54 protein-coding genes, 2 tRNA genes and 1 pseudogene (1 of these 57 only partly in view) are annotated in these 55,956 nt (G+C 69.3%); 19 read left to right on the top strand and 38 right to left on the bottom strand.

Features of this window, described 5'->3' with window-relative positions; translation table 11 throughout:
- Together KY572_RS36440 and KY572_RS36435 are read right to left on the bottom strand one after the other, a co-directional pair.
- Positions 1-248: pseudogene (locus KY572_RS36440) on the bottom strand (serine/threonine protein kinase); the annotation flags it as partial.
- 25 nt (positions 249-273) lie between these two features.
- Positions 274-522, bottom strand: coding sequence for a hypothetical protein (locus tag KY572_RS36435; RefSeq protein ID WP_224248305.1), 249 nt, complete (start codon positions 520-522; stop codon positions 274-276).
- Positions 523-730: 208 nt separating this feature from the next.
- Here KY572_RS36435 and KY572_RS36430 point away from each other — a divergent pair, with 208 nt between their 5' ends.
- A complete protein-coding gene (locus KY572_RS36430; RefSeq protein WP_224248304.1) occupies positions 731-1,282 on the top strand; it encodes a hypothetical protein in 552 nt (183 codons plus the stop codon).
- A 2-nt stretch (positions 1,283-1,284) separates the two neighbouring features.
- Here the strand turns inward: KY572_RS36430 and KY572_RS36425 are convergent, their stop codons facing one another.
- The 13 genes from KY572_RS36425 to KY572_RS36365 form a co-directional block, all read right to left on the bottom strand.
- A complete protein-coding gene (locus tag KY572_RS36425; RefSeq protein ID WP_224248303.1) occupies positions 1,285-2,178 on the bottom strand; it encodes a ribonuclease H-like domain-containing protein in 894 nt (297 codons plus the stop codon).
- Positions 2,178-2,606 (bottom strand): (deoxy)nucleoside triphosphate pyrophosphohydrolase, encoded by a 429-nt coding sequence (locus KY572_RS36420; protein WP_224248302.1) that lies wholly within the window; start codon positions 2,604-2,606, stop codon positions 2,178-2,180. Before KY572_RS36420 ends, KY572_RS36425 begins: the two co-directional genes overlap by 1 nt.
- A complete protein-coding gene (locus tag KY572_RS36415; protein WP_224248301.1) occupies positions 2,603-3,757 on the bottom strand; it encodes an outer membrane protein assembly factor BamB family protein in 1,155 nt (384 codons plus the stop codon). The genes KY572_RS36420 and KY572_RS36415 overlap by 4 nt, the downstream gene beginning before the upstream one ends.
- Entirely contained in the window at positions 3,754-4,563 is an 810-nt protein-coding gene (locus KY572_RS36410; RefSeq protein ID WP_224248300.1) for a tetratricopeptide repeat protein, read from the bottom strand. Before KY572_RS36410 ends, KY572_RS36415 begins: the two co-directional genes overlap by 4 nt.
- 80 nt (positions 4,564-4,643) lie before the next feature.
- A complete protein-coding gene (gene der / locus KY572_RS36405; RefSeq protein WP_224248299.1) occupies positions 4,644-6,035 on the bottom strand; it encodes a ribosome biogenesis GTPase Der in 1,392 nt (463 codons plus the stop codon).
- Entirely contained in the window at positions 6,035-6,982 is a 948-nt protein-coding gene (gene era / locus KY572_RS36400; RefSeq protein WP_224248298.1) for a GTPase Era, read from the bottom strand. Before era ends, der begins: the two co-directional genes overlap by 1 nt.
- Before the next feature lie 99 nt (positions 6,983-7,081).
- A complete protein-coding gene (locus KY572_RS36395) occupies positions 7,082-7,636 on the bottom strand; it encodes a peptidylprolyl isomerase (RefSeq protein WP_224248297.1) in 555 nt (184 codons plus the stop codon).
- Between the two features lie 66 nt (positions 7,637-7,702).
- Positions 7,703-8,368 (bottom strand): peptidylprolyl isomerase, encoded by a 666-nt coding sequence (locus KY572_RS36390; RefSeq protein WP_407660065.1) that lies wholly within the window; start codon positions 8,366-8,368, stop codon positions 7,703-7,705.
- A 51-nt stretch (positions 8,369-8,419) separates the two neighbouring features.
- Positions 8,420-9,142, bottom strand: coding sequence for a ribonuclease III (gene rnc / locus KY572_RS36385; protein WP_224248295.1), 723 nt, complete (start codon positions 9,140-9,142; stop codon positions 8,420-8,422).
- A gap of 4 nt (positions 9,143-9,146) precedes the next feature.
- On the bottom strand, positions 9,147-10,187 hold the full coding sequence (gene meaB, locus KY572_RS36380; protein WP_224248294.1) for a methylmalonyl Co-A mutase-associated GTPase MeaB: 1,041 nt from the start codon (positions 10,185-10,187) through the stop codon (positions 9,147-9,149).
- 3 nt (positions 10,188-10,190) lie between these two features.
- Positions 10,191-11,060 carry a hypothetical protein gene (locus KY572_RS36375; protein ID WP_224248293.1) on the bottom strand — a complete coding sequence of 290 codons (870 nt, stop codon included), beginning with the start codon at positions 11,058-11,060 and terminating at the stop codon, positions 10,191-10,193.
- A 3-nt stretch (positions 11,061-11,063) separates the two neighbouring features.
- Positions 11,064-12,206, bottom strand: coding sequence for an acyl-CoA dehydrogenase family protein (locus tag KY572_RS36370; RefSeq protein ID WP_224248292.1), 1,143 nt, complete (start codon positions 12,204-12,206; stop codon positions 11,064-11,066).
- 139 nt (positions 12,207-12,345) lie between these two features.
- The gene (locus tag KY572_RS36365; RefSeq protein ID WP_224248291.1) at positions 12,346-13,875 is read right to left on the bottom strand and encodes an acyl-CoA carboxylase subunit beta; all 1,530 of its coding nucleotides are present in this window, start codon (positions 13,873-13,875) and stop codon (positions 12,346-12,348) included.
- 223 nt (positions 13,876-14,098) lie between these two features.
- Here KY572_RS36365 and KY572_RS36360 point away from each other — a divergent pair, with 223 nt between their 5' ends.
- Complete coding sequence (locus KY572_RS36360) at positions 14,099-14,443, top strand: YtxH domain-containing protein (RefSeq protein ID WP_224248290.1); 345 nt, start codon at positions 14,099-14,101, stop codon at positions 14,441-14,443.
- 70 nt (positions 14,444-14,513) lie between these two features.
- Here the strand turns inward: KY572_RS36360 and KY572_RS36355 are convergent, their stop codons facing one another.
- Positions 14,514-15,290, bottom strand: a complete 777-nt coding sequence (locus tag KY572_RS36355; RefSeq protein ID WP_224248289.1) for an enoyl-CoA hydratase-related protein — start codon at positions 15,288-15,290, stop codon at positions 14,514-14,516.
- Between the two features lie 103 nt (positions 15,291-15,393).
- Between KY572_RS36355 and KY572_RS36350 the strand changes: the two genes are divergently transcribed.
- Positions 15,394-17,337, top strand: coding sequence for a TIM44-like domain-containing protein (locus KY572_RS36350; RefSeq protein WP_224248288.1), 1,944 nt, complete (start codon positions 15,394-15,396; stop codon positions 17,335-17,337).
- Positions 17,338-17,421: 84 nt separating this feature from the next.
- Here KY572_RS36350 and KY572_RS36345 read toward each other — a convergent pair whose 3' ends face one another.
- The 10 genes from KY572_RS36345 to KY572_RS36300 all read right to left on the bottom strand — a co-directional run bounded on the left by KY572_RS36345 (position 17,422) and on the right by KY572_RS36300 (position 29,719).
- The gene (locus KY572_RS36345; RefSeq protein WP_224248287.1) at positions 17,422-19,836 is read right to left on the bottom strand and encodes a carboxypeptidase-like regulatory domain-containing protein; all 2,415 of its coding nucleotides are present in this window, start codon (positions 19,834-19,836) and stop codon (positions 17,422-17,424) included.
- Positions 19,837-20,026: 190 nt separating this feature from the next.
- Positions 20,027-21,007, bottom strand: coding sequence for a hydroxymethylglutaryl-CoA lyase (locus KY572_RS36340; protein WP_224248286.1), 981 nt, complete (start codon positions 21,005-21,007; stop codon positions 20,027-20,029).
- Entirely contained in the window at positions 20,974-21,378 is a 405-nt protein-coding gene (locus tag KY572_RS36335) for a cobalamin B12-binding domain-containing protein (protein WP_224248285.1), read from the bottom strand. The genes KY572_RS36340 and KY572_RS36335 overlap by 34 nt, the downstream gene beginning before the upstream one ends.
- Positions 21,371-22,099, bottom strand: a complete 729-nt coding sequence (locus KY572_RS36330) for a class I SAM-dependent methyltransferase (RefSeq protein ID WP_224248284.1) — start codon at positions 22,097-22,099, stop codon at positions 21,371-21,373. Before KY572_RS36330 ends, KY572_RS36335 begins: the two co-directional genes overlap by 8 nt.
- 21 nt (positions 22,100-22,120) lie before the next feature.
- On the bottom strand, positions 22,121-22,708 hold the full coding sequence (locus KY572_RS36325) for a Uma2 family endonuclease (protein ID WP_224248283.1): 588 nt from the start codon (positions 22,706-22,708) through the stop codon (positions 22,121-22,123).
- A gap of 33 nt (positions 22,709-22,741) precedes the next feature.
- Positions 22,742-22,996 carry a hypothetical protein gene (locus KY572_RS36320; protein ID WP_224248282.1) on the bottom strand — a complete coding sequence of 85 codons (255 nt, stop codon included), beginning with the start codon at positions 22,994-22,996 and terminating at the stop codon, positions 22,742-22,744.
- A gap of 90 nt (positions 22,997-23,086) precedes the next feature.
- Positions 23,087-24,970, bottom strand: coding sequence for an acyl-CoA mutase large subunit family protein (locus KY572_RS36315; protein ID WP_224248281.1), 1,884 nt, complete (start codon positions 24,968-24,970; stop codon positions 23,087-23,089).
- Positions 24,971-25,026: 56 nt separating this feature from the next.
- On the bottom strand, positions 25,027-26,220 hold the full coding sequence (locus KY572_RS36310) for an aminotransferase class I/II-fold pyridoxal phosphate-dependent enzyme (protein WP_224248280.1): 1,194 nt from the start codon (positions 26,218-26,220) through the stop codon (positions 25,027-25,029).
- Positions 26,221-26,264: 44 nt separating this feature from the next.
- Positions 26,265-27,221, bottom strand: coding sequence for a phosphatase PAP2 family protein (locus KY572_RS36305; protein ID WP_224248279.1), 957 nt, complete (start codon positions 27,219-27,221; stop codon positions 26,265-26,267).
- The gene (locus KY572_RS36300) at positions 27,218-29,719 is read right to left on the bottom strand and encodes an efflux RND transporter permease subunit (protein ID WP_224248278.1); all 2,502 of its coding nucleotides are present in this window, start codon (positions 29,717-29,719) and stop codon (positions 27,218-27,220) included. Before KY572_RS36300 ends, KY572_RS36305 begins: the two co-directional genes overlap by 4 nt.
- A 403-nt stretch (positions 29,720-30,122) precedes the next feature.
- Between KY572_RS36300 and KY572_RS36295 the strand changes: the two genes are divergently transcribed.
- From KY572_RS36295 to KY572_RS36285, 3 genes are read left to right on the top strand one after another with little or no spacing between them, the layout of a single operon-like run.
- Positions 30,123-31,679 carry an aminotransferase class I/II-fold pyridoxal phosphate-dependent enzyme gene (locus KY572_RS36295; RefSeq protein WP_224248277.1) on the top strand — a complete coding sequence of 519 codons (1,557 nt, stop codon included), beginning with the start codon at positions 30,123-30,125 and terminating at the stop codon, positions 31,677-31,679.
- A 6-nt stretch (positions 31,680-31,685) separates the two neighbouring features.
- Positions 31,686-32,864 carry an N-acetyltransferase gene (locus KY572_RS36290; RefSeq protein ID WP_224248276.1) on the top strand — a complete coding sequence of 393 codons (1,179 nt, stop codon included), beginning with the start codon at positions 31,686-31,688 and terminating at the stop codon, positions 32,862-32,864.
- 50 nt (positions 32,865-32,914) lie between these two features.
- A complete protein-coding gene (locus tag KY572_RS36285) occupies positions 32,915-33,916 on the top strand; it encodes an NAD-dependent epimerase/dehydratase family protein (RefSeq protein ID WP_224248275.1) in 1,002 nt (333 codons plus the stop codon).
- Between the two features lie 9 nt (positions 33,917-33,925).
- Here the strand turns inward: KY572_RS36285 and KY572_RS36280 are convergent, their stop codons facing one another.
- Together KY572_RS36280 and KY572_RS36275 are read right to left on the bottom strand one after the other, a co-directional pair.
- The gene (locus KY572_RS36280) at positions 33,926-34,540 is read right to left on the bottom strand and encodes an MlaC/ttg2D family ABC transporter substrate-binding protein (RefSeq protein WP_224248274.1); all 615 of its coding nucleotides are present in this window, start codon (positions 34,538-34,540) and stop codon (positions 33,926-33,928) included.
- Between the two features lie 60 nt (positions 34,541-34,600).
- A complete protein-coding gene (locus KY572_RS36275; protein WP_224248273.1) occupies positions 34,601-36,187 on the bottom strand; it encodes a TolC family protein in 1,587 nt (528 codons plus the stop codon).
- Positions 36,188-36,444: 257 nt separating this feature from the next.
- Between KY572_RS36275 and KY572_RS36270 the strand changes: the two genes are divergently transcribed.
- The 3 genes from KY572_RS36270 to KY572_RS36260 all read left to right on the top strand — a co-directional run bounded on the left by KY572_RS36270 (position 36,445) and on the right by KY572_RS36260 (position 39,827).
- Positions 36,445-37,368 carry a class I fructose-bisphosphate aldolase gene (locus KY572_RS36270; RefSeq protein WP_224248272.1) on the top strand — a complete coding sequence of 308 codons (924 nt, stop codon included), beginning with the start codon at positions 36,445-36,447 and terminating at the stop codon, positions 37,366-37,368.
- Between the two features lie 403 nt (positions 37,369-37,771).
- On the top strand, positions 37,772-38,215 hold the full coding sequence (locus KY572_RS36265; RefSeq protein WP_224248271.1) for a PadR family transcriptional regulator: 444 nt from the start codon (positions 37,772-37,774) through the stop codon (positions 38,213-38,215).
- 37 nt (positions 38,216-38,252) lie between these two features.
- Complete coding sequence (locus tag KY572_RS36260) at positions 38,253-39,827, top strand: coiled-coil domain-containing protein (RefSeq protein WP_224248270.1); 1,575 nt, start codon at positions 38,253-38,255, stop codon at positions 39,825-39,827.
- A 6-nt stretch (positions 39,828-39,833) separates the two neighbouring features.
- Here KY572_RS36260 and KY572_RS36255 read toward each other — a convergent pair whose 3' ends face one another.
- The 6 genes from KY572_RS36255 to KY572_RS36230 form a co-directional block, all read right to left on the bottom strand.
- Positions 39,834-40,703 (bottom strand): phosphatase domain-containing protein, encoded by an 870-nt coding sequence (locus KY572_RS36255; RefSeq protein ID WP_224248269.1) that lies wholly within the window; start codon positions 40,701-40,703, stop codon positions 39,834-39,836.
- Positions 40,704-40,772: 69 nt separating this feature from the next.
- Positions 40,773-40,845, bottom strand: a tRNA-Ala gene (locus tag KY572_RS36250).
- Positions 40,846-40,900: 55 nt separating this feature from the next.
- A complete protein-coding gene (locus KY572_RS36245; RefSeq protein WP_224248311.1) occupies positions 40,901-41,287 on the bottom strand; it encodes a hypothetical protein in 387 nt (128 codons plus the stop codon).
- 68 nt (positions 41,288-41,355) lie between these two features.
- On the bottom strand, positions 41,356-42,702 hold the full coding sequence (locus tag KY572_RS36240; RefSeq protein WP_224248268.1) for an RsmB/NOP family class I SAM-dependent RNA methyltransferase: 1,347 nt from the start codon (positions 42,700-42,702) through the stop codon (positions 41,356-41,358).
- 45 nt (positions 42,703-42,747) lie between these two features.
- The gene (locus tag KY572_RS36235) at positions 42,748-43,404 is read right to left on the bottom strand and encodes a response regulator (RefSeq protein ID WP_224248267.1); all 657 of its coding nucleotides are present in this window, start codon (positions 43,402-43,404) and stop codon (positions 42,748-42,750) included.
- A gap of 85 nt (positions 43,405-43,489) precedes the next feature.
- Positions 43,490-43,575 (bottom strand) — tRNA-Leu (locus tag KY572_RS36230).
- A gap of 101 nt (positions 43,576-43,676) precedes the next feature.
- On the opposite strand from KY572_RS36230, the gene KY572_RS36225 reads away from it, so the two are divergent.
- From KY572_RS36225 to KY572_RS36215, 3 genes are all read left to right on the top strand, one after another.
- Positions 43,677-44,426, top strand: coding sequence for a tetratricopeptide repeat protein (locus KY572_RS36225; protein WP_224248266.1), 750 nt, complete (start codon positions 43,677-43,679; stop codon positions 44,424-44,426).
- 397 nt (positions 44,427-44,823) lie between these two features.
- Complete coding sequence (locus KY572_RS36220) at positions 44,824-45,789, top strand: diguanylate cyclase (RefSeq protein WP_224248265.1); 966 nt, start codon at positions 44,824-44,826, stop codon at positions 45,787-45,789.
- A 48-nt stretch (positions 45,790-45,837) separates the two neighbouring features.
- A complete protein-coding gene (locus KY572_RS36215) occupies positions 45,838-47,571 on the top strand; it encodes a response regulator (RefSeq protein ID WP_224248264.1) in 1,734 nt (577 codons plus the stop codon).
- Here the strand turns inward: KY572_RS36215 and miaA are convergent.
- Positions 47,559-48,461, bottom strand: a complete 903-nt coding sequence (gene miaA, locus KY572_RS36210) for a tRNA (adenosine(37)-N6)-dimethylallyltransferase MiaA (protein WP_407660062.1) — start codon at positions 48,459-48,461, stop codon at positions 47,559-47,561. The genes KY572_RS36215 and miaA overlap by 13 nt on opposite strands.
- A gap of 90 nt (positions 48,462-48,551) precedes the next feature.
- Complete coding sequence (locus KY572_RS36205; protein WP_224248262.1) at positions 48,552-49,142, bottom strand: hypothetical protein; 591 nt, start codon at positions 49,140-49,142, stop codon at positions 48,552-48,554.
- A gap of 152 nt (positions 49,143-49,294) precedes the next feature.
- Between KY572_RS36205 and KY572_RS36200 the strand changes: the two genes are divergently transcribed.
- The 7 genes from KY572_RS36200 (at position 49,295) to KY572_RS36170 (ending at position 54,131) form a co-directional block, all read left to right on the top strand.
- Positions 49,295-50,176: a hypothetical protein gene (locus KY572_RS36200; protein WP_224248261.1), complete on the top strand. Its 882-nt coding sequence runs from the start codon at positions 49,295-49,297 to the stop codon at positions 50,174-50,176.
- A gap of 192 nt (positions 50,177-50,368) precedes the next feature.
- Positions 50,369-50,968, top strand: coding sequence for a LemA family protein (locus KY572_RS36195; protein ID WP_224248260.1), 600 nt, complete (start codon positions 50,369-50,371; stop codon positions 50,966-50,968).
- Between the two features lie 2 nt (positions 50,969-50,970).
- The gene (locus KY572_RS36190) at positions 50,971-51,720 is read left to right on the top strand and encodes a TPM domain-containing protein (RefSeq protein ID WP_224248259.1); all 750 of its coding nucleotides are present in this window, start codon (positions 50,971-50,973) and stop codon (positions 51,718-51,720) included.
- A gap of 15 nt (positions 51,721-51,735) precedes the next feature.
- Positions 51,736-52,188, top strand: coding sequence for a TPM domain-containing protein (locus KY572_RS36185; protein ID WP_224248258.1), 453 nt, complete (start codon positions 51,736-51,738; stop codon positions 52,186-52,188).
- A gap of 46 nt (positions 52,189-52,234) precedes the next feature.
- Positions 52,235-52,717 carry a MarR family winged helix-turn-helix transcriptional regulator gene (locus tag KY572_RS36180; RefSeq protein WP_224248257.1) on the top strand — a complete coding sequence of 161 codons (483 nt, stop codon included), beginning with the start codon at positions 52,235-52,237 and terminating at the stop codon, positions 52,715-52,717.
- A complete protein-coding gene (locus KY572_RS36175) occupies positions 52,714-53,418 on the top strand; it encodes a VOC family protein (RefSeq protein WP_224248256.1) in 705 nt (234 codons plus the stop codon). The genes KY572_RS36180 and KY572_RS36175 overlap by 4 nt, the downstream gene beginning before the upstream one ends.
- A 302-nt stretch (positions 53,419-53,720) precedes the next feature.
- Positions 53,721-54,131, top strand: coding sequence for a hypothetical protein (locus tag KY572_RS36170; protein ID WP_224248255.1), 411 nt, complete (start codon positions 53,721-53,723; stop codon positions 54,129-54,131).
- Between the two features lie 116 nt (positions 54,132-54,247).
- Here KY572_RS36170 and hisS read toward each other — a convergent pair whose 3' ends face one another.
- Together hisS and asd are read right to left on the bottom strand one after the other, a co-directional pair.
- Positions 54,248-55,555 (bottom strand): histidine--tRNA ligase, encoded by a 1,308-nt coding sequence (gene hisS / locus KY572_RS36165; RefSeq protein ID WP_224248254.1) that lies wholly within the window; start codon positions 55,553-55,555, stop codon positions 54,248-54,250.
- On the bottom strand, positions 55,552-55,956 hold the end of the coding sequence (asd, locus tag KY572_RS36160; RefSeq protein WP_224248253.1) for an archaetidylserine decarboxylase. The gene runs 438 nt beyond the window's last position; 405 of the gene's 843 nt are visible here — the last part of the coding sequence; the start codon falls outside the window, past its right edge — the gene reads right to left on this strand; the stop codon is at positions 55,552-55,554. The genes hisS and asd overlap by 4 nt, the downstream gene beginning before the upstream one ends.

The raw sequence follows: 55,956 nt of genomic DNA, 5'->3' as shown, positions 1-55,956 counted from the left end.
CCCCGGTCCTCGAAGCGCGGCACCGAGGCGTGCTGGAGGCTCTGCAGCAGCGCCACCTCCCGCTTGTAGCGCGGGTCCTCCGCCGTCACCGCCACCTTCAACGCGAAGGGCCCGGCCTCGGGGTGCCCGGCTCTCTGGGCTCGGAACACCACCCCGAAGCTGCCCCGGTCGTGCCGAGCGCGGATGAGCCAGGGCCCCACCATCACTCCGGGCACCAACTCCGCGTGCGTCCCTTCGCTCTCCTTCACCGCTCCCTCCTCGGGCGGAATCCGCCTACTTCCTGGCCTGCTGGGCCTTCAGCCCGAGCTTGATCAGCCTCGTCGCGGAGTCCGCGAGTGCGCTTGGCTCCGTGCCTGCTCCTCCGACGCCCATGGCCTCCAGGATCGCTCGCCGCAGCCGAAGCGCCTCGGCGACGATCGAATTGGCGGACCGGTCCGTCGCGGTCATCTCTTCCTGAAGCTCGAGTTCCACTTCGCGTGGAAGTCGAATCGACCGGAGTGGCTCAGTGGGTTGCTTGGACATGACACTACCTCCTGAGTGGCTTCATCGACCGGCGTACTGCCCGATCTCGGGCGCCTTGGCTACCGTGCTGCCCTCCCAGGTCAGCATGATTCAACCCTACCTCGCAAGGTGGGTCCGGCACCAGCCGGGTTTTCTCGCCAACGGCCAAGCTCTCCAGCCCGTCTTCGGGCTTCTCCGTTCCCCCCGTGGGACATACCGTGTCCGCCCTATGCGTCGTCACCTCCGCCGTGGCCTTCTCGCAATCAGCGCGTCGATCCTCCTGGCCGGATGCCCCGACAAGCAGCCCGTCGCCCCCACCGACGGCGGCGTGGCCGAGGCTCCCGAGGATGCCGGTCCTCCCGCGCCTCCTCCCGCGTCCTTCGTCGTCCGGTACCAGCTCGGCGATGGCGGCATGGAGCCCATGGCCCTGGCCGTCGAGGAACGGCCCACCATCGAATCCACCTCCTTGATCGAGCTGCGCAGCTCGATCGGCCTGCGCAACTACCGGATCCGGCTCTTCGATGAAGTCGAGCGCGCCATGGTCTCCGATGACTCCGCCGAAGAGAGCCCCACCGGCGTCATCTACCGGATCGCCGTGCCCACTCCGCTCAAGTCAGGCCACAAGTACACCGTGGTCATCGATGCGCAGACCGGCGCCACCTTCACCGACGCCCTGGGCCGAGAGATCGAGGACCTCCGGTTCGAGTTCCAGGTCGCCGGCGAGAAGGAGAAGGACGCCCCGGCTCCTCCCAAGAAGAACGAGAAGAAGAAGCGCCGGTAGCCTCAGAGCTCGCGCAGGTCCCGGTCCTGGCTGCGCACCCGCGCCAGCGTCTGCATGTCCCGCTCCGTGGGCCCCAGCTCCAGGATGAGCTTGCTCACGTCGTACAGAACCTCGCCGCGGTCGAACACCGGCACCCGCGGCACGTCCTGGTTCAGCTCGTCCGCGCCCCGGTTGTACGTCACGTCCATCAGCGTCCGGAGCTGGAACGCGTCATAGAGGTTGTACTCCACCAGGAACCGCAGGGCCTCCACGTCCGCCCGGGCCTTGTACGCCCGCCACAGCAGCACCGCGTCCCAGCCGTTCACGCCCTTGAGGTGCGGCGGTCGCCCGATGCCCAGGCTGTCCTCGATCTCCTTCAGCCCGCCGCTCATCCGCAGCCGCTTCGTCACGAACCGCAGATCGATGTGCGCGTCCGGCTTCGGAAACCGGCTCTCGCCGAAGTAGTCCCTCAGCACCGGCGCGTCGAAGCACGTGCCGTTGAAGGACACCCACAGCCGCCGCGTCGCCATCGCCTCCGGCAGCGCGTCCATGTTCCGGCCCAGCACGAACACGTGCAGCCCCGCGCTGTCGAACAGGCTCACCACCGTGGGCGCCTGGTTCTCCTTGCCGTCCGTCTCGATGTCGAAGAAGAGCGCGTCCCGCGCGAACTCCGGGTACAGCCGCCAGTGCTCCCGCGACGGAATCAGCTGCGCCAGCGTCCGAAGATCCCCGCGCCCCAGCGCCTCGCGCGCCTTGGCGATGTACTCGCGCGCCACCTCGTCCATCTTCCGCGTCATCGCGGGCGCACCCGTGCCCGCCGCCGGGAAGTCATCCCAGGTCTTGATGCCCTGAGCCCACAAGTCCTTCTCCCGGAACGGCCCCACGCCCGGGATGTGCTGGAACGTCCGCTGCAACATCACCGCGGCAGCTCCAGCCTTCCGGCCACCAGCTCCTCCAGCAGCGGGATGTCCGCCTCGCAGAAGGGCAGCGCCTTCATCTCCGCCGGCGTCAGGAACCGCAGCGCGTGCGCTCCCAGCGGCTTGGGCTCACCCGACACCAGCCGGGCCCAGTACAGCACCAGCTCCACCGTGAGATCCGGGTACGTGTGCCGGCCCTCCCACAGCCGCCGGCCCACCTCGAGCTCCACGTCCAGCTCCTCGCGGCACTCGCGGGCCAGCGCGGCCTTGTCCGTCTCGCCGGCCTCCACCTTGCCGCCGGGGAACTCCCAGAGCAGCGCTCGGCTGCCCCCCGGGAGTCGCTGCTGCACCAGGAACCGCGAGCCCTCGTCAGGCCCTGGAATCAACGCCGCCACCACCCGGACCGTCCTCGGCGCGCTCCCCGTCAACCGCCGCCCCCCTGCAGGCGCAGCTCGTACAGGTAGCCGTTGTTGGACAGCACGTACGCGGTGGAGCCTGCCACCGTGGGCGCGGCGCTGATGCCGTCACCCGGGTTCCACGCGAGCCGGGACTGGCCCGTCTTGGGATCCACGAACAGCAGCGCCCGCTGGTTCGGCACCAGGAGCATGCCCCGCGCCAGCACCGGCCTGCGCCCTGCCCGCTCGCCCAGGTTGTGCGACCAGAGCAGCCGCCCCGTCTCGCCCAGGTAGGCATCCACCCGGCCGTTCCCGGTGGCGAAGACGATCTCCCCCCGAGCCAGCAGCGAGGTGATGCCCGCCACCGAGGAGCTCCACTCCACATCCCCGGTCTCGGCCTCCAGGGCGTACAGCCCACCCTGGTACGAGGCCACGTAGAGCCGGCCTGCGTCATCCACCACCGGCTGGGTGTCCACGTCCAGGTACTCGGAGGCGCCGCCCGCCAGGGACTTCTCCCACTTCGTGGTGCCACCCTTGGCGTCGAGCGCCACCAGGTACCCGTCCGAGAAGCCCAGGTAGACCGTGTCGCCCTTCACCAGCGGCGACGAGGTGCCGTGGATGGTGAACCCGCTGGGCTGATCGCGCCGGTACTGCCACGCCCACTTGCCCGTCTCGACGTCCACCGCGAACAGCGTGTCCGCCTCCGAGGCCACCAGCACGAGCGAGCCCGCCAGCACCGGCGTCGTCGCCAGGGACTCGCCGGCCTCGTACTTCCACTTCAGCTCGCCGGTGCGCGCGTCCAGCGCGTACAGGTTGCCGTCGCCACCCGGGACGTAGGCAATGCCCTCGTGCACCAGGGCGCCGGCCGAGAAGCGGTTGGCCGTCTTGAAGGACCAGTCCACCTGGCCGCCAGGAGCCACCCCTCGGATGATGCCGTCCCGGGTGAGCGTGATGATGCGCCCGGAGTCCGGATCCACCGCCGGGGTGGCGAACTCACGGGGCGCGTACTCCCAGGAGGGCGGCTCGACGAGCGGCGTCCACCAGTTCACCTCGAAGAAGCTGGCCGGGGCCTGCCGCACCTCGGAGCTGACGGGGTTGCCGAAGAGCGAGACGGAGCTACACCCGCCCAGCAACCCCACGGCCCCCACCACCCCTACCCACCGCTTCCACGAACGCCGCTTCATGCCCCTCCGTCCCCAGGCCCGCCCGTGGGCTTCGGCGGCTCGGGGATCTTCACCCCCGCCGCCGCCAGCAGCGCCGTCCGCTCGCTGGCCAGCCGCGCCGCCGCGCTGCCCGCATGGTCCACTGGAATCTTCACGAGGACGGCGGCCGCGTCATCCTTCTTCCCCTGGAGGATCAGGATGCGGGCGCGGTGGTACTGGCCCATCCCCTCCAGGTAACCGCCGGACTCCACCTTGGACATCTCGTCGAAGGAAGCGAGCGCCTCGTCGTACTTCTGCTGCGCCTCGTAGGCGTAGCCCCGGCCCTCGAGCGCCGCGGCGCGCATCGGGTCGTTCTGGGCGGCGTCCTTGAGGTACTCGGAGAAGGCGGCCACCGCCTTGTCGTGGTTGCCCAGCCGGTACTCGGCCTTGCCCAGCGCCAGCGCCGCCGTCGTCGCCGACTTCGTGCCCTTGTGGGCCGCGCGGAAGTCCGTGAGGGCCTTCACCAGCGCCTGGTCCTGCTCCTGGGCCGACTTGAAGGGAGGCTCGGTGCCGTCCTGCGGCGTGAGCTGCGCACCCTCGGGGGTGGCGATCACCGGCCGATCGAGGATCTCCAGCGCCGCGCCCAGCTCCTTGGCGGCCGAGGCCTCGCCCCGGCTGGAGAAGTAGCTGATGAGCGCCACGACCAGGCCTCCCACCAGCACCACACCCACGGCCAGGATGACGAGCGTCTGCCGCTCGATGAGCCAGTCTCGAGCCTCCGCACCTGCGCGCTGGAAGGCATCGGGCTGCTTGAGCTCCTGCTGGGTCATCTTCTCGGAATTGGCCACGTCCCTGGACCTCTTCTTCTCGGGTGCGAAAGGCGGCGCAATCTACGGAGCGCCTACCGGGGGTGTCAACGCGAACACGCTCAGCGCTTGTGCTGTTTGCCCGGTTTCGCGTTGGGTCGCTTGCGGGCCTCCCGCTTGGCCTTGCCTGGCCGCTCCTTGAAGAGCAGCCGCAGGGGCACCCGCAGATCGAACGTCTTGCGGAGCTGGTTGGTGATGTACCGCTTGTACATCTCCGGTACGCCCTCCGGGTGATTGCACGTCAGGGCGAAGGTGGGAGGCGCCGTGCCCACCTGGGCGATGTAGTACAGGCGCAGGGGCTTGCCCGCGAAGATGGGGGCCGGGTGCTCGCTCACCGTGTGCTCCAGCAGCCGGTTGAGCTGGGGGGTGGGCGCCCGGTAGCGGAACTGCTCGGCCAGCTCGATGGCGATCTCCACCACCTTCTCCACCTTGGAGCCCGTCAGCGCCGAGGTGAAGACGATGGGCGCATACCCCACGAACTTCAGGGAGTGCTTGAGCGCCTCGCGGTAGGCCTCCTGCCGGCGCTGGTCCGAGCCGATCAAATCCCACTTGTTCACCACGATGACGAGCGCGCGGCCCTTGTCCTCGGCCAGCGCCGCCAGCTTGGCGTCCTGGTCCACCGCCGGCTCGGTGGCGTCCATCAGGAGCACCGCCACGTCGCTGCGATCCAGCACCTTCAGGGCCGCCACCACGGAGTACTTCTCCACGCGGTGCGCGATGGAGCGCTTGCGCCGGATGCCCGCCGTGTCCGTGAGGATGACCTTCTTGTCCTTATAGGTGAGCGTCGAGTCGATGGGGTCCCGCGTGGTGCCCGGCACGTCGCTGGCCACCACCCGCTTCTGCTTGAGCAGGGAGTTCACCAGGGTGCTCTTGCCCACGTTGGGCCGGCCGATGATGGCGATGCGGATGGTGCCATCGTCCGGCAGCTCCTCGGCGCTCTCCCCCTCCTGCTTGGGCGGGAGCTTGTCCAGCAGCGCCTCGGCGAGCTGGGGCAGGCCCAGCCCGTGCTCGGCCGACACGGAGAACACGTCTCCCAACCCCAGCCGGAAGAATTCGGCTGAGAGCGCCTGGATGGAGCCGGTGGGGCTGTCCAGCTTGTTGGCGGCCACCAGCACCGGCTTGCCGCTCTTGCGCAGCAGCCGGGCCACGGCCTCGTCCGCGGCGGTGAGCCCGGCGCGGCCGTCCGTGACGAGGATGATGACGTCACTCTCCTCCACGGCCAGCTGCGCCTGCTCGCGCACCTCCTGGAGGAGCAGATCCTTGTCCCCGGGGACGAAGCCGCCCGTGTCGATGACGGTGAAGGCCCGATCCCCCCACTCGGTGTCCGCGTAGTGGCGATCCCGGGTGACGCCGGGCACGTCCTCCACGAGGGCGGCGCGGCGGTGGATGAGGCGATTGAAGAGCGTGGACTTGCCCACGTTGGGGCGTCCGACAATGGCGACCAGCGGTTTCATTACTCGTATCCCAGCTTCTTGAGCCCTTCGGGGCGCTCGCTCCAGCGCGGCTCCACGCGGACCCGGAGCGAGAGGTACACGTGCGCCCCCAGCAACCGCTGGATGGCCTTGCGCGCGTCCGTCCCGATGGTCTTCAACATCTGTCCCTGCTTGCCGATGATGATGGCCTTCTGGCTGTCGCGCTCCACGTAGATGGAGGCGGCGATGCGGATGAGGCCCGCCAGCTGCCCCTCGGGCGCGCCCGGCCGGGGCTCGCGCTCGGACTCGTCGAACACGTCCACCAGCACCGCCGTGGAGTACGGAATCTCCTGCCGGCAGTGGCGCAGCACCTGCTCGCGGATGTACTCGGCGACCAGCGTGCGCTCCTGCTGATCGGTGAGCATGTCCTCGTCGAAGATGGGCTCTCCCTCCGGCAGGTGCTGGAGCACCACGTGGAAGAGCTTCTCCACCCCGTCCCCCTCGCGCGCCGACAGGGGCACCACCTCCGCGAACGGGAACTCGTTGCGGAACAGATCGATCAGCGGCAGCAGCTTCGGCTTGGGGATGGTGTCGATCTTGTTGATGACCAGGAACGTCGGCTTGCCGATGCGCTGCAGCCGCTCGAGGATCATCCGGTTGCCCGGGCCCACCCAGGACTCGGGCTTCTCGCCACCCGGCGGCTCGATGAGGAAGAGGACCAGGTCCACCTCCTCGGCGGCCGAGAGGGCCGTCTCCACCATGTAGCGGTTGAGCTCTCCCTTGGCCTGGTGGATGCCAGGGGTGTCGATGAACGCCACCTGCCCCTCCGGCCGGGTCACCACGCCCAGGATTCGGTTGCGGGTGGTCTGCGGCTTGGGCGAGACGATGGCGATCTTCTCGCCGGTGAGCTGGTTGAGCAGCGTGCTCTTGCCCACGTTGGGGCGCCCAATGAGCGCGGCGAAGCCGCTGCGGTAGTTCTTCGAGGCCATCGTTGAGAAGGTGATCTGGGGCCTTCCTCCGAGGAGGAAGGCCCGTGGGACTGCACGACCCGCCTACAACTCCCCTGCCCGCCCTCCAGGCGGTCGGGGCTACGGCGCGGTCGTCGAGATGGTCAGGCTGTTGATGCGCACTTCGGTGGTGGGCCGGTCGCCCGGGCCCTTGGGAATCTCGTTGGCGATGCGGTCGACTACCTCATAGCCCTGTACCACCTCGCCGAAGATGGTGTGGCGGTTGTTGAGGTGGGGGGTGGGCACCACGGTGATGAAGAACTGGCTGCCGTTGGTGTTGGGCCCCGCGTTGGCCATGGCCAGCAGGCCCTTCCTGTCGAAACGCCGGCCGCTCTGGAACTCATCCTCGAAGCGGTAACCCGGGCCGCCCGTCCCCCGGCCGAGCGGATCGCCGCCCTGAATCATGAACTCCGGGATGCAGCGGTGGAAGATGGTCCCGTTGTAGAGCGGCTCGCCTACCTTGCGGTCACCGGTGGCCGGGTGCTTCCACTCCTTCTCGCCGGTGGCCAGCCCCACGAAGTTCTCCACCGTCTTCGGCGCGTCCTTGGCGAACAGCTTCACGACGACCTTCCCTTCGGTCGTGTCGAAGGTGGCGTAAAGGTCCTTCCCAGCGCGCGCCTCGTCCATCATGCCCATCTGCGTCTCCCGCTACGGTTGGGGGCCCTCGGGTTTGGATTCGGGCCCTCGTGAGTGGTGCTGTGCCTACTTCTTCTCGGCGGCCTTCTTCGGCAGGCCCTTGGCCGGCTTGTCCGCGGGGACTCCCTTCGGAGCCTTCTCGCTCAGCTCGATCTTGGTGATCGTCACCGGCGTCAGCGGCTTGTCGCCCGGATCGCGCGCAACCTTGGAGATCTTCACCGCCACGTCATAGCCCTTCACCACCTCGCCGAAGATGGTGTGCCGGTTGTTCAGGTAGGCCGGCGTGGAGGTGGTGATGAAGAACTGGCTGCCGTTGGTGTTGGGGCCCGCGTTGGCCATGGCCAGCAGGCCCGGCTTGGAGAAGGTGCGGCCGCTCTGGAACTCGTCCGCGAAGCTGTAGCCCGGATCTCCCATGCCCGTGCCGGTGGGATCGCCGCCCTGGATCATGAACTCGGGGATGACGCGGTGGAAGACGGTCCCGTCATACAGGGGCTTCTTGGACTTCTCCCCCGTGCCCGGGTGCTTCCACTCCTTCTCGCCGGCGGCCAGCGCCACGAAGTTCTCCACCGTCTTGGGCGCGTCCTTGGAGAAGAGCCGGACGACCATGTCGCCCTGGTTCGTCTTGAGGGTGGCGTAGAGGTCCTTGCCCGCCTGGACCTTCTGGGTCCACGGGCCGGCGGAGGGCTGCGCACCGGCAACGGTGGCGGCCAGGAGCAGGGCGGTCGCAATCATCCGGAACATGGCGGGGACCTTATTCCCCGCCCTCCCCCCCTCCAAGGGGTTTCACTTCGAGGTGTCGTCCTTCCGAAGCATGTCCAGGGTGGCGCGGGCGGCGGCCTGCTCCGCCTCCTTCTTGTTGCGCCCCGTGGCCCGGGCGTACAGCTCCGAGCCGATGGACACCTCCACCTCGAATGTCTTCTCGTGGTCAGGCCCCGCCTCGGCCACCACCCGGTAGCGCGGCGACAGCTTGAGCCGGTTCTGCACGTCCTCCTGGAGCTTCGTCTTGTAGTCCAGGCCGCTGCGGCCCTGGGCCACCCCGTCCAGGGCGTCCGCGAAGTGCCGGTCCACCAGCGCCATCACCGCGTCCATGCCCGAGCCCAGGTACAGCGCGCCGATGACGGCCTCCATGGCGTCGGCCAGCACGGAGCTCTTCTCCCGCCCGCCCGTCATCTCCTCGCCCCGGCCCAGCAGCAGCAGATCGCCCAGCGCCAGCGCCCGGGCGATGCGCGCCAGGCCCTCCTCGTTGACGATCAGCGCGCGCAGCTTGGACAGCTCGCCCTCGGAGGCGTTGGGGAAGCGCTCCATCAGGCGGTGGCTGATGGCCAGGTCCACCACCGCGTCCCCCAGGAACTCCAGCCGCTCGTTGTCCTGGAGCCCCGCCTCGCGGTGCTCGTTGAAGTAGCTCTTGTGCGTCAGCGCGGCCAGGCCCAGCTCCTTGCGGAGCATGGGCACCCCCAGCCGGTTCTCCAGCTCCTGGACGCGCTCTTGAAGGCTCAGCTTCTCCACGCGGCTACTCCGAGAGCTGGCTCGCCAGCTCCTCGGCGAGCGCGTACGGATCGGCCTGTCGCTCGGCGATCCGGCTGGCCACCTCGTCCAGCCGGCCCCGCTCCCGCTCGAGCCTCGCCAGGGCCCCGCGCAGCAGCCGCTCGCGCAGCAGGGCCACGAACTGCATGGCGGCGCGGGTCCGCTCCTTCTGCTTGCGCAGCCCCGTCTCGTCCAGGAAGGCGCGGTGCTGCTCCACCGCCTCCACCAGCGCGTCCACCCCCTGGTCCTTGGCGGCCACCACCTTGAGGATGGGCGGCTCCCACTCGCGCGGGCCCGGGGCCTCCTCCACGTGCCGGCCCTCCGCCTTGGCGCGGACCATGCGGTGGTGCGCGTCATGGTCCATGGCGGGCGCCTTCACCGCGTGGCGCAGCTCCAGCATCATCCGCAGCTCGCGCACCATGCGGTCGGCCCCGTCCAGGTCGGACTTGTTCACCGCGAACACGTCCGCCACCTCGAGGATGCCGGCCTTGATGGCCTGCACGTCATCCCCCATGCCGGGCACCGTCACCACCACGGTGGTGTGCGCCATCTGGGCGATGTCGATCTCGTCCTGCCCCACGCCCACCGTCTCCACCAGGATGATGTCCTGCCCCATCGCGTCCATCACGCGGATGCAGTCGCCGGTGGCGCGCGACAGGCCGCCCAGGTTGCCCCGGGTGGCCAGCGAGCGGATGAAGACGCCCGGGTCCGTGGCGTGATCCTGCATGCGGATGCGATCGCCCAGGATGGCGCCGCCCGTGAAGGGGCTGGTGGGGTCCACCGCCAGCACCCCCACCTTCTTGCCCTGCTTGCGGAACCTGGCGATGAGCCGATCCGTCAGCGTGGACTTGCCCGCGCCGGGCGAGCCGGTGAGGCCGATGATGTAGGCCCGGCCCGTCCGGGGGAACAGGGCGCGCAGGTCTGCCGTGGCGCTCGCCTCGCCGTCATCGATGTGGCGCATCAGGCGCGATGCGGCCCGCACATCTCCGTCGAGCACCCGCTGAGCCAGTTGAGTCGCCGTTGCCAATGCTCACTCCTGTGGCGCGTCCGGCCCGAGGAGCTGCACGGCCTCGGGGGAGACCTGGAAGAGGTCCGCCACCAGTTGAACGATGCCAGGGAAGGCATCGAGTTCGAAGCGCTCCGACCATACCTTGCCCCGCGCGCCGGCCAGCAGGCCACGGAAGGTACGGCCCTGAACCCGGGCCGCGGCGAAGCGGTACACCTCCCCCTTCACGCGCACCTGCACCAGCAGCTCCAGCGCGCTGCGCGGGGGCACCACCGCCTGCGGCCCGAAGGCCCGCGCGAGCTCCTCGTAGCGCACCAGGCCGGGGCTCCCGCTCGGGGGAGCATGGGGACGGGCGAGCCGCTCCTCGATCAGCGCGGACAGGTAGCTGGCGAGCGAATCCCTGTCGCGGAAGTCGAACAGCTCGAAGCGGAACGAGGGCAGGCCCGAGATCTCCTGGCCGTCCCGAACCACCCGGCTCACCCGGAACTGGCCCAGCCGATCCGTGACGAGCGAGAGCGAGAGCGGCCCGATCTCCAGCTCCGTGGACAGCTCCAGCGTCTCCGGGTGCAGGTTGGGATGGAGCCCCATCGCGTGGAGCTGCGCGGAGCGGCGCTCGATGTGGAAGAGGTACTCGTCGTAGGCGCTGGTGAGCACCAGGGCAACGTCCCCCCGTGTCCCCACCGAGCCCAGCGGGATGGGCGGCAGCCCCACCACCGCGGGCGGCGCCATGGGCACCAGGCGCTCCCCGGCGACCTGGAAGGTGACGGGCCCGAGCGGCTGGCGCGTCACGGGGTTCTCCAGGACGAAGGCCTCCCCCAGCTCCAGCGTGGCTTGCTGGCCCGTGGGGCTTTCCTCGACCCGCAGGCCGAGTTGCTCGAGCCGGGCGGTCTCCATCCGTCAGCCCTTGAAGATCTCGCGGGCGATGATGGAGCGCTGGACCTCGCTGGTGCCCTCGCCGATCTCGCACAGCTTGGCATCGCGCAGGTAGCGCTCGACGGGGAACTCCCGGGTGTAGCCGTAGCCGCCGTGGATCTGCACGGCCTTGTTGCAGGCCCGCATGGCGGCCTCGGAGGCGTAGAGCTTGGCCTGGGAGGCAGCCTGCGTGTACGGCATGCCGGCGTCCGCCATCCACGCCGCGCGGTGGACGAGCAGGCGCGCCGCGTCGATCTCCGTGCGGATGTCCGCGAACATCCAGCGCAGGCCCTGGAACTCGGAGATGGGCTGGCCGAAGGCGGTGCGCTCGCGGGCGTAGCGGACCGACTCCTCCAGCGCGCCTCGGCCGAGCCCCACCGCCAGCGCGCCGATGGTGATGCGGCCCTTGTCGAGGATCTTCAGCGTGTCGATGAAGCCGTGGTCCACCTCGCCCAGCCGCTGCGAGTCCGGCACCTCCACGCCCTCCAGGATGAGCTCCGCGGTGTCCGAGGAGCGCATGCCCAGCTTGCCGTGGATGGAGCGCTGGCTGAAGCCGGGCAGCCCCTTCTCGAGGATGAAGGCGGTGATGCCCTTCTGCCGCTTCTCCGGCGAGGTGAGGGCCAGCACCACGAAGACGTCGCCCACGGTGCCCTGGGTGATGAACATCTTGGTGCCGTTGAGCACCCACTTGTCGCCCTTGCGGACGGCGGTGGTCTTCATGCCCGAGGCGTCCGAGCCGGAGCCGGGCTCGGTCAGCCCCCAGGCGCCCAGCCACTCGCCGCTGGCGAGCTTGGGCAGGTACTTCTTCTTCTGGGCGGCGTTGCCGAAGACGCGGATGTGGCTGGTGCCCAGGCCGTTGTGCGAGGCCACCGTGAGGGCGAGCGAGCCGTCGTAGCGGGCGATCTCCTCCACCGCCACGGCGACGGCCAGGCTGTCCATGGCCGCTCCGCCGTACTCCTCGGAGACGAGCATGCCGAGCACGCCGAGCTGGCCCAGCTCACGGACCACCTCCATGGGGAACTTCTCGTCCTTGTCCCACTCACGGGACTGGGTCTTCACCTTGCGCTCGCAGAAGTCCTTCAGCGAGGCCTTGAGGGCTCGGTGGCTTTCAGGGAGTTCGAAGTCCATGGTGGGTCGACTATCTAATCGCAGTGAGGAGCCGAAGCTGTAGCCCGGCCAGGGGGAATCCAACCTACTCTTCTCGAAACGTCCGGCCCTCACTCATGGAGGGCCGTGGAAGCGTCCAGCGGTGGACGCTCGCCCGGCCTCAGACCGGGAGCACCCCGTGCTTCTTCTCCGCCCGGGGCTGGTAGCGCCGCGAGTAGGCCTCGAAGCGCTGGGTGAGCTCATGACGCAGCTTGTCGCCGGGGACGATCTCGTCCACCACCAGCTCGCTGGCCAGCTTGTAGATGTCCACGTCCGCCCGGTACTCGTCCCGGAGCTGCTGGACGTAGGCGGCGCGCTCGGCCTCGGGCTTCTCCTGGATCTTGTTGAAGTAGACGGCGTTGACGGCCGCCTCCGGGCCCATGACGGCGATCATCGCCTGGGGCAGCGCCAGGGTGGCGTCCGGGGCGAAGCCGGGGCCGGACATGGCGTACAGGCCCGCGCCGTAGGCCTTGCGGACCACCACGCAGATGCGGGGCACGCTGGCCTCGGAGACGGCGGAGATCATCTTCGCGCCCGCGCGGATGATGCCGGCGCGCTCCACCTTGGTGCCGATCATGAAGCCCGGCACGTCCGCCAGGTAGAGCAGCGGGATGTTGAAGGCGTCACACAGCCAGATGAACCGGGCGGCCTTGTCCGCCGAGTCCACGAAGAGCACGCCGCCCTTGTACTTGGGCTGGTTGGCCACGATGCCCACCGGCCGGCCGTTGATGCGCCCCAGGCCGGTGATGAGCTCCTGGGCGAAGAGCTTCTTCACGTCGAACCAGCTGCCCTCGTCGACCAGCTCGTTGATGAGCGCGTACATGTCGAAGGGCTTGTTCTGGTCCGCGGGGATGATCTCCTCCACGCGCTTGCCGCTGGCCTTGGGGGCCTTGGGCGCCACCGCGGGCGGCGGCTGGCTGAAGTTCTCCGGGAAGAAGCTGATGTAGTGCCTGGCCGCCTCGATGGCCTCCGGCTCCGTCTTCACCAGCACGTCGCCGCAGCCGGACACCGAGCAGTGCATCTTGGCGCCGCCCATCTCCTCGAGCGTCACCTTCTCGCCAATCACCATCTCCGCCATGCGCGGGCTGCCCAGGTACATGGAGGCGTTGCCGTCCACCATGATGACCAGATCACAGAAGGCCGGGATGTACGCGCCGCCGGCCGCCGAGGGCCCGAAGAGCAGGCAGATCTGCGGCACGAAGCCGGACAGGTGCACCTCGTTGAAGAAGATGCGGCCCGCGCCACGTCGGCCGGGGAACATCTCCACCTGGTCCGTGATGCGCGCGCCGGCCGAGTCCACCAGATAGAACAGCGGGCAGCGCAGGGTGCGCGCCGTCTCCTGGATGCGGAGGATCTTCTCCACCGTCCGAGCGCCCCAGCTCCCGGCCTTCACCGTGGAGTCGTTGGCCATGATGGCCACGGTGCGGCCACCCACCTTGCCCAGGCCGATGATGACGCCGTCCGAGGGCAGCTCCGCGTCCGCGTTGTTGGCCAGCTTCGCGTCCTCGATGAAGGACTCCGGATCCACGAGCAGGCGGATGCGCTCACGAGCGAAGAGCTTGCCCGCCTCCTTGTTCTTCACGTGGTACTTCTCGGCGCCCCCCTTCTCTACCTCGGCGATCTTCTCGAGCAGCTTCTGGTCGTAGGACATGGCGAGGGGCCACATACCAGAAAGGCGCTCGGCTGGCTGCCCTCTGGCGCTCGGAAAGCGAGCTGTCGATCGGGCGACTGACCTACCGACCGGTGGGTGGGTGGGAAAGATTTTTCCCAGGGATGCCGCGCTGAGCACCCCTGCCTACCTTGAGACTCCGACGGGGAGCGAAGCCGTAGGGGCGCGGTGCTCTCTGAACGCTCGGCCCAGGAGGGAACGAATCATGTTCGCGAAGAAGGCAACGTTTGCTGCCAAGAGCAGCCTGTATCGGAAGTGGCTGGCCCGGAAGGTCCTCAACGACATCCCCAAGATCGCCAGGAACAAGTGGGATGACTTCGATCCGGATGACGTTCTGCACTACGTGGGGCTCACCACCAACAAGCCGGCCAAGGCCACCTTCGGGAGCCTCGGCGTGTTCATCCTCGGCGCGGCCGTGGGGAGCGTCGTGGCCCTCATGCTGGCGCCCACGCCCGGCACCGAGCTGCGCACCCAGGTCAAGGACAAGGCCATGGGCTACCTGAACAAGCAGAACATCGGCATCGGCCAGGAGAAGACGGCCAACGCCTAGCCTGTATGGCGCGTAGCAACGGTGGGAGCCGTCGGGGGATGACCCTGGCGGCTCTCGCTGTTTGCGGGGCTCAGCGCCCCTTGTAGACCGGAGGGCGCTTCTCGGCGAAGGCGCGCAGGCCCTCGAGCCGGTCCTCCGTCTTCAGTACTTCCTCGTACTTGCGCAGCTCCAGCGCCAGCGCGGCGTCCAGCTCCAGGCCCATGCCCTCGTTGATGGCGTGCTTGGCGGTGGACACGGCGATGGGCGCGTTCTCCACGATGGCCTCCGCCAGCGAGAAGGCCGTCTCCACCAGGTGGCCCTCCGGCGCCAGCCGGTTCACCAGCCCCACGCTGAAGGCCTCGGCCGCGTTCATCCGCCGGCCGGTGAGGATCATGTCCTTGGCCCGGCCCGGGCCGATCAGCCGCGACAGCCGCTGCGTGCCGCCGCCCCCGGGGATGATGCCCAGCTTCACCTCCGTGAGCCCCAGCTCCGCCGCCGGCGCGGCGACCCGCAAGTCACACGCCAGCGCCAGCTCGGTGCCGCCGCCGAACGCCGCCCCGTTGATGGCCGCGATGAAGGTGCAGTCGCTCTTCTCGATGGCGCGGAACGTCTGCCGCAGCCCGTCCAGGAAGGCGCGCACCTCCGGCTCGCTCATGGTGGCGCGCTCCTTGAGATCCGCTCCCGCGCAGAAGGCCTTGTCCCCCGCCCCGGTGAGGATGACGGCGCGGATCTGCCGCCCGCTGGAGACACGCCCCACCATCTCTCCCAGCTCCCGGAGCATGGCCCGGCTGATCGCGTTGCGACGGTCCGCCCCGTCGATGGTCCAGATCTCGATGGCTCCGCGGGCGTCGACCTTGAATTCCGGCATGTTGCGCTCCCCTTCCAGGCCCTGTCTCGGGCCGCCGCTGACCGGGGGAGCCTGCGGCGTCAGGGCCCACGTGGCAAGGCCGAAGCGGTTAGACTGGGTGGGTATGCGCACCGCGTCGAGACACCTGCTCCGTCTGGCTCCCTGGCTGCTCCCCCTCGTGGCCCTGATCCCGCTCGCGGCCCTGGCTCGTGGCGGCGGTGGCGAGCACTACTCGCGGGGCAGCGACGACTCCGGAGGGGATGGAGGCGGCGGGGAGATCCTCTGGATCGTCTTCCGCCTGATCGAGCTGGCCTTCCGCTACCCGAAGGTCGGCGTCCCGCTGCTCATCATCGTCTGCGCCGCCTACTTCTACTACACGCGCTTCCTCAACCCCACGGCCACCACCCAGCGCGCCCTCGATCGCCGCGAGGCCGAGCACCGCACCCAGGTCTCCGAGCAGGACGTCCAGCGGTGGGTGCAGGCCCTGAAGAGCAGGGATCCCCAGTTCGAGCTCGACACGGTGCTCGGCAAGGTGCGCAAGCTCTTCCCGGCGCTGCAGGAGGCCTGGTTCAAGCGGGAGCTCTCCCCCATCCGCCCGTTCCTCTCGGACGCCACCTTCCAGCGCTTCAACGTGCAGCTCCAGCTCATGGCCGCCCAGGGCGTTCGCGACGCCATCTCCGACGTGCGGCTGCTGAGCGTGCAGCTCATCGGGCTCGAGCAGAGCCAGTGGTTCGACAGCATCCACGTGCGCGTGCGCGCCGAGCTGCGCGACACGGACGTGCCCGCGAGCGCCTCGGACGCGGAGGCCCTCGCCGCGGCCCGCAAGGCGCCCCATGACTCCTTCACCGAGGTGTGGACCTTCGTCCGCAAGCCCGGCGCCCAGACGCGGATCGGCCAGGACCTGTTCCAGGGCAAGTGCCCCAACTGCGGCGCGCCCTTCAAGGGAGGCGCCGCGAACACCTGCGAGTACTGCAATGCCGTGGTGAACTCCGGCAACTACGACTGGACGCTCTCGGAGATCACCCAGGGCGTGGAGTTCAACCGCCACCCGGCCGACGTGAGCGGGCTGCGCGAGGCCCGTCAGGCCGACCCCGCGCTCAACCTGGAGATCCTCGAGGACCGCACCTCGCTCCTGTTCTGGAGGTGGATCGACGCGCAGAGCCGCGGCGAGGCGAGCCGGATGGCCCAGGTGGCCAACTCGGAGATGGTCTCCCAGCTCGGCCAGGAGATCGAAACGCTGGGCAAGCAGGGCAAGCGCCGCGTCATCCTGGAGTGCGCCGTGGGCGCCGTCACCACCCGCGCCTTCGAGATCCACCCGGACGGCCACGACATGGCCCACGTGGAGATCCGCTGGAGCGCGCGCATGGGCGTGGGCCCCGCCACCGGTCGCCCGCCGCAGCTGCCGCCCGTGCCGCAGCGCTGGGTCTTCACGCTCACGCGCAAGCACGGCGCGAAGACGAACACCTCCAACGGCATGGCCACCGATCGCTGCCCGCAGTGCAACGCGCCGCTGACCAACAGCGGCGCCAGCACCTGCGACTACTGCGGGGCGCGGCTCGGCACGGGCGAGCAGGACTGGGTGCTGGCCTTCGCCTTCCTCTCGGAGACGTGGGAGGCCCGCGAGCGCCAGCGGCGCAGCGCCGGGGCCCAGCTCCCCTCCCCCGCCCGTCCGATCAGCCCCGTCGAAGCGCCCGCCGCCGCGATGGCCTCGCCGGGGACCGATAACGTTCTGGACGTTCAGGAGCGCGAGCGGCTCCTCTATATGATGGCCGCCATCGCCGCCACCGACGGCGCGGTGGATGCCTCCGAGCGCAAGCTGCTGAAGCTGTGCGCCACGCGCTGGAGCGTGCCCTGGCAGAACGTGGAGATGGCGCTCAACTCCGGCCCCCAGCTCTTCAACAAGCTCATCCCCCGCGGTAGCCCCGAAGCTTCGGTTTTCCTGAAGAATCTCGTCCAGATGGCGCTCGTGGATGGCCGCGTGGACCGCAAGGAGCGCCGCATGCTGGAGGCCGCTGCCGCCCACCTCGATCTCCTGCCCCAGCTCGAGTCCATGCTCGACAAGAGATGAGTGCGGCTGGCTGGCCAAGGGCCTGGCCTCCGCGGGCCTGGTGCTCGCCGCCGGCGCCGCCCCAGCCCTGAGCCGAGCGGGCGCTCAGGGTCTGAGGACGATGTCCCCGATGTCCATCAGCTCCACTCCCTCCCGGAACTCCGGAGCCAGCAGCCGCACGGGCTGGAGTCCCGGAGCCGACACCTCGATCAGCTCCACTCCGGGCCGACGGATGCGCAGGGAGAGCGCCCCGTGCTCGGCCTGCACCTCGCGCCCGTTGAGCAGGTAGCGCTCCACGGGCGAGCCATCCTCGTGGAGGATCTGCCCCGCGACGAAGACATCCCGCCCGACAGCGATGCGGATCTCCCGCCCGTCGTCCCTCACGAGGGTACAGCTCGGGTTCTCGGGGATGGGCTCCAGGGGGTAGTAGCCCCTGTGCCGGACGCAGATCGAGAGCTGCTCTCCGGCGACCTGTCGGAAGGAGAACCGGCCCTCGTCGTCGGTCGTGGCGCACCGGTCCGGCACGCCACACCCGGGATAGCGGAAGGTGCCCGAGTCGGACGCGATCTGCACCGCCACCCCCTTCATCGGCCGGCCGCGCCAGTCCTCCAGCATGCCCGAGATGCGACGCCCCTCCCGGAAGCGGAGCCGCACCTGGGACTCGCCCGTCTCGTCCACGTCCACCACCGAGGAGGTAAAGAGCAGCGCGTCCTCCAGGGCCAGCTCGGCGGCCACCACATAGCGGCCGGGCGTCGGCACAGACAGCGAGAACCGGCCCTGGCTGTCGGACGTAGCCCTCGCCAGGGTGTTGTCTCTCGAGGAGGCTCCCTCCGGCCAGATCGACACCTCGACTCCCGGGAGGGGTGTGCCCGCCGCGTCCTCGACCTCGCCCACCAGGTGCGGCAGGCGCTCGCCGATGATGCGCAGCGGCTCACCGGGCACCGTGATCTCCAGCTCCTGGGCACGGATATCCTGGCCCTCCAGGGTCAGCCGGTAGCGCCCGGGCTGGGACACGTACAGGGCGAAGTGGCCATCCCTCTCGGTGAGATCGCGCGCCCACCCCGTCTCATCCTCGTCGATCGAGCGCAGCATCACGGGCTCGCCCTCCAACGGGCGCCCCTGCGCATCCAGCACCAGCCCCTCGACACTCAGCGCGGCCTCGAGCGTGAAGTCCCATCTCACCACACCGGCCTCGAACGCTCGCATCGGCACCTCCTGGCTCAGGTACTCGATCGCGTTGGCCCAGAAGGAATAGCGGCCCACCGGCACGGGCCCGAGCCGATAGCGCCCCTCCCGGTCCGTGTAGGCGGTGCCCACCCAGGCCATCGTGTCCCACTCCGGATTCCGCTCCAGGCCCGACACTACATAGGAGTTCCCGTCTTCGATGAGCTCGGGGTTGAGCTCGACTCGGACCTGCTCGAGCGGCTGACGCGCTTCATTGCGCACCACACCTTCGATGATGAAGGAGGGGGTCAGCGTCAGGGTGAGCTCCATGGCCTCGGGTTGCTCTCGCAGCGTGGCCACCCCGGAGGCGCCCTCCCCCGCGTGCCAGGCGGTGACCACATAGAACTCAGGCGGTAGCCCCTCGAAGGAGAAGCGTCCCGCCGCATCCGTCGTGGTCGCGTGCAGCGGAGAGAGCTCGCTCCGAGCCTGGACCGCCACTCCCGCCACTGGAGTCGTCGCGCGCAGGACACGGCCCGTGATGCGGCGGGGACGCTCGAGCACGAAGCGCCGCTTCACCTCGGGGGTGAAGGCCCTCAGCGGCTCGAGCGCGCTCACCAGGCCCTGCTTCGAGATGACGACCACGAACTCCCCCTGCGGAAGGGGCTCGAACTGGAAGTGTCCATTGGCGTCGGTGAGCGCCTCGAAGAAGCGGCTGTGGGCCGCGAAGACGGCGGTGAGGAGCGCCCCCGGCACGAGCGCGCCCGTGTCGTCCTCGACGGTGCCCGACAGCCGAACCCCCACGCGCAGGCGCAGCTCCACCGGTGGGCCTCCCGCGATGGCAGGCGCCGGAAGCCCGAGGCCTTCCTCGCTCTCCACCCACAGCATGTACGTCCCCGCATCCAGGCCCGACAGCAAGAAGGAGCCGTCCGCCGCCGTGACGGCCTGGGCTCGCAGGAGCACCTCGCCGCGCCGCTCCGCCACCCACTCTCGAACTCCCTGCCCCTGCCCCTGCCCCTGCTGGGGACAGTCGAGCAGGACCTTCCCCTCCGCCGGTGGGGAGCACGGCAGCTCGGAGAGCGTCTCCCCAGGCACCGCCGAGGTGGCGAGCACCCGCGCTCCCGGGACGGGCCCTTTTGGACCCCTCACGAGACCTCGGATGGAGAGGCCCGTCTCTCCCGGGGGGCTCACGGGAGAGGGGGCCTGGAGGACGGCCTGCAGCACGGAGGAGAACCGGGAGTCGCGGGCCTGCTCGAGTCCCGGAGCGGAGCCCCCGGCATCGGGACGTGCCGAGACGAGCAGCCAGGCCAGGGCGCCCAACACCGCCAGACATGCGCCGAGCCCCCACCAAGACCGCATCGAGCCCTCCGCGGAGGACGTGCCATGTGCCGTCCCGTAGGCGACAGTCTAGCTCACCTCTCGAGCGCGAGCGTACGAGCCCCTCAGGGGGCTTGCTCCATGAGCACCCTGAAGACGCAGCCGCGGATGGAGGGCCGCGTGCTCGTCGTCTGGTGGCGCGGCTCTTCGAACCCTTCCGCCGGAGGGAGGCTCAGGTCGTCTTGGCCCGGCGCGAGGCCCGCTTCTCGCGCTCGCCCAGGGCGGCCTGCAGGTACTTGCCCGCGAGCTTCCGGCCGATGAGCTCCTGCGCCAGCTCCCCCGCCTCGACGAGCTTGTCCAGGTTGATGCCCGTCTCCACGCCCATGCCATGGAACATGAAGACGGCGTCCTCGGTGGCCAGGTTGCCCGCCGCGCCGGGCGCATAGGGACAGCCGCCGAGCCCGCCGATGCTGGCGTCGAACGTCGTCACCCCGGCGGACAGGCCCACCAGGGCGTTGGCCAGGGCGGTGCCGCGCGTGTCGTGCAGGTGCAGCGCCAGCTTCTCCACGGGGATGTGCTTCATCAGCGCGGAGAGGATCTCCTCCGTCTGCCGCGGCGTGCCCACGCCGATCGTGTCGCCCAGGCTGAGCTGGTAGATGCCCATGTCCACGAGCTGGCGGCAGATGTCCACCACCCGCTCCACGGGCACGTGGCCCTCGTAGGGGCAGCCCCACACGGTGGACAGGTAGCCGCGCACGCGCATCCCCGCCTGGGTGGCGGCGGTGGCCACCTCGCGCGAGGCCTCGAGCGCCTCGGCGATCGTCTTGTTGATGTTCTTCTTCGAGTGGGCCTCGGAGGCGGAGATGAAGACGGCGGCCTCCTCCAGGCCGGCCTCCCGGGCGCGCACCAGCCCCTTGAGGTTGGGCACGAGCGCCGAGAAGGTGACGCCCGGCTTGCGGCCCACCAGGCGCAGGACCTCCTCCGCGTCCGAGAGCTGGGGAATCCACTTCGGGGAGACGAAGGACGTCACCTCGATGCGCTGCTCACCGGCGGCCACCAGGGCCTCGATGAGGCGGGCCTTGTCCCGGGTAGGCAGGGTCCGCAGCTCGTTCTGCAGCCCATCCCGAGGGCCGACCTCATAGACGTCGACCCGTCGGGGAAGGCTGCCGAGCCAGCCGCCTAGGCGCGTGCTGGAATGTTCGTTCGAATCCACTGGACGATGTCCTGCGTCGAGCTTCCAGGGGTGAAGACCTCCGTCACCCCCATGCCCTTGAGTTTCGGAATGTCGTCGTCCGGGATGATCCCGCCCCCGAAGACTCGGATGTCCTCGGCCTTGCTTTGCTTCAGCAGGTCCATGACGGCGGGGAAGAGCGTCATGTGCGCGCCGGACATGATGGACATGCCGATCGCGTCGACGTCCTCCTGGATGGCGGCGTTGACGATCATCTCGGGCGTCTGGTGCAGCCCTGTGTAGATGACCTCCATGCCCGCATCGCGCAAGGCCCGCGCGATGATCTTCGCGCCCCGGTCGTGCCCATCCAGGCCCGGCTTGGCCACCAGAATTCGAAGCTTCCTCTCAGCCATGTCGCAGCTCAGCTCCCACGATGAGGTCGGTTGAGGTGGAACATAGCGGCTCGCCATCCAGACCGCCGTGCACCCACCGTGTCGTCAGGCCCGTCGCTTCCAACAGTTGGGTCAGTTCCGCAAGCGGATAGTAGCGAATGGTGTAAACCCCCGAAAGAACACGCCCATCTGGGAGTGTGAGCCGCCTTCTCCCGTGGTCCATGCCGGTGTCGGGATCGAAGCGGCTCTCCTCTTGGAGCACGCTGCCATCCGGCAGGGTGCGCTGGAAGGCGGCGCCTGGATGCTCGCTGAGGCGCTCGTAGGGGACGGACTGGAAGACGAGGAGCGCCCCGGGCCGGAGGCACCGGGCGATCTCGCGGAGGATGACGCGGTGCTCCGTCTCCGAGAAGGCGAAGAGTGTGGAGTACCAGGCATAAGCCCCTGCCAGCGAGCCGGACTGGAACGGGAGGGCTCGCAGATCGCCTCGGATGGCCGGGAAGCCCGGCAGGCGGTGGGCCAGGGAGTAGGCATCCAGCTCCAGCCCCACCACCCTGCCCTTCAGGGGGCCGGAGCCGTTGAGCGGAGCGGCGTGGCGCCCGTGGCCGCAGCCGAGATCCGCCACCGGGCCTGGGAGCGAGAGGCCGGTGAAGCACCGCTGCAGGTAGGCGATCTCCCGGGCGGTGATGTCCGCCGAGAGGAACGGCTGGGTACTGCGCAGGTACAGCTCACCGAAGAAGCTCACGAGGGGCCCCGAGCCGCGGGCTTATGGGTGTGCCGCCCGGCTCCGATGGGGCATCCATAGCAGACCCAGTTCCAGGGAGATGGCGTCAAAGGGCTCTGCGTGGACGATGGCCCCACCCTCATGGAGCCCCACGCGTGCCCACCCGCGCTTCTCGTTCCGATAGATCTCCAGGGTGTAGCGCTCCGGGTCGATGAGCCACGCGTGGCTCACGCCCTCGGAGTGATACAGCGGCATCTTGCGCCCCCGGTCCACGAGCCGGGTGGAGGCGGAGAGCACTTCGCAGACCCAGTCCGGAGCGAGGGTGACCCAGGGAACATCAGGAGGCTCCGGCATGCGCTCACGGCGCCAGCCCGCAAGGTCCGGGACGAGGACGTTGTGGCGGAAGTGCAGCTCCGGCTCATCCAGGAAGCACCACCCTCCCGGCCCGCCGCGCGCGAGATCGAACGGCAGCCCCAGGAGATTTCCCAGCCGGGTGGCCACATGGAGGTGCCGGAATGCGGGGCGAGGCGAGGCGTACAGCTCATGACTGATGATCTCCCCGACCCACCCAACCGGCAGCGCTTCGATGTCCTCGTACGTCGCCGGCTTCTTTCCTCGACTCTGACCCATCCCACCCACCTCCTTGGAAGACAACCCGTGAGGTTACCCCACCTGCACCCTATTTACCAGGGCATCCCCCACTGCCAGGCAGTCTACCTGCCAGTCCGCCGGCCGCTCGTCCATGTAGGCCATGCGGAGCGGCTGCCGCTGCGACTCGAACTCGAGCTCGTGGACGGTGAACGGGTACGCGTAGCCGCGCAGCTCGGGATCGAGCCCGGGAACGTTGGCTGCGGCCGGCGTCGTGGCGCAGCCGGAGGCCAGCAGCAGGAGTGCCGCTACGAGGAAGGAGGGGCGCATGGGTCAGCTGTATCACCCAGGCGCGCCCAGGAGCGCGACATCACACGGAAGCCGAAGGTCGGGTGTAGCCGTCGCGACACCCGGCGGCGCTCAGAACGCCCCGCCCTCGCGGTAGGCGCCCCACACCTTGCGGAACACGTCGCAGATCTCTCCCAGCGTGGCGTAGGCCTTCACGGCCTCGAGCACCGGCGGCATCATGTTGTCCGTGCCGCGCGCCGCCGCCTCCACCTTGGCCAGCGCCGCCTGCACGGCCTCGTTGTTGCGCTGGGCCTTCACCTCCGCCAGCCGCGCCTTCTGCTCCTCGGCCACCTTCTCGTCGATGTGCAGCAGCTCGATCGGAGCGTCCTTCTCGGACTTGAACGCGTTCACGCCGACGATGAGCCTGTCGCCCTGCTCCACCTCGCGCTGGAAGCGGTAGGCGCTCTCGCCGATCTCCTTCTGCGGGTACTGCTCCTCCACCGCGCGGATGATGCCGCCCATCTCGTCGATGCGGCGGATGTACTCCATCGCCCGCTTCTCCATCTCGTCGGTGAGGTACTCCACGTAGTAGCTGCCCGCCAACGGGTCCACCACGCGGTCCACGCCGGACTCGTGCGCGATGAGCTGCTGGGTGCGCAGCGCGATCGTCACCGACTCCTCGGTGGGCAGCGCGTACGTCTCGTCCAGCGAGTTGGTGTGCAGCGACTGCGTGCCGCCCAGCACCGCCGCCAGGGCCTGCAGCGCCGTGCGCACCACGTTGTTGTAGGGCTGCTGCGCGGTGAGCGACACGCCCGCCGTCTGCGCGTGCGTCTTGAGCTGCCACGAGCGCGGGTTCTTCGCGCCGAACCGGTAGCGCATCACGTTGGCCCAGATGCGGCGCGCGGCGCGGAACTTGGCGATCTCCTCGAAGAAGTCGTTGTGCACGTCCCAGAAGAAGCTGAGCTGCGGGGCGAACGTGTCCACGTCCAGCCCGCGCTTCACGCACTCCTCCACGTAGCCGATGCCGTCGGCCAGCGTGAAGGCCAGCTCCTGCACCGCCGTCGCTCCGGCCTCGCGGATGTGGTAGCCGCTGATCGACACCGGGTACCACTTGGGCATGTGCTTGGTGCAGAACTCGATCATGTCCGTGACGATGCGCACGGCCGGCCGGGGAGCGACGATCCACTCCTTCTGCGCGATGTACTCCTTGAGCATGTCGTTCTGGATGGTGCCCGCCAGCTTCTCCATCGGAACGCCCTGCTTCTCGCCCACCGCGATGTACATGCAGAGCGCCACGATCGCGCTCGCGTTGATCGTCATCGAGGTGGTGACCTTGTCCAGCTGGATCCCGTCGAAGAGGATCTCGAAGTCACGCAGCGTGGAGACGGCCACGCCCTCCTTGCCCACCTCGCCGCGGCTCATGGAGTGGTCCGCGTCGTAGCCCATCAGCGCGGGCATATCGAAGGCCGTGGACAGGCCCGTCATGCCGTGGCTGATGAGGTACTTGAAGCGCTTGTTCGTGTCCGCCGGCGTTCCGAAGCCCGCGAACTGGCGCATCGTCCAGAGGCGGCCCCGGTACATGGTGGGCTGCACGCCGCGGGTGAACGGGAACTGCCCCGGCAGACCGATGCGGTCGGCCTGCTCGTCCTTGCGGTCCGCCAGCGTCATGACGTCCGGGATGGGCACGCCCGAGTCCGTGATGAACTGCTTGCGCCGCAGCGGCATCTTCGCCGTCACCTGCGACAGCTCCTCCTTGGCCCACTTCTCCGCCTGCTTCGTGGCGGTCTTCACCGTGGCCGCGTCGAAGCTCTTCAGCGCCGCGGCCTTCTTCTTGGGCGCCACCTTCTTCACCGCGGCCTTGCCGGCCTTGGCGGCGGCCTTGCCAGCCTTGGTCACCTTCTGGGCGACCTTGGCCAGCTTCGAAGGCTTGCGAGCCTTCGGGCTGGCAACGGCCTTCTTCTGGGACTGGGAGGAGACGGAGCGAGCGACGGTCTTCGGAGCAGTGCGCGCAGGCATGGCGCGGGGATGTAGCACCCGCATCCAGGGGTCGCAAGCCGAGTGGAGCGGCCGTGTCAGCGAGGCTTCGAGAGCCCATCACGCAAGCGGCGGGCCCCCTCGTCCAGCACCCCGTCCGTCTTGCAGAAGGCGAAGCGCGCGAAGCCCCGACCCAGGTGCTTGTGCTCCGGGGAATAGAAGACGCTGGGAGGAATGGCCGCCACGCCCACTTGCGTCACCAGGTGCCGACAGAAGGTCACGTCGTCCGGGAAGCCCAGGTGGGAGATGTCCGCCAGGATGAAGTAGCTGCCCTCGGGCGCGTGCGCGGGCAGCCCCGCCTCCCGCAGGCCTCGCAGCAGCTTCTCGCGGCGCGCCAGGTAGCGGTCCGCCAGCTCCTGGAAGTAGCTGTCCGGTAGACGCAGCGCGGCAGCGGTGGCCGCCTGCAGCGGCGAGGCCGTGGCGAACGTCACGAACTGGTGCGCGCGCTGCACCGCGTCACGCAGCGGCGGCGGCGCGATGACCCAGCCGATCTTCCACCCCGTGAGGCTGAACGTCTTGCCCATGCTGCTCACGGTGATGGTCCGGTCCGCCAGCGAGGGGATGGTGGAGGGCCGCACGTGCCGGGCGGGCGCGAAGACGATGTGCTCGTACACCTCGTCCGAGAGCACCTTCACGTCATGTCGCACGCACAGCTCGCCGATGCGCTCCAGCTCCGCTCGGGTGAACACCTTGCCCGTGGGGTTCTGCGGCGAGTTCAGGATGAGCAGCCGCGTGCGCGGGCTGAAGGCCGCCTCCAGCTCCGCCTGGTCGATCCACCACTCGGGGTGCTGCGCGTCCGGAGCGCGCAGCGGCACGTAGCGCGCCTTGGCTCCCACGAAGGTGATGTTCGCGTCGTACGAGTCGTAGAAGGGCTCGAAGGCCACCACCTCGTCGCCCGGATCCACCAACCCGAGGATGACATCCAGGATGGCCTCGGTGGCCCCACTGGTGACGGTGACCATGGTGTCCGGGTCCACCTGCTGGCCGTGGAAGCGCGCCGCGTGCTCGGCGATGGCCAGGCGCAGATCCCTGGCGCCCGTGGTGATGGCGTACTGGTTGACGCCGTCACGGATGGCCTTCTGCGCGGCCTCCTTCACCGCGTCGGGGCCGTCGAAGTCCGGGAAGCCCTGCCCCAGGTTCACCGCGCCGTGCTTCTGGGCCAACGCGCTGAACTCGGAGAAGACGGTGGTGCCGAAGCGGGAGACGCGTTCCGCGGCGTGTGGCCGGCTCATCGTGAGGCTCCTGGCGGCCGGCGATGGGGGAGACTGCCGGCGCGCTAGGGGCGCACGATAGCGTCCATGGGGACGGAACGCGCGGGTGCGAAACCGCGACGACGGCTCCCCGCTCGGGAGAGGGCCATGGCCGCGCCCACGACGAGCACCACCAGGGGCAGCACCGCCACCAGGTCCGTGGCGTAGTGGAAGCGCCCCGCCAGCGTCGCCACGATGAGGCCGATGCCCGGCAGCAGCATCACCCAGAACACCCGGCGGGAGAACCGGAACGAATAGAAGAGCACCAGCAGCGTGGCGCCGGTGTGGCCCGAGGGGAAGCAGTCCCGGACGAAGACGGGCGTCCGCATCATCGAGTCCAGCAACGACGTGACGAACACCCCGGAGAGCGGCCCGGAGAAGGCGCCCAGGAGGAAGAAGCGCGGCCCGATGGCGGGCACGACGATGTAGGCCGAGTACCCCAGCGTGAAGAACAGGCCGAGCGCCAGCAGGTACTCATCGAAGGCCGCCACGCGCTTGTGGAAGTACAGCACCAGCCCCAGCACCAGGCCCCAGATGAAGTGGCCGTAGTAGCAGACCATCAGCACGTCCATCAGCCAGGGTGGCACCGCGTTGGAGACGAGCACCGACACCTGGGTGCCGAAGAGCCGCTCATCCATCGTCGCGAGCTGGGCGTCCTTCAGCACCGGGGTGAAGGCGTCCACCAGCGGATTGAGCAGCTCATGGCCCATCATCGCCACGGGCAGCAGCCAGAAGTCGGCCACCCAGCGCAGCACCCGCCTGCGAGGCCACGCCGCCTGTGCCGTCCGGAGCACCAGGGGCCCCAGCGCGAACAGGGTGAAGCCGGCGGCGGACTCCAGCGCGCCGGGCGCCCAGCGGGCCGGCCCCACGAGCGTCAGGGCGGCGAGCGAGCAGGCGCCGATGATGATGAGGTCCACGGCCTTGAGGCGCACCTTCCGCTGGCCGTCGAGCAACCTCAGGCTCTCCAGGGACCAGGGACTCATGCGGACCTACGCTCCACGGGCTGCGAGGCGGGCTCGCGCTCCGCGCCAATGTCCAGACTCCGAACCACCGCTCCCTCCCCTGCCCCCTCCTGCCTGCGCGCCTTCCAGCGCTCAAGCAGCGCCAGCAAGGCCGGGAAGAACACTGTCGTTCCGAGAAAGGTGCACACGACTCCCAGGAGCGCAATCTGTCCAATCGAGCGCAGTCCCTGATGGCTGGCCACGAGCAGCGCGCCGTAGCCGGCGGCGTTGGACAGCGTGGCCACCACGGCCGCCAGCCCCGTGTGCCGCACCACATGGCCCAGGGAGCCCGGCCCCTCCTCCTCATACCGGTGGTACAGGTGGACGGAGTTGTCCACCGCGATCGCCAGCAGGTTGGGCAGCACCACCGCGTTGATGAAGTTCAGCTGCACGTCGAACAGGTACATGCCCCCGGCCAGGCACACCATGCCGAGGAACAGCGGCCCCGCGACGAGCAGCGCCCGCTTGAGGCTGCGCAGGCTGGCGAAGATGGCCAGGAACACCACCACCGCCGCCGCGCCCAGGATGAACGGCCCATCCCCGCGCACCAGCGCGAAGATGCGCGAGGCGATGCGGTTGCTGTCCAGCACCGACAGATCGATGCCCTTCTCCCGCGCCCCCACCACCACCTCGTCCAGCTGCGCCGCCCAGCGGTGGAGATCGCGCGTGTCGTAGTTGGACACGGAGGGGAACAGCAGCAGGAACATCCCCTTGCCATCCAGCGCCTCGAAGCGCCGGCGCGCCTCGATCGGGAGCTGCTCGAGCCCATACGGCTGGGCGCCCATCATGTCCTGGAAGCTCTTCACGCGCGGCTCCGCGAGGAGCTCTTCCGGCAGCCCGGCCATCAGCGTCTGGAGCCGGGAGAGCGCCTGCTGACGGCGCTCCACGTCCGTGGGGATCAGATCCACCAGCGAGGCGGAGCGCAGGAAGACGGAGTCCGCGCCGTGCCGCGCCTGCACGTCGGAGATGATCTGCCGCACCGTCCGGGCCTGCTCCAGATCGTCCACCAGGAGGATGGCCGGGTTGAGCGGCGTGCCGAGCTGCGCGGTGATGTGATCATCCAACCGCGAGGAGGGCGAGTCCCCCTTCAGCTTGCGCATGTCCGTCTCGAAGCCGAGCCGGGGCGCCATGAAGACCGAGAACCCCGCGAAGGCCAGCACCGCCAGCGCCAGGCCCGCCACCACGGACGTGGGCCAGCGCGGACCCATGCGCTCCTGGGTATTCGAGTGAGGCGCGCTCGCGGGAGAGGCGCCCGCGGAGGACGGGGCGCGGAACGGGCGGATGCGCTCGGCGATGGACAGCAGCGCCGGCCCCAGGCCGTACGCGGCGAGCACCGCCAGCATCACGCCCATGCCGGCCAGCAGCCCGAACTGCTGGAACGCCTGGAACTGCGCCAACAGCAGCACCAGGAAGGCGGACGCGTTGGTGACGGCCGAGGTGAGCGCGCCGGAGAAGGTGCCTCGCACCGCCTCGGAGAGGGCCTCGCGCACGTCGTGCCGCCGCCGCTCCTCCCAGTAGCGCATGGCCAGGTGCACCCCGTACTCGATGCCCAGGCCGATGAGGATGGCCACCAGGAAGCCCGTCACCACGTTCAGGTGGCCGATGACCAGCTGCGCGAAGGCGAACGTGAGCAGCACGCCCACCATCACCGGCATGCCCACCACCGCCAGCGCCGAGATGCGCCGCGTGGCCAGCAGGATGAGCCCCACCGCCAGCAGCGCGGACAGCAGGCCCGCGTTGGCCAGATCCCGCCGCATCACCGAGTCCTCCTCGATGCGGCTCTGGAAGTTGCCCGTCGAGTCCACCACCACGCCCGGGTAGCGCTGCGCCACCCGCGCCGCCACGGCCTTGGCCTCGTCCACGAACTGCCGCGCGAAGCCCAGGTCCGCCGCCGTCCCGGCCGGCTTGATGAACAGGTACACCTCGGTGCCGTCCACCGACGTCAGATCCTCGCGCACCGGGGACTCGGGCAGGTACTTGCGCGAGATCTCCTCGAAGGTGAGCGGCTCCGGCGTCTTCACCAGCTCCACGTAGAAGGGGTTGAGCTGGCGCTGCTCGTAGCGGATGCGCGCCTCCAGATCGGTGCGCAGCGCGTCCAGCTGCTCGGCGGGCTGCAACAGCAGGCCGTTCTTCAGGAAGAAGCCCACGTCGAAGTGGTGTTCCACGTAGCGCACCTGCGGCAGCTTCTCGAGCTGGCCCTGCAGTTCCTGCGCGTACGTCCGCAGCGTCTCGGGCAAGGCCCCCCGCGCGCGCAGCACCAGGTAGCCGTCTCCGCCCGCCTTCTGCGACACCCGCGTCAGGTCCTGCACCTCGCGCGCCCCGGCGGGCAGCAGCTCCACGAAGGAGCCCCGGAACTCCAGGCGCGAGGCCAGCAGCGCTCCTCCCAGCCCCAGCAGAACGAAGAGCGCCAACAACCATCCGGGCTTCGTCAAGGCGCCCTGGATGAACCGCTCGAACCACCGTTGACGCAGACTCTTCACCTGTCTCCACCTCGCCCGGCCGGCGAAAGCAAACTTCCGGCCACGTTTCTGTCAGGGCCTCGTCAACAAATCCAGCGACCGGAGCCTTCCATGGCACGGGAGCACCACTCCCCAGCCGCGCCGCGGCACTTACACCCTGTTCCCGCTCGGAAGATCGAGCGCCTCACAGGGGCTGAAGGGGGGATGGGAGCTTCTTGACCCGGTGTCAGACCCTGACACGGCTGCCATACCATTGAAGGTTGGCGCCTTGACAGTCCCGGAAAGCCTCTTTATTCACGGCCACCGCGTCGCCCCGAGGAGGTCGCACGCAGCACCAGGTGTGTCAGGCCGGTAGGCACCTGGAATCACACGTGCGCCCCGAGTCCGCTCCAGGATCCCCCCCGACGCAGACAGAAGGACCACCATGAGCGACGTCTTCGACAAGTGCCGTAACTGGAAGGACTACCGCATCGCGAAGGCCACTGGCCTGTATCCCTACTTCCGTTCCATCGAGGCCTCGCACGGGGCCACGGAGGTGGAGATCGAGGGACGCAGGGTCATCATGGTGGGCTCGAACAACTACCTGGGACTGTCTGCAGACCCGCGAGTGAAGGAAGCGGCCACCAAGGCGGTGGAGAAGTTCGGCACCACGTGCTCCGGCTCGCGCCTGCTCAACGGCACGCTGGCGCTGCACGAGGAGCTGGAGGCGAAGCTGGCCAGGTTCCTCAACCGCGAGGCCGCGCTCGTCATCTCCACCGGCTTCCAGACGAACCTGGCCCTGTCGTCCATCCTGGGCCGGCACGACATCGTCTTCAGCGACCGGCAGAACCACGCCTCGCTGGTGGACGGCATCCGCCTGGGCTTCTCCACGGAGCGCAAGTTCCGCCACAACGACATGGAGCACCTGGAGCAGCTGCTGGCGGCGGCCGAGCCCGACGCGGGAAAGATCATCGTCACCGACGGCGTGTTCTCCATGGAGGGAGACATCTGCAACCTCCCGCGCATCGTGGAGCTGGCCAAGAAGTACAACGCGCGGGTGATGACGGATGACGCCCACTCCATGGGCGTGCTGGGCGAGAAGGGCCGCGGCGTGCCCGAGTACTTCGGGCTGGAGGCGGAGACGGACCTGACGATGGGCACCTTCTCCAAGAGCTTCGCGTCGCTGGGCGGCGTGCTGGCCGGCCCCTTCGAGGTCATCAACTACATCCGCCACAAGGCGCGCTCGGTCATCTTCTCGGCCTCCATGACGCCGGCGTCCATCGCCGCGGCGCTCAAGGCGCTGGAGATCATCGAGTCGGAGCCGCAGCGGCGCGCGCGTCTGCTGGACATCGCCGAGAAGATGCACAACGGCTTCCGGGCGATGGGCTTCGACACGGGCGTGTCGGTGACGCCGGTGGTGCCGGTGCACATCGGCGACCAGGTGAAGTGCTTCCGCTTCTGGAAGGCGCTGCACGAGGCGGGCGTGTTCGCCAACCCCGTGATTCCTCCGGCCGTCGAGGCGGGCCACGCGCTCATCCGCACCAGCTTCATGGCCACGCACACCGACGCGCAGCTGGACCGGGTGCTGGACACCTTCGAGAAGATCGGCCGGCGCATGGAGGTCATCCCCGAGACGCGGCCCACGGTGTACGAGCCGGTGAAGATCGCCCGGCCGGGCACGGGCGTGCGCGCCAACAAGGCCTCCGAGAAGTGGGCGGCGGCCTCCGAGGGCCAGGGCCTGCAGAACGGGGGCATCACGCTGGATCAGCTCTCGCGCATGTCCTCGCGCGAGGTGGCCGGGAAGATCTTCGACGCGGTGGAGCAGCTGACGTGGCGCGCGGCCAACCTGCAGCCGGCGGATCTGCGCAAGCTGCCGGGCGCCTCCAAGCGCCTGTGGCAGAAGCGCGGGGAGCTGACGGGGCTGCTGCTGGAGAAGGGGGCGCACTTCTTCATGCGCAACGGCCAGGAGCAGCACGGCGGCAGCCAGGCGGAAAGGAACTAGGCGCCCATGGCCCTGCCCGCCGAGCCATCGCCCGCCGCTCCCCTGCCCTCCGTGCCTCCCGACGTGACGGTGTCTCCGGTGCGGAGCGGCGCGGACAAACTCGCCTTCATCCGCATGGCGTACTCCATCTACCAGGGCGACCCGAACTGGGTGCCGCCCCTGGAGATGGAGCGCAAGGACTTCCTCGATCCGAAGAAGAACCCCTTCTTCGAGTTCGGAGAGGTGGAGCTGTTCCTGGCGCGGCGTGGAAGCCAGGTGGTGGGCCGCATCGCGGCGGTGAAGGACCCGCACTACAACGACTTCCACGGCACCAACGAGGGCTTCTTCGGCCTCTTCGAGTGCATCAACGACGCGGGAGTGGCGCGGGCCCTGTTCGACGCCGCGTCGGAGTGGCTGCGCTCCAAGGGGTTCGTCAAGGTCCTGGGGCCGATGAACTTCTCGACCAACCACGAGTGCGGGCTGCTCGTGGACGGGTTCGGCAAGCCGCCGGCGATCATGACGACGTACAACCCGCCCTACTACGCCGCGCTGATCGAGGCCAACGGCTTCACCAAGGCCAAGGATCTGTGGTCCTTCGAGCTGTCCGCCTCGGTGTCGGCGCCGGAGAAGGTGGCGCGCATCGCCGAGAAGATCCGCCAGCGCGAGGGCGTCACCGTGCGCTCGGTGGATCTGAAGAGGTTCGAGGCCGAGGTGTCCCTCATCAAGGGCATCTACAACGCGGCCTGGGAGAAGAACTGGGGCTTCGTACCGATGACGGAGCGCGAGTTCGATCACCTGGCCAGGGATCTGAAGCAGATCGTCGAGCCGAGGCTGCTGCTGATCGCCGAGGTGAAGGGCGAGCCGGTGGCCTTCTCCATGACGATCCCGGACGCCAACCATGCGATCAAGGCGGCGGGCGGGCGGCTGACGACCTTCGGGCTGCCCATCGGCCTGACGAAGATGCTGCTGGCCTCGAAGAAGATCCGCCGGCTGCGCCTCATCACCCTCGGCATCAAGGAGGGCTACCGCCGCCGGGGGCTGGACGCCATCCTGTACCTGGACACGCTGCGCACCGCGCGTGAGCTCGGCTACGAGGGCGGAGAGATCTCCTGGACGCTCGAGGACAACCACCTGGTGAACCGGGCCATCGAGTCCATGGGTGGCCAGCGCTCGAAGACGCACCGCATCTACGAGCGCTCGCTCTGAGCGCTACCCTGCGCGCCGCCTGACTTCCGACACGGACACGGAGTTTCATCGTGCACATCCTCCTCACCGGCAGCACCGGGTTCATCGGCCAGCGGCTCGCGCGTCGCATCGTCGAGCGGGGCGACACCCTCACCGCGCTCGTGCGCCGGACCTCCAAGCGAGGAGTGCTGGACTCGCTCGGGGCCCGCTTCGCGGTGGGCGATCTGCTCACGGGTGAGGGGCTCACCGAGGCCGTGAAGGGCGTGGACTGCGTGCTGCACCTGGCCGGCGTCACCAAGGCCCGTGGGCCCGAGGGCTACTTCCAGGGCAACGCGGAGGGCACGCGCCGGCTGGTGAAGGCCATGGCGGAGCTGCCCTCTCCTCCCCGGCTCGTCTACTGCTCGTCGCTGGCGGCCGCCGGGCCGTCGATTCCGGGGCGCCCCCGGCGCGAGGAGGAGCCCCCGGCTCCGGTGTCGCTGTATGGCCGCAGCAAGCTGGGCGGTGAGCAGGCCGTGCGCGAGTTCGCCGACCGGGTTCCGTCCGTCATCGTCCGCCCGCCCATCGTGTACGGGCCGGGGGACCAGGAGTTCCTGCCGTCCATGCTCCCCATGGCCCGCTTCGGGGTGATGCTCAAGAGCGGCTTCGGCCCCAAGCACTACTCGCTCATCCACGTGGATGATCTCTGCACGGCGCTGCTCGCGGCCACCGAGCGCGGGCAGACGCTGAGCCCGAACGATCCCACCGCGGGCGTGTACATGGTGTCGGACGGCACGGAGCACCGCTGGGAGGACTTCTGCCAGGCGCTCGCGCAGGCCATGGGCCGCGCGAAGCCGGCGGTGGTGCCGGTGCCCGAGACGGTCAGCTACGTGGTGGGCCTGGGCTCGGAGCTGGCCGCGCGCGTGCGGGGCACCATTCCCATCCTCAACCGGGACAAGGTCCGGGAGATGAGCTTCCCGGCGTGGACCTGCTCGCCGGAGCGGGCGGAGAAGGAGCTGGGCTTCACCGCCGCCATTCCGCTCGCGCAGGGGCTGGCCAGCGCCCTGGGCCAGGACTCTCAGGCCCGAGGGCGCTGACGCCTCCCGCTACTGCTTGGTGGCCGGAGCCTGGGAGCCGGCCCCGTTGGCGGAGGCCTGGGAGTTCTTCTCCAGCTGCGCCCGCTTGTTCTTCAAGGTGGAGAGCAGGCCGTCGAACCCCTTGTCGGCCAGCAGCTTGCGGAACTGGCCGGCATACGTCTCCACGAGGGAGACCTCGTCGGTGATGACGTCGTAGATGCGCCAGGTGCTCGCCTTCCCCGCCGTCTTGTAGAGCCGGTAGTCGACGGGGACCTGGTCCTTCTTCACGGTGACGGTGGTGTTGACGGTGGCCTCGTCACCCTTGATGGCCTCCTTGCCATACTTCACGTCCGCGTTGGCCTGACCGAGGGCCTTCTGGGCATAGGAGGCGCGCAGCAGGCCCTTCATGGTCTCCGCGAAGTCCTTGCGCTGGGCGGGAGTGAGCGTGTCCCAGGTCTTCCCGAGGGCCCGCTTCGCCAGTTCCTCGAAATCGACGAACTTCTCCACCACGCTGGCGAGCTGATCGACGGTGGCTCCGGGCGCGTTGGCGGCCTTCTGAACATCCGAGTACCCCCCCTTGACGACGTCGAGAGGCGTCGCGGGCGTTGCGGCGAGCAGCGTTGCGGCAATCAGAGGTGCAAGCATCGTTTTCGAGTCTCCAGGTGTGGATGTCGGAAGAGACGACAGGAGGGACCGGTCCGTTATTCACGGCCCCGAGGGGGGTGTGCCGGTGACGCGGTTCAGCGCTTCTATTCCCACACGCACGTCAAACCAGCCCTTGGCCCTTTCGGCCGAGGCCTGAGCGAGCGCGGTGAAGGCATCCATCAGCTCGCGGGTGTCGCCTGTACCCAGATCGAAGGCGGCATAGGCGGCGGTGGCCCAGCGCCGGGTGTTCTTCTCTCCCTCCGAGTAGGCCCGGGCGCGCTCGAGCGCGCTCACCAGCTCGCCATGCACCTTCGCCACCTCCAGGTGGATGGCGGCCTGGAGCAGCCGCTGCTGGGCCTTGAGCTTGTCCAGCTCCGCTCGCGCCTGATCGAGCTGTGCGTTCTTGATGGGGATGTCGAAGGTGCCGCGCGCGGCGATGCCGATGCCCACGCTGCGATCGTTGTAGGGATCGTCGGCGAAGGGAGAGCGCTGGGGCGTGGCGTTGGTGGTGTACGCGTACCGCGCGAAGCCGATGATGCCCAGGTCCGGGTAGTAGGAGCGCTCTCGGATGAGGACCTCCTGCTCGCGCGCCGCGATGCCGGCCTGGAGGGCCGTCAGCTCGGGCCGGTGCTGATCGGCCAGCGTGAGCGCCTTCTCCAGCGTGGGAGGAGTGAACTCCTCCTCCAGCGGGAGCTCCACGTCGGCGATCTCCAGCCGCTCGTCGGGCTTCGCGCCCGCAAGCATGCGGATGGCCGCCAGCGCGACGGCCTGCCCCTGCCGCGCCTCGGCGAGGCGAGCGGCCACCACCTGCCGGAAGAAGTTCACCTTGTACGTGTCGATCTTCGAGACCTGCTGGGACTCCTCCTCGAGCATCTCGTTGATGCGCTTGCCGGCGTCCTCCAACCGCTTGCCCACGTCCTCGATCTGCGCGAGGCCTGAGCGCGCGAGCTGATACCCATAGAAGGCCTGCGCGGCCTGGAAGCCGGCCTCGTCTCGCGCCCGCTCTCGCAGGGCCGCGCCAATGATGGGGCCCTGGTCCCCCGCCTTCTCCAGCGCCGTGAGCTTGCCGAAGGTGTAGATGGGCAGCAGGGCGTTGACCTCGGCGCGGAACGTGACGCCCAGCGTGCCGAAGTTCAGGTCTCCCTCGCGCGAGGCCTCCGTCGTGGGAGGCCCTCCCAAACCGTCGTTGTACGCCTCGGGAGTGGGGCCGCCGAAGCCCACCACGGTCTCGAACTTGGGGAACCACGCCCAGTGGGCCTGGCGCTGGAGCGCCTGGAGCCTGCGCAGCTCCGCCTCCGCCTCCTCCACGCGCGCGTCCGAGCGGCGAGCGCGCTCCACCAGCCGCGCGAGCGTGAGCGGCTCCGCCGCCTGCGCCGGAGCCCCCTCCGATACCTGCGCCTGCTGCTGGGTGGAGCGGGTCGCGTCCTGGGTGGCGGCCTCCTGGGCCTGGGGCGTGGCGCTCTGGCCTCCCTGCGTCCCTGGCACCGGCACCGAGGCGCCCTGCCCCGCCGGCGTCGGAACCGAGGTACCCTGCCCTGCTGGCGCGGGCGCGCCCTGCGCGGCTCCTGGAACGCCCTGCGCCGTGGCCGTCCCGGCCGCGAGCGCCAGCCCTACTCCCACCAGATGTCCCAGCACTGTCCGTCTCACCGATGGCCCTCGTTGGCGGCCCGGCCTGCTCGCACGAGCCACGGCGGAGCAGCATCCTTCTTCATGCGGGCCTCGTCACCGCTTCTTTATGTTTCCCGTCAGCCGCTGGGGAACCTTCCTGGCCCGAGCGGCTCGGGGCGTATGGGCGCTGACACTTTTTCGCCGGATCTCCTTGCGCTCCGCGACGTGAGAAGCACAATCCGCGCCGTTCCGACCGGGCCGGCCCCATGGCCCCGGCCCCGAGACCAAGGAGTCGTATGGCCTACACCGATCGCGTGAAGCAGATCCTCTCGTGGTACCCGTCCGACAGCCCGGGCACCCTCACCAACCTGGCGCGCCTGCTGAACACCGGCACGCTGGCCGGCACGGGCAAGCTGGTCATCCTCCCGGTGGACCAGGGCTTCGAGCATGGCCCCGCGCGCTCCTTCGGTCCGAACCCCGCCGGGTACGATCCGGACTACCACATCCAGCTGGCCATCGACTCGGGCTGCAACGCGTACGCGGCGCCGCTCGGCTTCCTGGAGGCCGTCGCCGGCAAGTACATGGGGGAGATTCCCCTCATCCTCAAGGTGAACAACTCGGACTCGCTGGCCAAGGTGGCCAACCCCATGTCCGCGGTGACGTCCTCCGTGAAGGACGCGGTGCGACTGGGCTGCGTGGCGGTGGGCTACACCATCTACCCGGGCTCGGGCGCGCGCAACGAGCAGTACCAGGATCTGCGCGACATCATCGCCGAGGCCAAGTCCTACGGCCTGCCCACCGTGCTCTGGGCCTACCCCCGCGGCAACATGTCCAAGGAGGGTGAGACGGGCATCGACGTGGTGGCGTACGCGGCGCAGATCAGCGCCCAGCTCGGCGCGCACATCATCAAGGTGAAGCCGCCGCAGGACCACATCGAGCAGCCCGAGGCCAAGAAGGCCTTCGACAAGGCCAGCATCGCCACCCAGACGATGGCCGACCGCGTGCGCGAGGTGGTGCGCTCGGCGTTCAACGGCAAGCGCATCGTCATCTTCTCGGGCGGCGAGTCCAAGGGCACCGCGGACCTGCTGGCGGAGATCAAGCAGATCCACCAGGGTGGCGGCTTCGGCTCCATCATGGGCCGCAACGCCTTCCAGCGTCCGCGCGACGAGTCCATCAAGCTGCTCAAGGACGTGATGAACATCTTCGCCGGCAAGGCGTAGACCCAGGCTCGAGCGTCACTGCTCGCGAACGGCCGGTGCTCCTCTCCAGGGGCCCGGCCGTTTGCGTTGCGGGCTCGGAGACGAGCCCTTGGCCAGGCCCGTGTGCTCCTCGGAACGGCTTGACTTCGTGCTATCTCGATATATCTTTTACATATCGCGAGCTAACTTGCCGCGAGAGGAGACGCACATGCACGGCGCACCGTTCTGGAACTTCTTCCATCGTCCCGGGCCAGGCCCCTTCGGGTCCCCGGATTGCGATCCCCACGAGCGAATGGCCATGGGGGGTCGGCGTGGGCACGGGCCGGGCGGGCGCGGGGGCCCGTTCGGCTTCGGTCCTCCGTTCGGCCGAGGTGGCTTCCCGTGGGATCGCTCCCGTCCGGGGCCTCGGGCGCGGCGCGGAGACGTGCGAGCAGGGATCCTGGCGCTGCTCGCGGAGCAGCCGCGCAACGGCTACCAGATCATGCAGGAGCTCGAGCAGCGCAGTCAGGGCATGTGGCGTCCCAGCCCGGGCTCGGTCTACCCCGCCCTGCAGCAGCTCGAGGATGAGGGCCTGGTGCGCGTCCAGGAGTCTGGCGGCGGCCGCGTGTTCACGCTCACCGAGCAGGGCCAGAGCTACGTGAAGGAGCACAAGGAGGAGGTCGCCGCCCCATGGGAGTCCATGAGCAGCGCGGCGGGCGAAGGGATGCTCGACTTCATGAACCTGATGCGGATCATCGGCACGGCCGCGATGCAGATCGCCACCAGCGGCACTCCCGCGCAGGCAGCCGAGGCGCGCAAGGTGCTCGCGGAGACGCGCCGCTCGCTCTACCGGATCCTCGCGGAGGATGAGGGCGAGGACGAGCGCTGAGCTCGAGTCCGGGATGGTGGGCTAGAATGAGCCGCCTATGGCCACTCTCCCGGACACTGAGCTTCAGGCGGCGTTCCTCCAGTGGTTTGCAACGAATCCCGTCATCCGGAACAGCTTCAAGTTCGCGGCGTGGCTCAGCGCGGGGAACTACAACGGCACTGCCTACACGCTGGCAGCCAACCGGTATGCAGACGTGCAGCACGTGCTCTCGACCCACGGGCGGAACACCCCGCTCGTGGCCCGAGAAGGCACCTCCGGCCTGGTGTGGACTCGCGCGCTTCAGACTTCGTACGTCAGCAAGCGCCTTTCCTCGAAGACGGTGAACATCCCCGCGACGGCGCACCGCACGCTCGGGCTCAAGGGACAGGCTTCGCACTCCGGTCTCTCCATCGCCGAGTTCCACAAGAACCACGGCGTCGTCGAGCTCGGCGCCATCGTCTCGGCGGCGCCGCACTACCGGCACACGCTCCCGATCAGCAAGAGTGATCCGAGCTACGACGTCACGGCGCACTACGACGATCTGGACGTCCAGGCGGAGCGAGACACCGTCCAGCGGCGGTACGTGCATGGACACCTGGACTTCGACCCGACCCAGCAACGCTTCCGGATCCTCACGGCCTCGGAGGAGTTCGCGATCTTCACGAGCGGTGGGATCAAGAACGACGCGGAGCGCGGCCGCATCCTCAACGCCTCGGAGCACCGCCCTACCGTCCTTCAGCGACACGCGGATCACCTCGTGGTGAAGGAGTTCAACGCGCTGAAGGAGCGAAAGAAGGATCTCGAGAAGGCGATCAAGGATCTGAAGAAGAAGATCGCCACGGCGGAGGCGGCCCTCAAGCAGGGGAAGGCGCACAAGGATGCCGATTCCAAGAAGATCGCTCGGATGAAGCAGCGCCAGCAGCGCTCGGAGGACGCCCTCATTCTGGTAGGGCAGAAGCTCACCGCGGCCACCGCCTCCGCGGGGGTGGCGCGCACTCGACTCGAGCACTCCCTCCGAACCCAGCGGCAACAAGCCGATCTCCACGGCGTCGGGCGTGAAGTCCTGGCGAGCAGCGTGCAACAGCAGACCGACTTTCGTGCGTTCCAGACTGGCCACACGCACCGAGGGGAGAATGTCGTGCAGGGCGAGCAGGCCTACCAGGCAGCGAACGCGGCCTTCAACGGGATGGGCTTCTCGAACGTCTACTTCCACAGCGAGCAGTGGGTGCTCGCCGCGCTTCGTGAGCACGGACCTCGGCTGCTCAAGGAGTTGCTCGTGGCCCACGGCTACCAGCCCAACCAGGGCTACAAGGTCTACGCCATCATCGTCGACATGTTCTCGACGCTGGACTGCTGTCGCAACTGCCAGAAGGCCATCCGAGCCATGTCTCGAGATCCCGCCCCGTTCCTCGACAAGGTGCGCGCCCAGCTGTCCCGCGAGTACGTGATCTCCACGCTGGCGGCGCCTCGGGGGTTACGGCTGCTCGCGCGGGTCTCCGCCCACATGCCTCATGACGACGCCAAGCGCCCGACCCAGGCCAACGAGGTCCGGCTGGAGCCAGTGGATCTCAAGAAGGCCTTCGAGCAGCACCTGACCGTCGTCACCGCCTGGGACGAGAGCGTCCTCGATTGAGCCCCCCTACCCTCGCTGGCTCAGCCACCGCGTCCAGAGCAGTGGCTCTCCGCCGGGGTTCTCGCGGGCATAGCGGTGAAACCGGGTGATGAAGTCCCACCGCTCGGCGATGTAGGGCGCCTTGGGGCTCTCGGCGGAGGCGGGACTCGACAGATCGTACCCGCTCAGGAGGCGCTGGCGCTCGAGGATGACCTCCAGCGGGAGCCGCTCCGCGTTGCGCAGCATGTCGTACAGCGCGAGGAAGGTGCTCGTCCGGCCCTTGCCCCCACGGCAGTGGAAGTGGAGGTGCGCCTGCCCTCGCAGGGCTCGGACGAAGAGGAGGAAGCGATCCACGACTCCGTCGCTCGGGCGCAGATGATCGATGACCGGCAGGCGGAGGTAGTGGCCCGCGGGAAGTCCCAGGGCCTGCTCCTCGCTCACGGCGGACTCCACCTTCCACTCGGTGAGGTTCCGGGCCGTGCCGTCCTTCACGTCCCGGACGTGGCCCACCCAGACGCCCTGGCTGAGGCCCAGCAGTCGGAGCCGCAGGGCCTCGAGCTGGAGCACCTCCTCATCCGAGAGCCCCACGCAGCCCCAGTTCCGCTGGGCGTACCAGCTCACCGCCGCCCCATTGAGGAAGCCGTGCGGTTCCTGGCGGAGATCGATGACGTAGAGCGCCCCGGGAGGCAGCGGTCCGAGCTTCTCCTGGAGCTCCCGCCAGCCGGCGAGGGAGAACTGGCCGCTGCCGGAGCAGCCCAGCTCGGCCAGCCCGCTCGAGTCCACCTCGGGTGCGTCCGCGAGCGCCGCGGCTCGGCGGAAGCGGCGGGCCTCGGGCTCATCGGCGTCCACGACGAGCTGGGCGAAGGTGGCGTCCGGGGCCAGGGGCGGCAGTCGCATCGGGAGTCGGCTCCTCAGGCCCGCAAAAGCCGAAGCCCCCCGAGGATTTCTCCTCGGAGGGCTTCATTGTGGAGCTAACCGGGATCGAACCGGTGACCTCTTGAATGCCATTCAAGCGCTCTCCCAGCTGAGCTATAGCCCCGAAACCTGTCCTGCCGCCGCTCTGGGGAGCGGCAACCGTCGAAAGCGGCGCCCTTCTACTTCTTTTTCGGCCTGGGTGCTAGTGGAGTTTGCACCTTGCCGTCGTTTTTTCCCTTCAACCGCGCCGCCACCGCTTCTCCTTCCTGGAGGATGTCGGTGATCTCGGCCGCGTGGGCCGCCGCCCGCTGCTCGGCTGCTTCCACCGACTTCACCACCGAGGCAAGCGAGGCAGGAAGCTCCAGCTTGCCCTTCTGCACCATCCGCCACACTGCCTCGCCCAGCTCCCGGTAGGCCTTCTCCTTCTCCATCTGCAGGGAGTTTCCCCGCGAGTTCAACCGGGCCAGCTCCGCAGTGTGGGTGACCGCCTCGCGAAGCTGCGCCAGCTGCGCCTGGGCGGACTGGAACGCCTGCTGGATCTGCTTCAGAACATCCTGCTGCTTCACGTCTGCCAAGACGGGCTACCCCCGGAAGAGCTGACAAGATTGTCCGTAGCGTGGGCCATTGGGGACTGTCAACCCTGGAGCTTGCGCAGCCGGGCGGCGAAGAAGCCCCCGCCCGGAACCCGGGGAGGAAGCGGCCGCAGGAACGGGCCGTCGCAGAGCGCCGCCGCCCGCTCCGGCCCCAGCACCGGCGCCACCGGCTCCAGCGTGAAGCCCGGCTGCTTCTCCAGGAAGCCCTTCACCACCGCGTCATTCTCCTCGGGCAGCAGGGAGCAGGTGGCGTAGACGATGAGCGCGCCGGGCCGTGCCTCCTGCGCCACCTCATCCAGGAGCGCCAGCTGGGTCTCCTGGAACTCCGTGATGGCCTTGGGGGTGAGCTTCCACTTCTGATCCGGCTCGCGCCCCAGGGAGCCCGTCCCGCTGCACGGCGCGTCCACCAGCAGCACGTCCGCCCCTCCCAGCGGCAGCGGGTGCGGGAAGGACACGTTGCGGACCGAGAGGTCCCTCACCCGCTCGCGGGCCTGCGCCAGCCGTCGCCGCGAGCGATCGCCCGCCAGCACCCGGCCCGCTGTCCCCACCATGTCCGCCAGCGCCAGCGTCTTGCCCCCGGCTCCGGCGCAGACATCCGCCACCGTGAGGCCCTCCAGCGAGCCCCCGGGCGGGCGGCACACCTCGGCGATCAGCTGGCTGCCCACGTCCTGGACCTGCAGGCGGCCCGTCTTCATCACCTTCGTCTCGAAGACGCGGTGGCTCGAGTCGGCGATCCGCACCGCGTCCGGAGCCAGCTCCACCGGCTCGGCGGCCACGCCCTCCTCGGCCAGCTGGGCCAGCACCTCCGCCCGCGTCCCCGTGGGCCTGACCCGGAAGTGCAGCGCCGGCTCCTCGTCCAGCGCGGCGAGCAGCGCCTCCAGCACCGGCTCCGGGTGCAGCACGGCCAGCCGCTCCACCAGCCAGTTGGGGAACGAGTAGCGGATCGCCAGGCGCTCGGCGGCGGTGTCGGGCAGCGGCGGCTCCGGCAGCGGATCCTCCACCACCCGGGCGAGCAGATCGTCCTTGATCGTCCTCGGCCGCACCGGCCCCGGCAGCTTCACCTCGGGGCCAATCCGGCTCCAGCCCTCGCCACAGAAGAGCCGCCGCCAGAGCGCATACCTCACCAGCGCCTGGTCCTCGGTGAGCCCAATCTTGCTGGGGGGGTGGCCGAGCGTACGGGCCGCCAGATCCAGCAGCCGCTGGTGCCGGGACAGCTCCCGCGCCGCCAGCGCCGTGAAGCGCCGCTCCTGGCCTCCCAGCCCGCCCGCTTCCCGCAGCGCGTTGGCGAGCGAGGCCTTCAGGGGCTCTCCGCGCAGCACCTGGACGTGCGTCTCGATGGCGGCCGTGGCCGCCCGCCGTGACGGACGTCCCAGCCGCGCTGGGTCCAAGGGAGTAGGCCAAAGGGTGCTCACGCGCGGATGTCCCCGAAGTCCTCAGCCTCGCATGGCCAGCGAGACCGCGAGGCACCCCTGCTCGGTGCTCACCGGCTGGGGCTGGCGCGCGGACAGGAACAGATAGGACGGAGCCGACCGCCGCTCCCCGTCCACCTCCAGGTCCCCGTCCACCACCCACACCCCCGCTCGCCCCTGGTGGTGCGACCAGTCGTAGCGGGCTCCCGGCTGCAGGCGGATCCACGTCAGGCCCTGGGCCGGCGCCGCCTGGAGCCGCACGCCCTCCGACACCTCCGTCCACCCTCCCTCGGGTGGGCGCTCCGCCGACAGCCGCTCCACGTCCCCTCGCAGCGCGAGGAAGCGCTCCACCAGCGCCATCATGTCCTCGAGCTGGAAGGGCTTGGCCAGCAACGCATCCGCCTCGAGCGGCGCCAGCGCCTTCTGCAGATCCTCCGGCGTCGCCGCGCTGACGATGGCCACCGGCAGCAGCCTCTTCCGCGCCGCCTCCAGGATGGCGCGGCCGCCCCGGCCCGGACCGGCCAGCCGCAGATCCGTCATCACCAGCGCGAAGCGCTCCTGACGCAGTGCCGCCAGGGCCGAGTCCACCGAGTCGACCGGTCGCACGTCCGCCAGCTCCGAGAGCACGTCACTCATGCCCTCGCGCAGGCTCGCGTCGTCCTCGGCCACCAGCACCTTCATCGGGCTCCTTCCGGGGACGGCCGCGGCCTCGTCCCGGGCGCGCCCCGTCGGGGCCGCGCGACGCGCACTGCCTGGACTTCCGGAGTGGCCCTCCCCGGACTCGAACCGGGACGCGGGGTCAGCCGCAGCGGATTTTGAGTCCGCCTCGTCTACCAATTTCGACAGAGGGCCCTGTCTGGGTTCCTGAAAACCCGGCAGACGTATAGCGCGGCTGACGCTCTCATGCACCCGGAGATTGCGGCCTCGCGGCCAAATGGCTAGAGGGTCCGCGCATGTACAACCTTCTCATCTCCCTGGGTGTCGGGATCGCCATCGTCCTGGGCACCAAGCTGGCCGGCTTCCCCATCTGGGCCGGCATCATCCCGGGCCTGCTCGCCTTCATCGGCACCTTCATCCTCCTGGCCCGCCGCGTCGCCAACCGCATCCAGAAGCTCATGGACTCCGTCCAGAAGGAGTTCGCCACCCAGGCGACCAACCAGAAGGATGCCCAGGCGAAGGTGGAGCGCGCCGTGAAGACGCTCGAGCAGGGCCTGGTCTACGACAAGTGGCAGCTCATGGTCGGCCCCGAGCTCCACGCGCAGATCGGCATGCTCAAGTACATGGTCAAGGACCTGGATGGCGCCCAGGCCCACTTCGCCAGGTGCGGCCCGCGCAACTACATGGCCAAGGCCATGGAGGGCGCCCTGCACTACCAGCGCAAGAACTACACCGCCATGGAGGCCGCCTTCGAGGCCGCCGTGAAGACGGGCAAGAAGGATGCGGTCATCTGGGCCGCGTACGCCTGGTGCCTGCTGCAGATCAAGGAGAAGGACAAGGCGCTGCGTGTGCTCGGGCGCGCCGTGGAGACCAACCCCACCGAGGAGAAGCTCAAGGCCAGCCTCACCCAGCTGCAGAACGACAAGCGGCTGAAGATGAAGCCCTACGAGCCCACCTGGTGGCAGTTCGGCCTCGAGGCCCCTCCCCCTCCCCCCACCATGGGCGGGGGCGGCGGACGCCGCATGCAGTTCATTAATCGACGTTAGCTACGCACCTTGGGGGCCTCATCCGTTCTCCGGCGTACGGGAATTCCTACCGCGTCACGACTTCCCACGCTGGAAGGTCTTCCGGGCGAGTAAGACGTGAAGTGTAGCGGTCACCGCAACCGCCCGAAATAACTCCGGCCGCCGGGTTCCACCCGGGGCACACGGCTTGCTCCCACGTCCAGCGCGCCTCCGCAGAGGGGCGGCGGAAAAAGAGACGAGTGGACTTGGCAGCCGGAGGTCTCGGGTGAAGGTTGCGGCTGACAGCGAGTGCTGGGAGTTGCGGGCGACGGCGGCGGAAGCGCGAGGGGCGCGAGGGCGTCAGGAGCACTCCATAGGGCGTGGCGCTCGAGATCTTCGACCTGCCATTTCGGGGCAGGCGTGCGCAGCGGAGCGTTGCATGGAACGGCGCGGCCGTGGCAGTGAACGGGCCCTCGTCCTCATCATCGAGGACGATGCGGGTGTTCGAGAAAGCCTCTCGGACTTGCTGGTGTCGAAGTTCGAGGTGCTGACGGCCCCCGATGCTGAAGCCGGCATCGAGCTGGCGCGGGAGCACCGGCCGGATCTGATCCTCCTGGATCGGTTCCTGCCCAGCGGGGATGGGCTCTCCGTGCTGGAGAACCTGCAGAAGGATGTGCGCACGGATGCCGTGCCCGTCATCTTCCTCACCGGGGACACGGACGAGGCCACCCTGGAGCGCTGCCTGGAGATGGGCGCGGTGGACTTCATCCACAAGCCGGCCAGCGCCCGAGAGCTGCTGGCGCGCATCGACCGGGCGCTGCGGCAGAGCGAGCACCAGCACCGGCTCCGGGTGCTGGCCCAGACGGATGCGCTCACCGGGCTGGCCAACTTCCGGGCCCTCACCCTGCGGATGGAAGAGGAGTTCCGCCGCGCCAACCGCTACCAGTATCCGCTGTCGGTGGTGGTGATCGATCTGGACCACCTCAAGGCCATCAACGACGGGATGGGCCACGATGTGGGCAACCGGGCGATCCTGGCGCTCGCCTCGCACCTCAAGAGCAACCTGCGCGAGTCGGACTTCGCGGCGCGCTTCGGCGGGGATGAGTTCGTCGCCCTGCTGCCGCACCAGACAGCCATCGAGGCGGCGGCGTTCGCCGAGCGCATCCGCGCCGGGCTGCGCAATGTGACGGTGCAGCGCAGTGATGGACGGCCAGCCCCCTTCGGGCTGAGCGTGAGCGTGGGCATCGCGGACCACTCCCAGGGCACGCCACGCGAGAACACGGAGGCGCTGCTGAAGGCGGCGGATGCGGCGCTCTATGTGGCCAAGCGAGAGGGGCGGGATCGGGTGGTGGTGTACGGCAACTCGATGGTCGTTCCCCCTTCGGCGGTGGCGCAGAGGCACTGAGGCGATTCGAAGAGCAGGCGGCGAACCGAAGGGCGAGCGAGGGTGCGGATGAGCGGAAGCAGGCTGGTGAGCGGTTCGAGGGTAGCGGTGATCGGCGGTGGGATTGCCGGCGCGGGACTGGCCGCCTCCCTGCTCTTCAATGGACGCGCTCGCGGCATCGCGCTGGAAGTGCGGGTGTACTCGCACGGTGAATCCGAGAGCGTCACGCCGCCCGTGGTCCTGACACCCGAGTGTCGCTCGCGCCTGGCCGCGCTGGGCTGCCGCGTCCCGCTGGAGTGGCGCTCGCTGGAGCTGCGCGGCGTGGAGCTCCTGGCCCAGGGACGGCGGGAGTTGCTGCCCGCGCCTCCCGGTGGCCTGTGGGTGGTGGATGGCTGGCCCCAGGGACGGGGCGGGCTGGCGATGGTGCGCGAGGCGCTCGTCACCGCCGCGACGGCCCAGGGCGCCCGGTTCGTGGATCGCCACGTCGACCGCGTCGAGAGCCAGCCTCCGGCTCCGGATGCTCCGGCTCCGGTGCGCAACAGTGGCCCGCTGGTGGTCCGGGCCCAGGGCAGTGGCGAGCGCTTCCACGCGGCGGCCCTGGCCGCGGGCGCGGGGAGCTCGCTCGGGGACTCGTTCTTCCCGGGGTTCCGGCCGGCGCCCACCGTGGCCGCGGTACAGGCCCGGCTGCGCCAGAGCACCTCCCGGCTCACGCTCTCGCCGCTGGCCCGGCTGTGGATCGCTCCCCTGCCGACGGTGGATGGACTGTTCCTGCTGCCCGCCGCGCACTCCGTGTACGCGATCGCCTTCGGGCCGGCGGTCACCCCCGCCGATCTGTGCCAGGCCCTGATGATGGCGGCGCGCGATGGCCTCATCGAGGAAGGCTTCGAGCTGACGGCGCTGGAGACGACGCGGCTGCCGTTCGGTCCGGGGCGCTCGCTCGTGGCGCCGGGGCAGATCGCGGTGGGGCCGGCGGCGCTCGGACACCCGCTGCAGATCGGTGTTTCGGAGACGCTGGCCACATGCAGCCGCGGCGCGGTGGGGCTGCTGGATGGAGGCCTGGAGGCCTCGCAGCTCGAGCGTCGGTATGTCCGTGAGGGGCTCTCCGAGCTGATGGAGGACGCGGCGGCGGGAGCTCGCTCCATCGCCTGGCTGCGGCGCGCGGGTCGCCGGGCTCCGGCCGCGTTCCTGGCGGCACGCCAGCGTGGCTCGGTGGGTGGCGTCTACAGCGGCGGGGTGCTGGGGCTGGCTGCCCCTACCCCACTGGCCCTGCTGGCCTCGGCGCGCTGGGCGGGCCTGCGCGAGGTGATGGGCTCGTGGCTGCGCACGGCGATGGAGCCGATCCCCACGACGATTCCCCAGCTGGAGCCGGACCTCTACTACGTCGTGGACGACGACCCGGATGCTCGGGAGGCCATCACGCAGCTCCTGGAGTCCACGGGCGCCACGGTGGTGTCCTTCGCGGACGAGCTGGCCCTGTTCTGCGCGGTGGCACGGCGGCCGCCCACGGCCATCCTGCTGGACGTGGTGCTGCACTGGGTGGACGGCTTGAGGCTGTGCGAGGGCCTCAAGCAGCACCCGCTGACGCGCCAGACGCGCGTGTTCGTGATGAGCGGCCTGAACCGGCCCCATGTCCGGCAGCGAGCGCTGGATGCCGGCGCCGAGGCCTTCCTGCCCAAGCCCGTGGAGCCGGCTCGCCTGCTACGGCTGCTGATGGGCCACGAGGCTCCGGTCGTCTCGACGCCCGCGCCCGCGCGAGTCTCGGAGAGCCCCGTGGACGCGGAGTCCGGTCGCTACGCCTCCTGAGCCAGGCTTCGCAGGGCTTCATACGGTGGGGCCAGGTGCACGGCACCGGCCTCCTTGCGGAACCAGGTGAGCTGCCGCTTGGCGTAGCGGCGCGTCTCCTGGGCCGTATCCTGGAGGGCCTCCTCTCGCGTCATCCGGCCCTCGACGACCGCTCGGGCCTGCACGTAGCCCACGCTGCGCATGGGCGCGGCCTCCGCGTACCCGCGCGCGAGCAGCTCCCGCGTCTCCTCCACGAGCCCTCTGGCGAACATCGCCTCCGTGCGCGCGTTGATCGTCACGTAGAGCTGCTCTCGCGGCGGCTCCAGGACGAACATCCGGAACGGGTACCGGTCCGGCGCGAAGCCGTGCTCCCGGCGCCACTGGGAGGCCGGAATCCCCGTCTGCGCGTGGATCTCCAGCGCTCGGATGACGCGCACCAGGTCCTGCGTGGGCAGCTTCGCCGCCGTCTCCGGGTCCACCTGGGCGAGCTGGCGGTGCACGGCCTCCCGCCCCTCGGCGGCCGCCTGCGCCTCCAGCGAGGCCCGGAGCGCTGGATCCGCCCCGGGCGCCTCGACGACTCCGTGCAGCAGGATCCGCAGGTAGAGCCCCGTCCCGCCCACGACGAACACCGGCTTCCCCCGAGAGGCGATGTCCGCGATCGCCGCGTCCGCCCGGCGCTGGTACTCCGCCGCCGAGAACGACTCGAGCGGCTCCACCACGGAGATGAGGTGGTGCGGCACCGCGGCGAGCTCCTCCGCGGAGGGCTTGGCCGTGCCGATGTCGAAGAGGCGGTACACCTGCTGCGAGTCCGCGTTCACGATCTCTCCGCCCGCGCGGCGAGCGAGCTCCACGGCGAGCCCGGTCTTGCCCGAGGCGGTCGGTCCCGCGATGACGGTCAGCAGTGGCTTCACGCGCCGATCCATACCTGAGCTGCCCCCTCATCCCGAGCACGGATGTGCCTCGGCCCTGCCTCCGAGCCTCGTAGGCAGCCCTTCGAGCCTTCAGATGCTCCCGACCACCCACGCGCCGCCCAGCACGACCGACAGCGCCGAGGCCGCCCGGGGCACGTACGTCCCGAAGGCCGCGGGCACCCGGCGAGCCCGGGACACGGCGGCGATGGCCGAGGTGAGCGCCGCCATGGCCAGGGTGCTGCCCACCGCGAAGCCTCCGAGATACAGGGCGCGATAGGCGGCCGTGCCGGAGACGACGGCAGGCAGGAGGAGCAGCAGCGCCGCGGCACCCGTCATCCCATGGACGAGCCCTACCGCGAGCACTCCCCGAGACACCGTCTCCGTCGACGCGGCGATCGCCCGCCGCCTCACTCCCCAGGCGCCCATGACCAGGAGGGCGAACCCAGCCACACGCTCGGCCCAGCGATCGATCCCCTCCAGGGGCACGGCGGACAGCGCCAGCATGAGCACCGCCGCCGCCGCGAGCGTGCCGAGACCGTGCCCCAGCCCCCAGACCAGCCCCACACGCCAGGCGCCATGACGCCGCCCCACCGAGAGAGGCGCCAGGCTGAGCAGGTGATCCGGACCGGAGAGCGCGTGGAGCGCACCCGAACCCATGGCAGCCAGCACGGCGATACTCATACCCAAGCTCCTTCCTTCGAAACCTCGAGAAGGATGCGCCCGGGCTGAGATAGTCGCCATGACATCGTTTCAATCCATCTGATAGCCTGAGACTATCAGCCCGGTGGCTCGCTCTGCGCCCTGCCGGCAGGCCGGGTAAGGTGGAAGGAACCGTGCTCCGTGCCCGCGTGCAAGCCAGCTTCCTGCTGCTTCTGACCCTCCTGGCAGCAGGGTTGGTGGCGAGCTGTCAGCCCGAGCTTCATTCCCTGATCGGGCGCCCTTGTGACCCGGAGCACTCCTGCGTCGACGAGGAGCTCGTCTGCTGCCAGGGCACGTGCCAGCTCGCGTCCGAGGTGCCCTCGTGTGGCGGGCCGGGACCGGGGGACGGCGGGAGCAGCGATGGGGGCGAGGATGGCGGCACGGGCGGCGGCGCGGATGGCGGCCCCGATGCGGGAGTACCAGCTGATGGCGGGACCTCCGATGGAGGAAACAACCCGCCAGGTCCCGATGCTGGAACACCGGATGCGGGCTCGCCCCAGGACGCGGGCTGTCCTCCCAACCTCTTGATCGAGGGGGGCGCCGAGCCTCCGCTCGACATCAACGACTACTTCGATGGCACCGGTCGCGGCAGGATCGATCCCACCAGCACCACCGTGAGATCGGGAACGGGCGCGATCAAGATGACGCGCACCTCCACCTCCGCCGGCACGTACGGCGTGGAGTTGAAGGAAGCCCAATTCACGGGAGCCCCCGTGGGGGTAGTCTACTGCGTGTCCGCCTGGTTCCGGCGAGGTACCACCCGAGGCCGGATCACCCTCACCACCCGCCACTTCAATAGCTCGGGTGGCTCCGCGAACATCATCTCGGACTACACCGAGCCGCTGGATGATGGCTGGCACAACGTCACCGTCGCGGCGGGCCTGTCCCAGGAATTCAACCGGACATTCACGTTCTTCACCTCGGTCGATACCAGCGCAGGCTCCGAGTACTACGTCGACGACATCCGCGTCTGGCGCTCTCCGAGCCTCCCGTGCGATCGGGCGTGCGCGTACTGAGCCGGGGCCACCTTCTCCGTCGCGGGGGCAATCCTTGCGCGCGGTCTCGGACAGCGCGCAGAACCTGCATCCACGCAGCGTCCAGCAGCCACCACGCTCGCGGTACACGCGTTGCACCCCCTGGCGACAGCAGCCAACAAGGACTGTCGAGCCCAGACCGAGCAGGTGTGGGCTCCCCTAGCGGAGGAGCTCATGGGCAAGTGGGTGGGAGTGGCGCTCGTCGCGTTGGTCGCCGTGCTCGCGGTGGCGGGCATCGGCTCGTACAACTCTCTGGTGGGCCTGGATCAGGCGGTGAAGGCGCAGTGGGGCCAGGTGGAGAACGTGTACCAGCGCAGGCTCGATCTGGTTCCCAACCTGGTCGCCACCGTCAAGGGCGCGGCGAACTTCGAGCAGGAGACCCTGACCCGCGTCACCGAGGCTCGGGCCAAGGCCAGCCAGGTGACGACCACGGCCAGCAAGGACATCCTCGAGGATCCGGCGGCCTTCCAGCAGTTCCAGCAGGCGCAGCAGAACCTCTCGAGCGCGCTCTCGCGGCTGCTGGTGACGGTGGAGCGCTACCCCGAGCTGAAGGCCACGCAGAACTTCTCCGCGCTCCAGGCGCAGCTCGAGGGCACCGAGAACCGGATCTCCGTGGAGCGCATGCGCTTCAATGAGGCGGCGCAGGCCTTCAACACCCGGCGCGGCAGCTTCCCCACCGTCCTCTTCGCCGGGTTCTTCGGCGGGCGCTTCGCCGAGAAGCCCTACTTCCAGGCACAGCAGGGCGCGTCCGAGGCGCCCAAGGTCCAGTTCTAGCCGTGCGCGGGCTGAGGCCATGGGCGGCGCTGGCCGTCCTCCTGTCGTGCCTCGGGGCGCTCGCGGCCGGCTTCCAGCCTCCGCCCGCTCCCACGCGGTGGGTGACGGACACGGCCGGGTTCCTCTCCGAGTCCACCCGGCGCTCGCTGGATGCGCGGCTCCAGAAGTACGAGCGGGACACGGGCCGCCAGGTGATCGTCTGGATCGGCCAGGACACCGAGGGCGTCCCGCTCGAGGAGTGGGCGGCCCGGACCTTCGAGGCGTGGGGAATTGGCAAGCGCGGCAGGGATGACGGGCTGGCGGTCTTCGTGTTCGCCGGGGAGCGGCGGATCCGGATCGAGGTCGGGTACGGGCTCGAGCCCGTGGTGCCAGATGCGGTCGCCTCGCGGATCATCTCCGAGGAGGCGCTCCCGAGGTTCCGCGAGGGAGAGGCGGACACGGGGGTGATCGCGGCCGTGGACGCGCTCCTGGGAACCCTCGGCGGCGAGACGTCCCCTCCCCCGCCCGTGTCTCGCGTCCGTGGGGGCTCGGAGCAGGCGCCTTCGACCGGGGAGAAGATCCTCTACATGCTCCTGGGGATCGCGCTGCTGATCTTCGTCATCACCCACCCCCGGCTGGCGTTCTACCTGCTGCTGCAGATCCTGAGCAGCGGAGGCGGCCGCCGAGGTGGGCGCTGGGGCGGCAGCGCGGGCGGCTCCTTTCGAGGCGGAGGCGGACGCTCGGGCGGCGGTGGCGCGAGCGGAGCCTGGTGACGGGAGGCGATACGCATGAGGTTGCTGACGCGACGGCAGTTCCTCCGGCACATCGATCTGCCCCGGGTGGAGGAGGCGCTCCGGAAGGCGGAGCAGCGAACCTCGGGTGAGGTGCGGGTGTCGCTCGCGCCGCTCTTCTGGGGCAACGTCCAGCGCGCGGCCGAGCTCGCCTTCGAGCGGCTGGGGATGACCGCCACCCGCGAGCGCAACGGCGTGCTGCTCTTCGTCGTTCCCGCCCGGCACCGGTTCGTGGTGCTGGGAGACGCGGGCATCCACGCCAGGGTCGGCCAGGACTTCTGGGACCGCGTGGCGAAGGTGCTCGGCGAGCACTTCCGGACCGGAGACTTCACCGGCGGGCTGGTGGCCGGCATCCAGGAGATCGGCGAGCAGCTGGCGCTCCACTTCCCGCCTCTCGGCGAGAAGGACGTGAACGAGCTGCCGGACACGATCGATCTCGGCAAGCCCTAGCGCGGCTCGATTGACAGGCTCCTGTCAATATGACAGGAACTTGCGAATGGCGAAGCTGACGTCATCGGGCGAGGTGTTCACCGAGCTGGTGCTGGAGGTGTTCCGCCTCAACGGGCTGGCGCTCGCGGCGGGGGATCTGCTGGCCGAGCCGGTCGGGCTCAGCAGCGCCCGCTGGCAGGTGCTCGGCGTGGTGGACCATGGCGCTGCGCCGGTCGCGAACGTGGCCCGGCTCATGGGGCTGACCCGGCAGAGCGTGCAGCAGACCGCCGATGCGCTCGAGCGGGATGGCTTCATCGAATACCTCGACAACCCGCACCACCGCCGCGCCCGGCTCATCTCGATGACGGCCAAGGGACGCGAGGCGCTGCGGCAGGTGGAACAGCGGCACGCGGTCTGGGCGAACCGGATCGGCGCGGGAGTGGACCCACGGCGCCTCCGGGACGCGGTCGACGCGCTGCGAGAGGTACGCCAGCGGCTCGAGGACGAGGCGGCAGCCTCCCACGACGGACAGAAAGGATCGCGCGAATGACGGCCGAGACGACGATTCCCCTGCTGCCCTGTGTCTCGCTCGACGAGACGCTGGAGTTCTACAAGGCCCTGGGCTTCGAGGTGACCTACCGGCAGCTCTCGCCAAATCCGTACGCGGTGGTGCGACGCGGGGGCTTCGAGCTGCACTTCTTCGGCCTCAAGGGGCTGAACCCGGAGGCGGCGTTCAGCGCGTGCCTCGTCGTGGTCGAGGAGGTGGAGAACCTGCACGAGACGTTCGCCGAGGCCCTGCGGAAGCGGTACGGCAAGCTCCCCATCGCAGGCGTCCCCCGGATCACGCGGATGAAGCCGAGGCAGAGCCGGTTCACCCTGGTCGACCTGGCCGGCAACTCGGTCATCTTCGTCAAGCGAAACGCCCCTGAAGAGGCCTCCAAGTCCCCGGAGAAGCACGAGCCCGGGCAGCGCTCGAGGATGGAGCGGGCGCTGGAGATGGCGGCCCGACTGCGTGACAACAAGATGGACGACGCCGCGGCAGCCAAGGTCCTCGACCTGGCGCTGGCCCGGAATGAAGCGGCCTCCCCTTTCGAGCAAGCCCGCGCACTCGCGGCCCGCGCCGAGCTGGCCGTGGCGCTGGGGGATGAGGAACGCGCCAGGGCCCTGCGTACGGAGCTCCAGCAGCTCCCGCTCTCGGAGGAAGAGCGATTGCGCCTGGGCGACGAGCTGCAGGCGGCGGACCGCCTCTAGCGATCCCTCCTGCAGCGGGACTTCATCGAAGTCATCAAGCGCGCCGCCGAGTACCTGCGAAGACACGTCTGAGCCGAGCGGGCCTCGGAATGACGCAACCATGACGCAATGAACGCGCGGCCGTGATTCACGGTGTCTCGGTTCTCTCTAGGTTGCCGCCCCAATCCATCCTGGAAAGGGGCCTTGCCATGTCAAATCCTGTCCGCCGTCTCGCTCTGAAGGTCGTCGGTTCCTGCGCCGTCTCTGTCCTCGGAGCGTGTTCAGGCGTCCAAGCCGCAACCCAGTCTCCCGAGTCGATCTCGGTGCGTGAGCTGAACATCGTCGATGAGCATGGTCAGGCGCGCATCCGCATCGGCGCGCCGCTGCCCGATCCCAAGGGCCTGAAGCGCGCGGTCACGGCGTACGGCATCCAGTTCATGGACTCGTCCGGGAAGGAAGTCGGAGGGCTCGGAATGCTCGAGCCCGTGGGCATCAATGGGCTGTGCTTCGACAGCGACGAGGGCTACGAGGCGATGTGCATCGGCCTCATCAAGGGCCAGCCGAACATCACCTTCCGCCAGGACTGGAAGGAGCGCATCGTCCTGGGTGTGGACAAGGGTGTGGCGAGCATCGTCATCAACGATGCCCAGGAGAAGCCACAGCTGCGGCTCGAGGTCGACAAGGACGGCAAGACGCGAGTCGTCGGCGCGAACGGAGAACGGTTGAGCCAGTAGCCGGCCCCCGGGACCGAGGGCTCCCGGCTCACGCTGGCCGAACTGGTATGCTTGTCATACCAGTTGGCGGACCACGAAACCGGCAGGGGCCTCAGCCCCCGCCTCGGGTCACGCTTTCAGCCTTGGGTCGCGGGGGCCTGGGGCGCGGCGCGCACAGCCTGGGCCACTTCGTTCAGCGACACTGGAATCGGATCGCCGCCCGCCATTGGCTTGAGCTGCGCCTTGCCGCTCTCCCGCTCCGCCTGGCCCAGCACGAGCGTGAAGCGCGCCTTCGTCTTGTCCGCTCGCTTCATCTGGCTCTTCAGGCTGCCGCCGCGAGTGTCGAACTCCACCCGCAGCCCTTCCTTCCGCAGCCGGCTGGCCAGCGCGAACGCCGCATCCGCCGAGCCCTCGTCCGCCACCGCCACGAACAGATCCGGCGGCGCGCTGTACTTCTGCCCGCCCTCCTTCAGGAGCAGCGTCAGCCGATCCATCCCCAGCGCGAACCCCACCGCGGGGATGTCCGGCCCACCCAGCGCCTTCAGCAGCTTGTCGTACCGCCCGCCCCCGCCCACCGTGCTCGCCGTGCCCAGCGCCGGGTGCGCCGCGATGAACTCGAACGTCGTGCGCGTGTAGTAGTCCAACCCGCGGACGATCTGCGGGTTCACCACGTACCGGATCCCCAGCGCGTCCAGCTTCCGCTTCACGTCCTCGAAGTGCGCCTTGCACGGCTCGCACAGCGCCTGGAGGATGTTCGGCGCCGCCTGCACCACCGCCTGGCACTTCGCGTTCTTGCAGTCCAGCACCCGCAGCGGGTTCGTCTCGAGCCGCCGCTGGCAGTCCTCGCACAGCTCCTCGCGGTGCGACTTCAGGTAGTCCACCAGCCTCTGCTGGTACGCAGGGCGACACGCGTCGTCCCCCAGCGAGTTCAGGTTGAGCGAGATCTCCTTGAGCCCCACCTGCTCCAGCAGCTGCACCACCATGTCCATCAGCTCGACGTCCTGCGCCGCCTCCTTCGAGCCCAGCGCCTCCGCACCGATCTGATAGAACTGCCGGTAGCGGCCCGTCTTCATCCGCTCGTACCGGAACATCGGTCCCACGTAGTACCAGCGCGTCAGCGGCTCCTGGTTGGCCACCGCGTGCTCTATGTACGCCCGCACCGCCGGCGCCGTGCCCTCCGGACGCATGGACAGGCTGCGGCCGCCCTTGTCCTCGAAGGTGTACATCTCCTTGCCGACGATGTCCGTCTCCTCGCCCACGCTGCGCACGAAGAGCGCCGTGTCCTCCAGCACCGGCGTGCGGATCTCTCCGTAGCCGAACCGCGAGAACACCTCGCGCACCGCCCGCTCCAGGTACTGCCATGTCTCCATCGGAGCCATGTCCGAGCTCAGCTCGCCCGGCAGGAGATCGTTCATCCCCTTCACACCGCTGATCTTCTGGCTCACACGATCTCCCCGATGCGACGGCCCATCCGCACCACCGTCTCCGGCTGCAGGCTGTCGTCCCACTTCACCCGCTTGGGCTCGAACAGCAGGATCACCGTGGACCCCATCTCGAAGCGCCCCAGCTCCCCGGCCTTCTCCACCGGCAGGTGCGTCGAATACGAGTGCACCTTGCCCGGCTGGCCCGTGTGCGTGATCACCTCGTCGTACGCCGCCTTGATGCGCGACACGCATGTGGCGCCCACCTTCACCACCGCGCACTTGCCCGCCACCGTGTCCAGGTAGGTGATGAGCCGCTCGTTCACGCAGAACAGCGACTGCTTGTTCTTCACCGACGCCGGATTCACCGGCCAGAACTCTCCCGGGATGTACGCGTAGCCCGTGATCATCCCTCCGAGCGGCGC

The organism is Hyalangium gracile (genome assembly GCF_020103725.1).
Taxonomy (GTDB): domain Bacteria; phylum Myxococcota; class Myxococcia; order Myxococcales; family Myxococcaceae; genus Hyalangium; species Hyalangium gracile.
Note: the sequence above shows the minus strand (reverse complement) of the source record. Positions and strands in the feature narration are given on the sequence as shown.

What these genes read in the sequence shown, in the direction of transcription:
- KY572_RS36225 (WP_224248266.1), top strand. Translation starts at nt 43,677, where the DNA reads ATGTACAACCTTCTCATCTCCCTGGGTGTCGGGATCGCCATCGTCCTG.
- KY572_RS36355 (WP_224248289.1), bottom strand. Translation starts at nt 15,290, where the DNA reads ATGCCGGAATTCAAGGTCGACGCCCGCGGAGCCATCGAGATCTGGACC.
- KY572_RS36395 (WP_224248297.1), bottom strand. Translation starts at nt 7,636, where the DNA reads ATGGGCATGATGGACGAGGCGCGCGCTGGGAAGGACCTTTACGCCACC.
- KY572_RS36310 (WP_224248280.1), bottom strand. Translation starts at nt 26,220, where the DNA reads ATGAGCCGGCCACACGCCGCGGAACGCGTCTCCCGCTTCGGCACCACC.
- KY572_RS36435 (WP_224248305.1), bottom strand. Translation starts at nt 522, where the DNA reads ATGTCCAAGCAACCCACTGAGCCACTCCGGTCGATTCGACTTCCACGC.
- KY572_RS36235 (WP_224248267.1), bottom strand. Translation starts at nt 43,404, where the DNA reads ATGAAGGTGCTGGTGGCCGAGGACGACGCGAGCCTGCGCGAGGGCATG.
- KY572_RS36195 (WP_224248260.1), top strand. Translation starts at nt 50,369, where the DNA reads ATGGGCAAGTGGGTGGGAGTGGCGCTCGTCGCGTTGGTCGCCGTGCTC.
- KY572_RS36350 (WP_224248288.1), top strand. Translation starts at nt 15,394, where the DNA reads ATGCGCACCGCGTCGAGACACCTGCTCCGTCTGGCTCCCTGGCTGCTC.
- era (WP_224248298.1), bottom strand. Translation starts at nt 6,982, where the DNA reads ATGGCCTCGAAGAACTACCGCAGCGGCTTCGCCGCGCTCATTGGGCGC.
- KY572_RS36280 (WP_224248274.1), bottom strand. Translation starts at nt 34,540, where the DNA reads ATGCTTGCACCTCTGATTGCCGCAACGCTGCTCGCCGCAACGCCCGCG.
- KY572_RS36320 (WP_224248282.1), bottom strand. Translation starts at nt 22,996, where the DNA reads ATGCGCCCCTCCTTCCTCGTAGCGGCACTCCTGCTGCTGGCCTCCGGC.
- KY572_RS36270 (WP_224248272.1), top strand. Translation starts at nt 36,445, where the DNA reads ATGGCCTACACCGATCGCGTGAAGCAGATCCTCTCGTGGTACCCGTCC.
- KY572_RS36185 (WP_224248258.1), top strand. Translation starts at nt 51,736, where the DNA reads ATGAGGTTGCTGACGCGACGGCAGTTCCTCCGGCACATCGATCTGCCC.
- KY572_RS36205 (WP_224248262.1), bottom strand. Translation starts at nt 49,142, where the DNA reads ATGAGTATCGCCGTGCTGGCTGCCATGGGTTCGGGTGCGCTCCACGCG.
- KY572_RS36215 (WP_224248264.1), top strand. Translation starts at nt 45,838, where the DNA reads ATGAGCGGAAGCAGGCTGGTGAGCGGTTCGAGGGTAGCGGTGATCGGC.
- KY572_RS36290 (WP_224248276.1), top strand. Translation starts at nt 31,686, where the DNA reads ATGGCCCTGCCCGCCGAGCCATCGCCCGCCGCTCCCCTGCCCTCCGTG.
- KY572_RS36315 (WP_224248281.1), bottom strand. Translation starts at nt 24,970, where the DNA reads ATGCCTGCGCGCACTGCTCCGAAGACCGTCGCTCGCTCCGTCTCCTCC.
- KY572_RS36345 (WP_224248287.1), bottom strand. Translation starts at nt 19,836, where the DNA reads ATGCGGTCTTGGTGGGGGCTCGGCGCATGTCTGGCGGTGTTGGGCGCC.
- KY572_RS36370 (WP_224248292.1), bottom strand. Translation starts at nt 12,206, where the DNA reads ATGGACTTCGAACTCCCTGAAAGCCACCGAGCCCTCAAGGCCTCGCTG.
- KY572_RS36365 (WP_224248291.1), bottom strand. Translation starts at nt 13,875, where the DNA reads ATGTCCTACGACCAGAAGCTGCTCGAGAAGATCGCCGAGGTAGAGAAG.
- KY572_RS36175 (WP_224248256.1), top strand. Translation starts at nt 52,714, where the DNA reads ATGACGGCCGAGACGACGATTCCCCTGCTGCCCTGTGTCTCGCTCGAC.
- KY572_RS36335 (WP_224248285.1), bottom strand. Translation starts at nt 21,378, where the DNA reads ATGGCTGAGAGGAAGCTTCGAATTCTGGTGGCCAAGCCGGGCCTGGAT.
- KY572_RS36220 (WP_224248265.1), top strand. Translation starts at nt 44,824, where the DNA reads ATGGAACGGCGCGGCCGTGGCAGTGAACGGGCCCTCGTCCTCATCATC.
- KY572_RS36415 (WP_224248301.1), bottom strand. Translation starts at nt 3,757, where the DNA reads ATGAAGCGGCGTTCGTGGAAGCGGTGGGTAGGGGTGGTGGGGGCCGTG.
- KY572_RS36295 (WP_224248277.1), top strand. Translation starts at nt 30,123, where the DNA reads ATGAGCGACGTCTTCGACAAGTGCCGTAACTGGAAGGACTACCGCATC.
- KY572_RS36375 (WP_224248293.1), bottom strand. Translation starts at nt 11,060, where the DNA reads ATGGAGACCGCCCGGCTCGAGCAACTCGGCCTGCGGGTCGAGGAAAGC.
- KY572_RS36360 (WP_224248290.1), top strand. Translation starts at nt 14,099, where the DNA reads ATGTTCGCGAAGAAGGCAACGTTTGCTGCCAAGAGCAGCCTGTATCGG.
- KY572_RS36325 (WP_224248283.1), bottom strand. Translation starts at nt 22,708, where the DNA reads ATGGGTCAGAGTCGAGGAAAGAAGCCGGCGACGTACGAGGACATCGAA.
- KY572_RS36260 (WP_224248270.1), top strand. Translation starts at nt 38,253, where the DNA reads ATGGCCACTCTCCCGGACACTGAGCTTCAGGCGGCGTTCCTCCAGTGG.
- KY572_RS36180 (WP_224248257.1), top strand. Translation starts at nt 52,235, where the DNA reads ATGGCGAAGCTGACGTCATCGGGCGAGGTGTTCACCGAGCTGGTGCTG.
- KY572_RS36390 (WP_407660065.1), bottom strand. Translation starts at nt 8,368, where the DNA reads ATGATTGCGACCGCCCTGCTCCTGGCCGCCACCGTTGCCGGTGCGCAG.
- der (WP_224248299.1), bottom strand. Translation starts at nt 6,035, where the DNA reads ATGAAACCGCTGGTCGCCATTGTCGGACGCCCCAACGTGGGCAAGTCC.
- KY572_RS36425 (WP_224248303.1), bottom strand. Translation starts at nt 2,178, where the DNA reads ATGTTGCAGCGGACGTTCCAGCACATCCCGGGCGTGGGGCCGTTCCGG.
- KY572_RS36430 (WP_224248304.1), top strand. Translation starts at nt 731, where the DNA reads ATGCGTCGTCACCTCCGCCGTGGCCTTCTCGCAATCAGCGCGTCGATC.
- KY572_RS36255 (WP_224248269.1), bottom strand. Translation starts at nt 40,703, where the DNA reads ATGCGACTGCCGCCCCTGGCCCCGGACGCCACCTTCGCCCAGCTCGTC.
- KY572_RS36305 (WP_224248279.1), bottom strand. Translation starts at nt 27,221, where the DNA reads ATGAGTCCCTGGTCCCTGGAGAGCCTGAGGTTGCTCGACGGCCAGCGG.